The 56,567-nt window shown below is 60.2% G+C and carries 55 protein-coding genes, 1 tRNA gene and 1 riboswitch (2 of these 57 running past the window's edge); of the genes, 20 read left to right on the top strand and 36 right to left on the bottom strand.

The features are described 5' to 3' along the window. The 4 genes from ACB034_RS09790 to aceA all read left to right on the top strand — a co-directional run. Nucleotides 1-25 (top strand) — tRNA-Pro (locus ACB034_RS09790); it begins 52 nt to the left of the window's first position. A 221-nt stretch (nt 26-246) separates the two neighbouring features. Further along, nucleotides 247-387, top strand: a complete 141-nt coding sequence (locus tag ACB034_RS09785; protein ID WP_167335331.1) for a hypothetical protein — start codon at nt 247-249, stop codon at nt 385-387. Nucleotides 388-1,072: 685 nt separating this feature from the next. Next, nucleotides 1,073-2,680: a malate synthase A gene (gene aceB, locus ACB034_RS09780; RefSeq protein ID WP_371172714.1), complete on the top strand. Its 1,608-nt coding sequence runs from the start codon at nt 1,073-1,075 to the stop codon at nt 2,678-2,680. Between the two features lie 73 nt (nt 2,681-2,753). After that, nucleotides 2,754-4,067 carry an isocitrate lyase gene (aceA, locus tag ACB034_RS09775; protein ID WP_026456134.1) on the top strand — a complete coding sequence of 438 codons (1,314 nt, stop codon included), beginning with the start codon at nt 2,754-2,756 and terminating at the stop codon, nt 4,065-4,067. Nucleotides 4,068-4,169: 102 nt separating this feature from the next. On the opposite strand, the gene hda is transcribed toward aceA, so the two are convergent. From hda to upp, 3 genes are all read right to left on the bottom strand, one after another. After that, nucleotides 4,170-4,871 (bottom strand): DnaA inactivator Hda, encoded by a 702-nt coding sequence (gene hda, locus ACB034_RS09770; RefSeq protein WP_026456135.1) that lies wholly within the window; start codon nt 4,869-4,871, stop codon nt 4,170-4,172. 102 nt (nt 4,872-4,973) lie between these two features. Then, nucleotides 4,974-5,993, bottom strand: coding sequence for a DUF2066 domain-containing protein (locus ACB034_RS09765; protein WP_042025550.1), 1,020 nt, complete (start codon nt 5,991-5,993; stop codon nt 4,974-4,976). A 141-nt stretch (nt 5,994-6,134) separates the two neighbouring features. Beyond that, the gene (gene upp / locus ACB034_RS09760) at nt 6,135-6,761 is read right to left on the bottom strand and encodes a uracil phosphoribosyltransferase (RefSeq protein ID WP_026456137.1); all 627 of its coding nucleotides are present in this window, start codon (nt 6,759-6,761) and stop codon (nt 6,135-6,137) included. 175 nt (nt 6,762-6,936) lie between these two features. Between upp and purM the strand changes: the two genes are divergently transcribed. Both purM and purN read left to right on the top strand, forming a co-directional pair. Further along, entirely contained in the window at nt 6,937-7,974 is a 1,038-nt protein-coding gene (purM, locus tag ACB034_RS09755) for a phosphoribosylformylglycinamidine cyclo-ligase (protein ID WP_371172713.1), read from the top strand. Next, nucleotides 7,971-8,609 carry a phosphoribosylglycinamide formyltransferase gene (gene purN / locus ACB034_RS09750; protein ID WP_371172712.1) on the top strand — a complete coding sequence of 213 codons (639 nt, stop codon included), beginning with the start codon at nt 7,971-7,973 and terminating at the stop codon, nt 8,607-8,609. Before purM ends, purN begins: the two co-directional genes overlap by 4 nt. Nucleotides 8,610-8,850: 241 nt before the next feature. On the opposite strand, the gene ACB034_RS09745 is transcribed toward purN, so the two are convergent. From ACB034_RS09745 to ACB034_RS09725, 5 genes are all read right to left on the bottom strand, one after another. Next, nucleotides 8,851-9,612: a Nif3-like dinuclear metal center hexameric protein gene (locus tag ACB034_RS09745; protein WP_371172711.1), complete on the bottom strand. Its 762-nt coding sequence runs from the start codon at nt 9,610-9,612 to the stop codon at nt 8,851-8,853. Nucleotides 9,613-9,732: 120 nt separating this feature from the next. After that, nucleotides 9,733-11,073, bottom strand: a complete 1,341-nt coding sequence (locus ACB034_RS09740; protein ID WP_342017010.1) for a sigma-54 dependent transcriptional regulator — start codon at nt 11,071-11,073, stop codon at nt 9,733-9,735. Continuing rightward, a complete protein-coding gene (locus ACB034_RS09735) occupies nt 11,070-12,104 on the bottom strand; it encodes a PAS domain-containing sensor histidine kinase (RefSeq protein ID WP_042025453.1) in 1,035 nt (344 codons plus the stop codon). The genes ACB034_RS09740 and ACB034_RS09735 overlap by 4 nt, the downstream gene beginning before the upstream one ends. A gap of 106 nt (nt 12,105-12,210) precedes the next feature. Then, on the bottom strand, nt 12,211-13,632 hold the full coding sequence (locus ACB034_RS09730; protein WP_061475492.1) for a sigma-54 dependent transcriptional regulator: 1,422 nt from the start codon (nt 13,630-13,632) through the stop codon (nt 12,211-12,213). A 242-nt stretch (nt 13,633-13,874) separates the two neighbouring features. Further along, on the bottom strand, nt 13,875-14,744 hold the full coding sequence (locus ACB034_RS09725; RefSeq protein WP_371172710.1) for a DUF2726 domain-containing protein: 870 nt from the start codon (nt 14,742-14,744) through the stop codon (nt 13,875-13,877). Nucleotides 14,745-14,979: 235 nt separating this feature from the next. On the opposite strand from ACB034_RS09725, the gene ACB034_RS09720 reads away from it, so the two are divergent. The 3 genes from ACB034_RS09720 to ppx all read left to right on the top strand — a co-directional run bounded on the left by ACB034_RS09720 (nt 14,980) and on the right by ppx (nt 19,114). Next, nucleotides 14,980-15,492, top strand: coding sequence for a glycine cleavage system protein R (locus ACB034_RS09720; protein ID WP_061475494.1), 513 nt, complete (start codon nt 14,980-14,982; stop codon nt 15,490-15,492). 72 nt (nt 15,493-15,564) lie between these two features. Beyond that, nucleotides 15,565-17,634, top strand: a complete 2,070-nt coding sequence (gene ppk1 / locus ACB034_RS09715; protein WP_268854836.1) for a polyphosphate kinase 1 — start codon at nt 15,565-15,567, stop codon at nt 17,632-17,634. After that, entirely contained in the window at nt 17,624-19,114 is a 1,491-nt protein-coding gene (gene ppx / locus ACB034_RS09710) for an exopolyphosphatase (protein ID WP_371172709.1), read from the top strand. The genes ppk1 and ppx overlap by 11 nt, the downstream gene beginning before the upstream one ends. A gap of 68 nt (nt 19,115-19,182) precedes the next feature. On the opposite strand, the gene mgtE is transcribed toward ppx, so the two are convergent. The 14 genes from mgtE to ACB034_RS09640 all read right to left on the bottom strand — a co-directional run bounded on the left by mgtE (nt 19,183) and on the right by ACB034_RS09640 (nt 33,777). Next, complete coding sequence (gene mgtE, locus ACB034_RS09705; protein ID WP_371172708.1) at nt 19,183-20,532, bottom strand: magnesium transporter; 1,350 nt, start codon at nt 20,530-20,532, stop codon at nt 19,183-19,185. Between the two features lie 123 nt (nt 20,533-20,655). Then, nucleotides 20,656-20,825: riboswitch (M-box (ykoK) riboswitch) on the bottom strand. A gap of 174 nt (nt 20,826-20,999) precedes the next feature. Next, nucleotides 21,000-22,208, bottom strand: coding sequence for a flagellar hook-associated protein FlgL (gene flgL / locus ACB034_RS09700; RefSeq protein ID WP_124238183.1), 1,209 nt, complete (start codon nt 22,206-22,208; stop codon nt 21,000-21,002). Between the two features lie 4 nt (nt 22,209-22,212). Then, a complete protein-coding gene (locus ACB034_RS09695; RefSeq protein WP_371172707.1) occupies nt 22,213-24,216 on the bottom strand; it encodes a flagellar basal body rod C-terminal domain-containing protein in 2,004 nt (667 codons plus the stop codon). Between the two features lie 3 nt (nt 24,217-24,219). Continuing rightward, complete coding sequence (flgJ, locus tag ACB034_RS09690; RefSeq protein ID WP_371172706.1) at nt 24,220-25,287, bottom strand: flagellar assembly peptidoglycan hydrolase FlgJ; 1,068 nt, start codon at nt 25,285-25,287, stop codon at nt 24,220-24,222. A gap of 43 nt (nt 25,288-25,330) precedes the next feature. After that, nucleotides 25,331-26,428, bottom strand: a complete 1,098-nt coding sequence (locus tag ACB034_RS09685) for a flagellar basal body P-ring protein FlgI (protein WP_061475498.1) — start codon at nt 26,426-26,428, stop codon at nt 25,331-25,333. Nucleotides 26,429-26,436: 8 nt separating this feature from the next. Further along, a complete protein-coding gene (gene flgH, locus ACB034_RS09680) occupies nt 26,437-27,108 on the bottom strand; it encodes a flagellar basal body L-ring protein FlgH (protein ID WP_026456464.1) in 672 nt (223 codons plus the stop codon). A gap of 14 nt (nt 27,109-27,122) precedes the next feature. Next, nucleotides 27,123-27,911, bottom strand: coding sequence for a flagellar basal-body rod protein FlgG (flgG, locus tag ACB034_RS09675; protein WP_026456463.1), 789 nt, complete (start codon nt 27,909-27,911; stop codon nt 27,123-27,125). A gap of 14 nt (nt 27,912-27,925) precedes the next feature. Then, complete coding sequence (flgF, locus tag ACB034_RS09670; RefSeq protein ID WP_026456462.1) at nt 27,926-28,672, bottom strand: flagellar basal-body rod protein FlgF; 747 nt, start codon at nt 28,670-28,672, stop codon at nt 27,926-27,928. Nucleotides 28,673-28,824: 152 nt separating this feature from the next. After that, nucleotides 28,825-30,183, bottom strand: coding sequence for a flagellar hook protein FlgE (flgE, locus tag ACB034_RS09665; RefSeq protein ID WP_371172705.1), 1,359 nt, complete (start codon nt 30,181-30,183; stop codon nt 28,825-28,827). A 10-nt stretch (nt 30,184-30,193) separates the two neighbouring features. Further along, nucleotides 30,194-30,940: a flagellar hook assembly protein FlgD gene (locus tag ACB034_RS09660; protein ID WP_371172704.1), complete on the bottom strand. Its 747-nt coding sequence runs from the start codon at nt 30,938-30,940 to the stop codon at nt 30,194-30,196. Between the two features lie 15 nt (nt 30,941-30,955). Beyond that, nucleotides 30,956-31,375 (bottom strand): flagellar basal body rod protein FlgC, encoded by a 420-nt coding sequence (gene flgC, locus ACB034_RS09655; RefSeq protein WP_026456459.1) that lies wholly within the window; start codon nt 31,373-31,375, stop codon nt 30,956-30,958. Further along, nucleotides 31,375-31,773, bottom strand: a complete 399-nt coding sequence (flgB, locus tag ACB034_RS09650; RefSeq protein ID WP_026456458.1) for a flagellar basal body rod protein FlgB — start codon at nt 31,771-31,773, stop codon at nt 31,375-31,377. The genes flgC and flgB overlap by 1 nt, the downstream gene beginning before the upstream one ends. Before the next feature lie 249 nt (nt 31,774-32,022). Further along, a complete protein-coding gene (locus ACB034_RS09645; RefSeq protein WP_042025440.1) occupies nt 32,023-32,847 on the bottom strand; it encodes a protein-glutamate O-methyltransferase CheR in 825 nt (274 codons plus the stop codon). 18 nt (nt 32,848-32,865) lie between these two features. Next, nucleotides 32,866-33,777 carry a chemotaxis protein CheV gene (locus ACB034_RS09640; protein ID WP_042025439.1) on the bottom strand — a complete coding sequence of 304 codons (912 nt, stop codon included), beginning with the start codon at nt 33,775-33,777 and terminating at the stop codon, nt 32,866-32,868. A 143-nt stretch (nt 33,778-33,920) separates the two neighbouring features. Between ACB034_RS09640 and flgA the strand changes: the two genes are divergently transcribed. The 3 genes from flgA (at nt 33,921) to ACB034_RS09625 (ending at nt 35,430) form a co-directional block, all read left to right on the top strand. Beyond that, nucleotides 33,921-34,604 (top strand): flagellar basal body P-ring formation chaperone FlgA, encoded by a 684-nt coding sequence (flgA, locus tag ACB034_RS09635; RefSeq protein WP_124239744.1) that lies wholly within the window; start codon nt 33,921-33,923, stop codon nt 34,602-34,604. Nucleotides 34,605-34,696: 92 nt separating this feature from the next. Next, nucleotides 34,697-35,017, top strand: a complete 321-nt coding sequence (gene flgM / locus ACB034_RS09630; protein ID WP_026457620.1) for a flagellar biosynthesis anti-sigma factor FlgM — start codon at nt 34,697-34,699, stop codon at nt 35,015-35,017. After that, nucleotides 35,014-35,430, top strand: a complete 417-nt coding sequence (locus ACB034_RS09625; RefSeq protein WP_042071981.1) for a flagella synthesis protein FlgN — start codon at nt 35,014-35,016, stop codon at nt 35,428-35,430. The genes flgM and ACB034_RS09625 overlap by 4 nt, the downstream gene beginning before the upstream one ends. Before the next feature lie 36 nt (nt 35,431-35,466). On the opposite strand, the gene yfcE is transcribed toward ACB034_RS09625, so the two are convergent. Both yfcE and ACB034_RS09615 read right to left on the bottom strand, forming a co-directional pair. Beyond that, complete coding sequence (gene yfcE / locus ACB034_RS09620; protein WP_371172703.1) at nt 35,467-36,009, bottom strand: phosphodiesterase; 543 nt, start codon at nt 36,007-36,009, stop codon at nt 35,467-35,469. 10 nt (nt 36,010-36,019) lie between these two features. Beyond that, nucleotides 36,020-37,657, bottom strand: a complete 1,638-nt coding sequence (locus tag ACB034_RS09615) for a peptide ABC transporter substrate-binding protein (RefSeq protein ID WP_371172702.1) — start codon at nt 37,655-37,657, stop codon at nt 36,020-36,022. Between the two features lie 157 nt (nt 37,658-37,814). Between ACB034_RS09615 and ACB034_RS09610 the strand changes: the two genes are divergently transcribed. Continuing rightward, nucleotides 37,815-38,711 carry a DMT family transporter gene (locus tag ACB034_RS09610; protein ID WP_216991997.1) on the top strand — a complete coding sequence of 299 codons (897 nt, stop codon included), beginning with the start codon at nt 37,815-37,817 and terminating at the stop codon, nt 38,709-38,711. Nucleotides 38,712-38,735: 24 nt separating this feature from the next. On the opposite strand, the gene rsuA is transcribed toward ACB034_RS09610, so the two are convergent. Then, nucleotides 38,736-39,428, bottom strand: coding sequence for a 16S rRNA pseudouridine(516) synthase RsuA (rsuA, locus tag ACB034_RS09605; RefSeq protein ID WP_216991996.1), 693 nt, complete (start codon nt 39,426-39,428; stop codon nt 38,736-38,738). A 166-nt stretch (nt 39,429-39,594) separates the two neighbouring features. Between rsuA and ACB034_RS09600 the strand changes: the two genes are divergently transcribed. Next, nucleotides 39,595-40,794: an HD-GYP domain-containing protein gene (locus ACB034_RS09600; RefSeq protein WP_061475500.1), complete on the top strand. Its 1,200-nt coding sequence runs from the start codon at nt 39,595-39,597 to the stop codon at nt 40,792-40,794. A gap of 15 nt (nt 40,795-40,809) precedes the next feature. On the opposite strand, the gene ACB034_RS09595 is transcribed toward ACB034_RS09600, so the two are convergent. Together ACB034_RS09595 and fsa are read right to left on the bottom strand one after the other, a co-directional pair. Next, a complete protein-coding gene (locus tag ACB034_RS09595; protein ID WP_026457583.1) occupies nt 40,810-40,989 on the bottom strand; it encodes a hypothetical protein in 180 nt (59 codons plus the stop codon). Nucleotides 40,990-41,091: 102 nt separating this feature from the next. Then, nucleotides 41,092-41,745, bottom strand: coding sequence for a fructose-6-phosphate aldolase (gene fsa / locus ACB034_RS09590; protein WP_042071985.1), 654 nt, complete (start codon nt 41,743-41,745; stop codon nt 41,092-41,094). 129 nt (nt 41,746-41,874) lie between these two features. Between fsa and ACB034_RS09585 the strand changes: the two genes are divergently transcribed. From ACB034_RS09585 to ACB034_RS09565, 5 genes are all read left to right on the top strand, one after another. Further along, nucleotides 41,875-42,771, top strand: coding sequence for a glycyl-radical enzyme activating protein (locus tag ACB034_RS09585; protein WP_223380276.1), 897 nt, complete (start codon nt 41,875-41,877; stop codon nt 42,769-42,771). A gap of 45 nt (nt 42,772-42,816) precedes the next feature. Further along, nucleotides 42,817-45,249, top strand: coding sequence for a formate C-acetyltransferase/glycerol dehydratase family glycyl radical enzyme (locus tag ACB034_RS09580; protein ID WP_371172701.1), 2,433 nt, complete (start codon nt 42,817-42,819; stop codon nt 45,247-45,249). Nucleotides 45,250-45,476: 227 nt separating this feature from the next. Further along, the gene (locus ACB034_RS09575) at nt 45,477-46,223 is read left to right on the top strand and encodes a DNA-binding transcriptional regulator YciT (protein ID WP_042025426.1); all 747 of its coding nucleotides are present in this window, start codon (nt 45,477-45,479) and stop codon (nt 46,221-46,223) included. Between the two features lie 140 nt (nt 46,224-46,363). After that, nucleotides 46,364-47,257, top strand: a complete 894-nt coding sequence (locus ACB034_RS09570) for an EamA family transporter (protein ID WP_371172700.1) — start codon at nt 46,364-46,366, stop codon at nt 47,255-47,257. A 128-nt stretch (nt 47,258-47,385) separates the two neighbouring features. Then, nucleotides 47,386-49,236, top strand: a complete 1,851-nt coding sequence (locus ACB034_RS09565) for an extracellular solute-binding protein (protein WP_371172699.1) — start codon at nt 47,386-47,388, stop codon at nt 49,234-49,236. 87 nt (nt 49,237-49,323) lie between these two features. Here ACB034_RS09565 and ACB034_RS09560 read toward each other — a convergent pair whose 3' ends face one another. Continuing rightward, a complete protein-coding gene (locus ACB034_RS09560; protein ID WP_026457402.1) occupies nt 49,324-49,716 on the bottom strand; it encodes a DUF2750 domain-containing protein in 393 nt (130 codons plus the stop codon). 153 nt (nt 49,717-49,869) lie between these two features. Then, nucleotides 49,870-50,424: a hypothetical protein gene (locus ACB034_RS09555; protein ID WP_042025422.1), complete on the bottom strand. Its 555-nt coding sequence runs from the start codon at nt 50,422-50,424 to the stop codon at nt 49,870-49,872. 246 nt (nt 50,425-50,670) lie between these two features. Between ACB034_RS09555 and ACB034_RS09550 the strand changes: the two genes are divergently transcribed. Further along, a complete protein-coding gene (locus tag ACB034_RS09550) occupies nt 50,671-50,919 on the top strand; it encodes a TIGR02647 family protein (RefSeq protein WP_026457400.1) in 249 nt (82 codons plus the stop codon). Here the strand turns inward: ACB034_RS09550 and ACB034_RS09545 are convergent. The 7 genes from ACB034_RS09545 to ACB034_RS09515 all read right to left on the bottom strand — a co-directional run. Beyond that, the gene (locus ACB034_RS09545) at nt 50,906-51,205 is read right to left on the bottom strand and encodes a hypothetical protein (RefSeq protein WP_371172698.1); all 300 of its coding nucleotides are present in this window, start codon (nt 51,203-51,205) and stop codon (nt 50,906-50,908) included. The genes ACB034_RS09550 and ACB034_RS09545 overlap by 14 nt on opposite strands. 91 nt (nt 51,206-51,296) lie before the next feature. Continuing rightward, nucleotides 51,297-51,506: a cold-shock protein gene (locus ACB034_RS09540; protein ID WP_005302803.1), complete on the bottom strand. Its 210-nt coding sequence runs from the start codon at nt 51,504-51,506 to the stop codon at nt 51,297-51,299. Nucleotides 51,507-51,712: 206 nt separating this feature from the next. Beyond that, nucleotides 51,713-52,813 (bottom strand): dihydrolipoamide acetyltransferase family protein, encoded by a 1,101-nt coding sequence (locus ACB034_RS09535; protein ID WP_371172697.1) that lies wholly within the window; start codon nt 52,811-52,813, stop codon nt 51,713-51,715. Then, nucleotides 52,810-53,793: an alpha-ketoacid dehydrogenase subunit beta gene (locus ACB034_RS09530; RefSeq protein WP_124239729.1), complete on the bottom strand. Its 984-nt coding sequence runs from the start codon at nt 53,791-53,793 to the stop codon at nt 52,810-52,812. Before ACB034_RS09530 ends, ACB034_RS09535 begins: the two co-directional genes overlap by 4 nt. Further along, nucleotides 53,786-54,874, bottom strand: coding sequence for a pyruvate dehydrogenase (acetyl-transferring) E1 component subunit alpha (gene pdhA, locus ACB034_RS09525; RefSeq protein ID WP_371172696.1), 1,089 nt, complete (start codon nt 54,872-54,874; stop codon nt 53,786-53,788). The genes ACB034_RS09530 and pdhA overlap by 8 nt, the downstream gene beginning before the upstream one ends. Before the next feature lie 235 nt (nt 54,875-55,109). Further along, nucleotides 55,110-55,967 carry a hypothetical protein gene (locus ACB034_RS09520; RefSeq protein ID WP_371172695.1) on the bottom strand — a complete coding sequence of 286 codons (858 nt, stop codon included), beginning with the start codon at nt 55,965-55,967 and terminating at the stop codon, nt 55,110-55,112. Continuing rightward, nucleotides 55,964-56,567: the final stretch of an amino acid adenylation domain-containing protein gene (locus ACB034_RS09515; RefSeq protein ID WP_371172694.1), read on the bottom strand. The gene runs 3,341 nt beyond the window's last position; only the last 604 of its 3,945 coding nucleotides appear in the window; its start codon lies off the right edge, out of view; the stop codon is at nt 55,964-55,966. The genes ACB034_RS09520 and ACB034_RS09515 overlap by 4 nt, the downstream gene beginning before the upstream one ends.

Raw genomic sequence — 56,567 nt, 5'->3', positions numbered from 1 at the left:
GGTTCAAATCCTCTCACGCCGACCATCATTCCCCGAAATAGCCCAGTCAAACGACTGGGCTATTTTTTTGCCCGCATTTTCTATCGCCAGCCATCCCCACTTCGCAGGAACAAAAAATATACAGAACCGCTTGAATCTTTTATGTGAACTCATTAATATGCGCGACTTTCCGCCGGTAGCGAGACAAGGAGGTGGAAAATCGGTGAAGGGATCACACACCGGCTTGCGTTCAACCAAGGACCAAGCATGAAACAGACCACAGAGACCAGCCCCACCATCGCGCTTTTTACCGTCCCCCAAGACACCACCTGCCCCGCTGCATATGAAGATGTGCAGGTCATTCAACTGGATGTGATCGATCTGGCAGAGCCGGAAGAGGAGTACTAATCCCTTCCGGGGACATCGCCATGCACTTCACGACAGGCCTTTATGGCCTTTTTTTCCCCGATTTGAGAGCGTGCACACAAAAAACGACAAATCACTACATCGACAGACAATCGCAGGATTATCCACCAATATGTCGCCCTCCTGCTCTCCTGACAGTTTTCTCATCACCTGATACAAACCTACGTTATTGCCCTTCACTTTCCACCAGGATGGCAACCTGCGCCATTCATACCCATTAATGGTCATTTAGTTTAAAACAGACGTTCATTAGCAATAGCCAGAAAGGCCTGAGGCTGCATAAAGACTTTCAAACTAAATTAATACAACTGTTTTTCAAAAGCTTGGAGTAAGGTCGGGATTTGTTTTTGCATTTGTAATTTTATTACGTAATAAATTACATGGCATGCCTGTTTTCACCAGACCGAATTACCCATCACCCCGCGATGAAAAGCAGAAGCATAACCATCTGCGTAGAGCTTTTATACCAACCACATAAATCATTAAAAAACATAAAGTTAATCATCACCCAAAAACGGGCGTTTAAAAAAAGTTGTTGACGCAATCGGCAATATTTCGCACCGTATGAAACGTGTTATCCCGTTGTTACGGGAAGATTACAGGAACAGGGATCGACTTTAGTCGTAGTTAATAAGTTCAAAATGTAATTCTCAAAGGAGTGAATCTTATGTCGGCACCAGCCCAGACCCACTGCAGCGCACGCCTTCGCATCCAGGGCGCCATGCTTCCCGATTACGCGCAAATCCTGACGCCGGACGCAGTGGCCCTGGTATCCGAACTGGTGGAACGTTTTGCCCCCCAGCGGGACGAATTGCTGAAACAACGTGTGGCCCGTCAGGCTCGCATCGATGGCGGTGAGCTGCCGGACTTCCTGCCGGAGACTGCCCACATCCGCGAGGGAAACTGGACCATTCGTGGCATCCCCGCCGACCTGCAGGATCGCCGCGTGGAGATCACCGGCCCGGTCGAGCGCAAGATGGTGATCAACGCCCTCAACGCCAACGTCAAGGTCTTCATGGCTGACTTCGAAGACTCCCTGGCGCCGGCCTGGAACAAGGTGATCGAGGGTCAAATCAACCTGCGCGATGCGGTGAACGGCACCATTGCCTATACCAGCCCCGAGGGCAAGGCCTATACCCTCAATGCCGATCCGGCCGTGCTCATCTGCCGGGTGCGCGGTCTGCACCTGCCGGAAAAACATGTCACCTTCGATGGAGCTCCCATCCCTGGTGGCCTGTTCGACTTCGCCCTCTATTTCCTGCACAACTATCAGGCGCTGCTGGCTAAAGGGTCCGGTCCCTACTTCTACGTCCCCAAGCTGCAGAGCCACCTCGAGGGGCGCTGGTGGAGCGAGGTGTTCGCCTGGACCGAAGACAAGTTCGGCCTGCCCCGCGGCACCATCAAGGCCACCGTGCTGATCGAGACCCTGCCGGCGGTGTTCGAGATGGACGAGCTGCTCTATCAGATGAAGGATCACATCGTCGCCCTCAACTGCGGCCGCTGGGACTACATCTTCAGCTACATCAAGACCCTGAAGAACCACCCGGATCGCGTCCTGCCGGATCGCCAGGTAGTGACCATGGACAAGCCGTTCCTCTCCGCCTACTCGCGGCTGCTGATCAAGACCTGTCACAAGCGCGGCGCACTGGCGATGGGGGGCATGGCCGCCTTCATTCCAGCCAAGGATGCCGCCGTCAACGAGCAGGTCTTCGCCAAGGTACACGCCGACAAGCAGCGTGAGGCCGACAACGGCCACGACGGCACCTGGGTGGCCCACCCGGGGCTGGCCGACACCGCCATGGCGGTGTTCAACGCCGCCATTCCGGCCGGTGCACAGAACCAGATCGGCGTGCTGCGTGAAGAGGATGCCCCCATTACTGCCGCCGACCTGCTGGCCCCCTGCGAGGGCGAGCGTACCGAGGCGGGCATGCGCACCAACATCCGGGTTGCCCTTCAGTATCTGGAGGCCTGGATCAACGGTAACGGCTGCGTGCCCATCTACGGCTTGATGGAAGATGCGGCCACCGCCGAGATCTCCCGTACCTCCATCTGGCAATGGATCCGCCACGGCAAGAGCCTCTCCAACGGCCAGGTGGTGACCAAGGCTCTGTTCCGCCAGATGCTGGCCGAAGAGCAGGAGGTGGTCAAACGCGAGGTGGGTGAGGCACGCTGGCAGGCTGGTCGCTTTGCCGAGGCAAGCGAGCTGATGGAGCAGATCACCTGCGCTGATACCCTGATCGATTTTCTGACGCTGCCCGGTTACGAGCGGCTCTGAATCACGGGCCCCGGAGGGGGCTCGCCAATAACAAGTCAATGGAAACGTGAAATCAATGAAAGAGGGAACTGATATGGCACTGACCCGTGAGCAACAGATCCAGGCTATTGAGAAAGACTGGGCCCAAAACCCCCGCTGGAAAGGGATCAAGCGCGGCTACAGCGCCGAGGACGTGGTGAACCTGCGCGGCAGCTTGCAGCCGCAGCACACCCTGGCCCAACGCGGCGCCGACAAACTGTGGGAACTGATCCACGGCGAGGCCAAAAAAGGCTACGTGAACTGCCTCGGCGCCCTGACCGGCGGCCAGGCGGTACAGCAGGCCAAAGCCGGCATCGAGGCCATCTACCTCTCCGGCTGGCAGGTCGCAGCGGACAACAACCTCTCCTCCACCATGTATCCGGATCAGTCCCTCTATCCGGCCAACTCGGTGCCGTCGGTGGTGGAGCGCATCAACAACTCCTTCGCCCGTGCCGACCAGATCCAGTGGGCCAACAAGGTAGGGCCGCAGGATGAGGGCTTCATCGACTACTTCCTGCCCATAGTGGCAGATGCCGAAGCCGGTTTTGGTGGAGTGCTGAACGCCTTCGAACTGATGAAGGGAATGATCGAGGCAGGCGCCGCCGGCGTTCACTTCGAAGATCAGCTGGCTTCCGTGAAAAAATGCGGCCACATGGGTGGCAAGGTGCTGGTCCCGACCCAGGAAGCGGTGCAGAAACTGGTGGCAGCCCGTCTGGCAGCCGATGTCTGCGGCACCACTACTCTGGTGATCGCCCGTACCGACGCCAACGCGGCCGACCTGCTGACCACGGATGCAGATCCTTATGATGCCGACTTCCTGACCGGTGAGCGCACTGCCGAAGGCTTCTACAAGGTACGTGCCGGCATCGATCAGGCGATTGCCCGTGGTCTGGCCTACGCCCCCTACGCCGACATGGTGTGGTGTGAAACCGCCAAACCGGATCTGGACGAGGCACGCAAGTTTGCCGAAGCGATCAAGGCCAAGTTCCCGGATCGCATCCTGGCCTACAACTGCTCCCCGAGCTTTAACTGGAAGAAGAACCTGGACGATGCCACCATCGCCCGCTTCCAGCAGGAGCTGTCCGACATGGGTTACAAGTACCAGTTCATCACCCTGGCAGGCATCCACAACATGTGGTTCCACATGTACGAGCTGGCCTACCAATACGCCCGTGGCGAAGGGATGAAGCACTATGTCGAAATGGTGCAGCAGCCCGAGTTTGCCGCTGCCGAGCGTGGCTACACCTTCGTGGCGCACCAGCAGGAAGTGGGGACCGGTTACTTTGACAAGGTGACCACCGTCATCCAGGGTGGCCAATCCTCGGTGACCGCTTTAACGGGTTCCACCGAAGAGGATCAGTTCCACTGATCATCTGACGGCAGCAATCAAAAACCCCGGCCTGATGCCGGGGTTTCTTTTTGTCCGCTTGCCAGCTCACACCAAAGAGAGTCACCAAACGTGACGGGGGTATCAGAGCTCGAGGATCTCTTTGACGAAGGGGATGGTGAGCTTTCGCTTGGCGCGAAATGAGGCGTTGTCGAGCTGATTGAGGGTAGTAAGCAGGGTGCGCATGTCGCGGGAGAGGCGGTTTAGCAGGAAACGACCCACGTCGATGGGCAGTTTGAAGCCCCGCAGCTCGGCACGCAGCTGCAGGGCACTGAGCTTGCCTTCATCATCCAGCTCATCGAGATGGAAACTTACCCCCCAGTCGAGGCGGGAGGCGAGATCCGGCAGTTGCAGCCCCAGTTTGCGCGGCGCACTGCAGCCGGTCACGATGAGGGTTCCCTCGCCCTTCTCCTTCCAACGATTGTAAAAATCGAACAGGGCGCGCTCCCACAAGGCATTGCCGGCGATGGCTTCCAGGCTGTCGAGACAGACCAGCGGCAGGCTCTCGAGGGCATCCAGCATGCTGGGATCCAGCTGTTCGAACTGATCGAGGGAGAGATAGGCAGCGGCTGCGTCGCGGGCGTTGACCTCGGCACAGGTTGCATGGAGCAGGTGGGAACGCCCCGACCCCTTGGCTCCCCAGAAATAGAGGAAAGGTGCCCCCTGACCAATGGCCGCATTTTTGAGGGCGGTGATCAGATGAGCATTGTTGCCGGGATAAAAACTGACGAAGGTTTCATCGTCCGGTAGTTGTACGGCTAAAGACAGTTGGGCCGGTTGCTTCACTCGTTAGGCTTTGACTGTGACATTTGCTACCAAGTGTATCATCGCCGGGCCGGATAGAGAACCGCCCGGACAAGCCGGGCGGTATACAAAAGCCTTATAAAATCAGGGCTGCGACCATTGGTAACGCAATGCGCTGCCATTATCGTCAACCCGATGCAGGCGGCTCTCGAGCTGAAGCATGCGGGCCAGCTCGGCCTGATCACCCTGCAGGGTGAAATTGAAGGTGACCTGGTCCCCTTCCAGTTTGCCAATCTCCACCTTGCTCACGTTGGCCATCCCCTGCAGCATCTTCTGCACGGCGATCATGCTGTCCACATCAGAGAGCCCACTCACCACCAGACTCTGGCTGGAGGCCGGCCCCGAGACGCGGGCACCATAGTTTTTCACCAACCAGCCGGCCAGGGTGTCGGCAAAGCCCTGTGCCACCTCGGCCTGGGAGCCAGCCCCATTGCCCCGGGTCAGCTCGGCCACTTCACCACCGGCCTTGGGTCCGTAGAGACCCCAGTCGATGTTCCACTTTTCCCCTTCCGGCGTCAGCTTGCCCAGCACCACCATCTCGGCGCCATAGCGCTGACTCGCCTTGAGGATGGGATCGGCGAAACGGCCCCACACATCGGTCGCACTGACTGCCATGTTGTCGTCCAGATCCATCAGCGGAATGCTGACTGGCAGCCCCAGTGTCTGGGCCTGTTCACGCAGGGCCCTGGCCCAGCCATCGGCGGATTGATCCGCAAGCAGGCGGCGCTCCCCCTGATCCACTACCAGCCAGATCGCCACCTGGGGGCGAACCGGGCCCAGCAGGGCATACTGGCTGTCGGCCACCAGCCGGTTGACCTTGTCGCTCTTGAATTCGGCCTTCAGATACTTGACCGAATCCAGATCCTGATAGCCGTAGCTCTTTACATAGTCGCCGGGAGCCGCCAACGCCTTGGCCACCGCTGGCTGGCTGAGGATATCCCGCTTGCCGGTCACCTTGACCAGAACTTCTCCCAACGCCTGGGACTGGGCCGCCGTCATATCGCCGCTGGTGGGCGCCTTGCCCTGATAGAGATCGGTCACCTGGGCGGCAGAGGCCATGAAGGAGAGACCGCAACAAAGAGCGGTGATTGCGCGTTTGAACATGAATATCATCTCGAACAGGGAGCCTGTGGCTATGGTAGCGGCAAGGCGCGCCATGCAGCAAGGCTGCCAGAAACAACAGAGCCGGCAGAATGCCGGCTCGGAATGCCGCTCACCCGAACAGGGGCGGCTGATTGCATCGGCTTACTTGGTGCCGAAGATCTTGTCACCGGCATCGCCCAGACCCGGGACGATATAGCCCTTCTCGTTCAGCCCCTTGTCGATGGAGGCACAGAACAGCTCCACGTCCGGGTGAGCGGCTTCCAGCGCCTTGATCCCTTCCGGGGCGGCAACCAGCACCAGCACCTTGATGGAGTGGCAGCCTTTCTTTTTCAGCAGGTCGATGGTGGCGATCATGGAGCCGCCGGTGGCCAGCATGGGGTCGATAACCAGGGCCAGACGCTCGTCGATGTTGCTGACGATCTTCTCGAAGTAAGGCACCGGCTGCAGGGTCTCTTCATCGCGGTAGATGCCGACCACGCTGACGCGAGCGCTCGGCATGTGCTCCAGCACGCCGTCCATCATGCCCAGACCGGCACGCAGGATGGGCACGACGGTGACCTTCTTGCCCTTGATCTGGTCAACTTCTACTGGCCCATTCCAGCCATCGATGGTAACCTTCTCCGTTTCGAAGTCAGAGGTCGCTTCGTAGGTCAGCAAACTGCCCACTTCTTTGGCCAGTTCACGGAAACGCTTGGTGCTGATATCGCCTTCACGCATCAGACCGATCTTGTGTTTGACCAGGGGATGTTTGACTTCAACGACTTTCATTATTATCTCCTCTAACTGCCGCAAAAAAATCGCGGAATCATACAACAAAAGCCGCCGCTTGTAGAGTTTTTCCGCGCAAAAATGCGCAAACGATTTCCTTTCTGGTTTTTCCCCCGCACTGCTAGAATACGCCCCGAATTTTACCCTCCACTTCTTCACATGACGGGGAATACTCGTGACAGACAAAACCTCACTGAGCTACAAGGATGCTGGCGTGGATATCGATGCCGGCAATGCACTGGTTGAACGTATCAAGGGCGTGTCCAAACGCACTCGTCGTCCTGAAGTCCTTGGTGGTCTTGGCGGCTTTGGGGCCTTGTGTCAAATTCCTGCGGGCTACAAGGAGCCGGTGCTGGTCTCCGGTACTGATGGGGTGGGCACCAAGCTGCGCCTGGCCATCGATCTGAAAAAACACAACACCGTGGGCATCGATCTGGTGGCCATGTGCGTCAACGATCTCATCGTGCAGGGTGCCGAGCCTCTGTTCTTCCTCGACTACTATGCCACCGGCAAGCTGGATGTGGACACCGCCGCCGCCGTGGTCACCGGCATCGGTGAAGGTTGCGAGCAGTCAGGCTGCGCCCTGGTGGGCGGCGAAACCGCCGAGATGCCGGGCATGTATGAGGGGGATGACTACGACATCGCCGGTTTCTGCGTCGGCGTGGTGGAGAAGAGCGAGATCATCGACGGCAGCAAGGTCGGCGAAGGGGATGCCCTGATCGCCCTGGCCGCCAGCGGCCCCCACTCCAACGGTTTCTCCCTGATCCGCAAGATCCTGGAAGTCTCCCAGGCCGACGTGCATCAGCCGCTGGGTGACACCACTCTGGCCAATGCCCTGCTGGAGCCGACCCGTATCTACGTGAAACCTGTGCTCAAGCTCATCAAGGAGTGCGAGATCCACGCTCTGTCCCACATCACCGGCGGCGGCTTCTGGGAAAACATCCCGCGCGTCCTGCCGGCCAACACCAAGGCGGTGATCGACGAACAGAGCTGGCAGTGGCCGGCGGTGTTCAGCTGGCTGCAAGAGGCCGGCAACGTGACCCGTCACGAGATGTATCGCACCTTCAACTGCGGCGTCGGCATGATCATCGCCCTGCCGGCAGATCAGCTTGAAAAAGCGCTGACCCTGCTCAAGGCCGAAGGCGAGAACGCCTGGCACATCGGCCATATCGCCAAGGCGGCCGATGGCGAGGAGCAGGTCATCATCCAATGATGCGGATCCTGGTCCTTATCTCCGGCAGCGGCAGCAACCTGCAGGCGATTCTCGACAGTTGCGCCGCTGGCAAGATTGCCGGTCAGGTGGTCGGCGTCATCAGCAACAAGGCCGATGCCTATGGTCTGGTGCGCGCCAGGGAAGCCGGCGTGGCCACCAGCATCCTCGCCCAGCAGCAGTTTGCCAGTCGGGAGGAGTATGACGCCGCCCTGCTGGCGCTGATGAACGACTATCAGCCCGACCTGGTGGTGCTGGCTGGCTTTATGCGGATCCTGAGTGCCGACCTGGTGCGGCACTTTGCCGGGAAGATGATCAACATCCATCCCTCCCTGCTGCCCAAGTATCAGGGGCTGCATACCCATCAGCGCGCCATCGACGCCGGTGACGACGAGCACGGCGCCAGCGTCCACTTCGTCACCGAAGAACTCGACGGCGGCCCGGTGATCCTGCAGGCCCGCGTCCCCATCTTTGAGGGGGATGAGGCCGATGAAGTGGCAGCAAGGGTACAGGCCCAGGAGCACAGCATCTACCCGCTGGTGGTGCAGTGGTTCTGTCAGGGCAGGTTGCGGATGCAGGAGGGCGACGCCTTCCTGGATGGCACACGGCTCGGCCCGGCGGGACATGCCTGCGAGTAACCGCTAACTGCAGCAGTAAAACGCAACAAGGGAGGCTTTGGCCTCCCTTGTCATTTCTGCATACCCGAACAATGGCTGCATTAATTCAAAGCTGTTCACGACCTGTCGCGAGAAACCGTCAGCAAGGTCACAAGCCGCTCAGGAACCGGAGCGTATGGACATACGTGAGCACTCTTTGCTGCACATAAGCGAGCAGCACATGAGCCTTGATCACGGCTTCGCAGCAAGATCGTGGACTGGTTTACACCGGATTATCGATATCGATAAAGGTGACATCCAGCCCATGCACGGTGGCGAGCCACTCCCCCAAGGCCTTGATGCCGTAGCGCTCGGTGGCGTGATGACCGGCGGCGTAGAAGTGCATCCCCATCTCGCGGGCGGTGTGGATGGTCTGCTCGGAGGCCTCGCCGGAGATGAAGGCATCGATGCCCTGCTCCGCCGCCAGATTGATGTAGCTCTGTCCACCGCCGGTGCACCAGGCCACCGAGCTGATGAGCTCGGGACCGGTGTCGCCGCAGTGAAGCGGTTCACGACCGAGACGCTCGGCAATCAGTCTGGCAAAGTCGGCCCCGCTCATGGGGGTCTCCAGCTTGCCCACCATGGCGACGCTCTTGCTGTTCCAGGGCTCCAGCCCGCGGCGCACCTTGATGCCCAGCAACTGGGCCAACTGGGCGTTGTTGCCCACCTCGGGATGCACGTCCAGCGGCAGATGGTAGGCAAACAAATTGATGTCGTGGGTCAACAGGGTCTTGATGCGGCGCTGCTTCATGCCGGTGATCTGGGCCGGTTCGCCGCTCCAGAAGTAGCCGTGATGGACCAGGATGGCATCGGCGTTGGCGGCCACCGCCGCATCGATCAGGGCCTGGCTGGCGGTGACGCCGGTCACCACCTTGCGAATACGCTCACGCCCCTCCACCTGCAGGCCATTGGGACAGTAATCCTTGATGGTGTGCGGTTCGAGCTGATGATTGAGTACGGTTTCGAGTTTTCGATGAGAGATCATAAGGGTCCCTTATTAAGGCTCGAGCCCCTGTTTTACCAATAAAAACAGGGCCCAGGCTCAAAGCGCCAAGGGCCCCATGATAATCGAGCCGGGCCGGCAAGACCATGACAGCCCCTACATTCAGGCAGGCAGGTCGATCCCCGCCTCCCGCATCTGCGCCAGCTTGTAGCGCAGGGTACGCGGGCTGATGCCGAGCCGGTCGGCCACCTCCTTGCGACTGCCATTGCAGTCCTGCAGGGTGTCGAGAATGATCTGGTGCTCCTGCTGTTTGAGCTCGCTGCCGAGGCGATCCCCGCCATAACTGCGATCGGGCATGGTGCCCATCTCCTGCTCGTCCACCTCTTCCAGGATGAGATGCCCCTCGCCGATGACGCCGTCCGGGCTCAGGATGAGAGCACGCTGCACCACGTTGTCGAGCTCGCGCACATTGCCGGGCCAGGGGTGAGCCAGCAGACACTCGCGTGCGTCGGCCTCCAGTTGTGGCGTTGGCAAGCCCTGCTGGCTGGCATGCAGGGCCAGCAGGTGTTCCGCCAGCGGCAGTATGTCGCCGGGGCGCTCGCATAGGGACAACCAGCGCAGCGGGAAGACGTTGAGGCGGTAGTAAAGGTCTTCACGGAACAGGCCGTCCTGCACCGCTTTTTTCAGATCCCGGTTGCTGGTGGCGATAACCCGCACATCGAGGGGGATCATCTTGCGACTGCCGAGCCGCTCCACCTCTTTCTCCTGCAGTACCCGCAGCAGCTTGGCCTGCAGCCCAAGATCCATCTCGGTGATCTCGTCAAGGAGCAGAGTCCCTCCCTGGGCCTGCTCGAACTTGCCCGGGCACCCCTGCACCGCGCCGGTGAAGGCCCCCTTCTCGTAGCCGAACAGGGTCGCCTCCAGCATGTTTTCCGGAATGGCGGCGCAGTTGATGGCGATGAAGGGCTGCTCGGCGCGGCTGGAGTTGTCGTGAATGTAGCGAGCCAGCACCTCCTTGCCGGTGCCGCTCGGGCCGGTCACCATCACGGTCGCCTCACTTCTGGCCACCCGGGTCGCCAGCTGGAACAACTCGGCGGTCTTGGGATCCCCGTACACCACGGCGCGTTTTTCCACCTTCTGGGCCGGCACGTAACGGCTGACCTGATTGAGCAGCACCTCGGGGGAGAAGGGCTTGGCCAGGTAGTCGATGGCCCCTTCGCGCATGGCGCGCACCGCGCCGTCGATGTTGGCGTAGGCGGTCATCAGGAGGACCGGCAATTGCGGATATTGCTGGCGAATGGTGGCCAGCAGGGTCAGGCCATCCATGCCCCCCATCTGGATATCGGAGATCACCATGTCAAAGTTCTGGCGCGAGAGGGCAAGCAGGGCCCGCTCACCGCTGTCCACCTCACGGCACTCGTAACCGCCGAGCAGCAGGGTATCCACCAACGCCTCGCGCAGGCCATTGTCATCTTCAACTACCAGGATCCTGGCCTGTGTCATGCTACACCTCCAAGCTGCACCGACTGCTGATGCAGGGGGAACGACAGAGTAAAACAGGTGCCTTCACCAGGCACGGAGGCCACGCTGACCTCCCCCTGGTGGGCACGTACGACGGATTGCACCACCGCCAGTCCAAGGCCTGTGCCCTGGGAGCGGGTGGTAAAGAAAGGTTCGAACACCTGGCCGAGCTGATGACTCGGGATCCCCTTGCCATTGTCGATGACGCGCATCTCCACCCGGGAGCCACTGCGCACCGCACTCACCAGGAGCGAATCGGCCCCCGCCTGCTGGGCGTTGGCGATCAGGTTGTTGATGGCTCCCGAGAGCGCGTTGCTGTTGGCCAGCAGGCAGAGATCGGGCTCCGGCGCCTGTATGTGCAGCTCGCATCCTTGCTGCAGGCAGAAGGCCTCGGCCCCCGCCTGCACCTCGGCCATCAACCCCTGCACCGAGATGGGGGTGACCACCTGATTGTCGCCGTTGCGGGCAAACAGCAGGATGTCGTTGATCTGCTTTTCCAGATCCTTGAGCCTGTCCATCAGCTTTTGCTGAAACTGGCTGCGGGATTCGGGTTTGAGGGTGCGGTTGGCCAGGTTGGCGCCATAGAGCATGGCGGCAGAGAGTGGCGTGCGGATCTGGTGGGCCAGTGAGGCTGCCATGTTGCCAAGGGCCGACAACCGCTTCATGTGGTTGACGCGATCCTGCAGCTTGCGGGTCTCGGTGAGATCGTTGATGAACACCAGCTGGCCGGGCTGATCCGGCAGGGGCTGGGTCGAGAGCTGGACCCGGCGGCCATCGCGCAGGGAGATCTCGTGGCCGTCATCTTCCCGGGGTTCGAAGCAGCGGGCGATGACCTGACGCCAGAGTTCCCCTTCCAGCGGCTCCCCCAGCAGGGAGAGCGCGGCCGGATTGGCCCGGGTGATCACCCCGGCGCCATCGAGCAGCAACACCCCGGTGGGGAGTGCCGTGAAGATGGCGTAGAGCTGGCTCACTTCGTGGGACTGGAGTGGCATGTCCTGCTGCAAGATTGTCATAAAGCTGACCTCAAACTGGCAATTTGGTCAGCTCATTCAATTTTCATGCCACTAGATTAAATCAATTAAAACAAAGGATTAAAGACAGGCGTCAAGGCATTGACCCTTAGCCCTCCTTGCTCATCCCGTATTTTTTCATCTTCTCGACCAGGGTGGTACGACGCATGCCGAGCAGGTCGGCGGCGCGGGCCACTACCCCCTCCTGGGACTCCAGGGCCTGGCGGATCAGCTCTACCTCGAGGTCGGCCAGCATCTCCTTGAGATTGACCCCCTCCTCCGGCAACTGCATGGAGCGGGCCGAGCTGAAGGCGTGATCCAGCTCGGGCGGGTCCTGGAACACGGCAGCCAGCGCATCGCGCTCGTCCATCTCGGTCAGCCGCTCGTCCCGTGGCTCGCAGGGCAGCAGGCGGTAACGGCTCGGCAAGTCCGCCACATCGACGATCTGGTGCGGGTAAAGGATGAGCAGCCGCTCCAGCAGGTTGGAGAGCTCGCGTACATTACCAGGCCAGGGGTACTGCATCAGGGACTCCATGGCGCGCTGGGTCAGGCGAATGAAACCCTGGTGCTGCTCCGCATGGCGATTGAGCAGCTCCTGCAGCAGCAGGGGAATGTCATCACAGCGATCCCGCAGCGGCGGCGTCTCGATGGGGAAGACGTTGAGGCGGTAATAGAGATCCTCGCGAAAATCCTGGGTGCGGATCATCGCCTCCAGATCCCGGTGAGTCGCGGCGATGACACGCACATCGGCCTGGATGGGCTTGCCGCCACCGACTCTGTCGAACATTCGCTCCTGCAATACCCGCAGCAACTTGACCTGCATCGGCATCGGCATGTCGCCGATCTCGTCGAGAAACAGGGTACCTCCCTGAGCCAGCTCGAAGCGACCACGGCGAGCGGCGATGGCACCGGTGAAGGCCCCCTTCTCGTGGCCAAACAGCTCGCTCTCGAGCAGTTCGGCGGGAATGGCACCACAGTTGATGGGCACGAAGGGACCGGCACTGCGGGTTGATAGTTCGTGGATAGCCCGTGCCACCACCTCTTTACCGGTTCCGGATTCCCCCAGGATCAGCACGTTGGCATCGGTCTCGGCCACCTGACCGATGAGGCGGCGCACCTCCTGGATCCCCTTGCCCTTGCCCACCAGCAGGCGCAGCAGAGCCTGACCCTTGTCGTGGGTCTGCTGGCGAGGATGCAGGGAGACAAACGCCTGACAGAAATGCAGATGGCGAGTGAGGGATTCGTAAGTGATGGGGGCCTGCGCCACACCGATGAAATTGCTGTTGTCGAGATCGGCATCGATCAGGGAGAGAAACGGTGTGCGGGGAAAGGCCGCCAGCAGCTCGGGCAAGGGGCGCTCCGTCAGCTCACCCACCAATACCCCCTGCAGCGGGCCGGCGGATTCGATGGCAACGTCGAGGTCCCCTTCGGCCACATCCTGCCACGGGATCCCCATGAACGAGAGCACTGTTTCCAATTGCTGACGCCGTGCTTCATCGGCATCAACAATCAACACGCCCATCTCCACCATATCCACCTCTCGCGATTACATAGCTAACTTATTGTTTTATTTGATTATAAAACGCTCGTTGACGGTTCCTTTGCGGCACACAAAGTGCCAAAAATCCGACACATTGTCAAAAATTGTCGTAGTCAGGGTAAGTGTATCGACACAAAGAGGGGAGAAGATAAATTTTGCCAACGATTTTTTTGCGCAAGCAGAAACGGGGAAAACGGCCCGCCAGGCGGGCCGTGTCGGCACTCCCGACAAGCTCAGTGACGGGAATGGTGAGGAGCTGCGTAACGGCACTCGGGAAAACGACTGCAGGCGAGAAATAGCCGGCCGGCATGAGGGCCTTTTTTGGCTTCCCGCTCCACCAGCGGGGCATCGCAGCGAGGACAGTGGGGGGCGTCTTGCTCCTCATCATCCTCCGGATCGTCGAACAGCAGAGCGGCCAGCTCCTCTTCTGCTGGCTCGAACACGACGGTTGTCCTGGTGACAGCCAACTCGGGTTCGGTTGACGACAGCCCGGCCAGGGGGGCAGCCCGCTTGTGCTCTTTGCCTTCCACATCGACCCCATCGAGCAACAACGGGTTGAAGGTAGGTTCTCGCCGCTCCCCGGGCAGCAGCTCATCGGCCTGCGGTTCACGCCTCTTGGTCAACAGCGGCTGAAGCTGCTCGCGCAGATCTTCCACCAGATAGTGGCTGCCTGCGGGGATCTGCAGCAGGGGAAAACCGGCGCCGTCACAGGCCGCCTTCAGGAAGCTGTCACGCACCTTGCGCTTCTGGTGGCGGGGGCCGCTGTCATCAAGCTCGATGGCGCAGACAAAAGAGAGATCGGCGGGATGGCACAGCAGGTAATCAAAATGCTTGCCCCCTATCTTGCCCGCGTACTGCTGCCATTTGCCCTTGCCAAGGGCGGCCTGTGGCGCCAGCACATCGGCCACCGGCACCTTGGCAAAGACCCTGGCCTGTTCCCCTGCCGCCTGTTCCAACACGGTGAGAAAGGCCCGTTCGGCGGGGTTTAGCAGGGTCTCCTGCAGCTCATAGGGCAGACGCTGCGGGCGCCGGCCCCGACGCCAGACGATCGCCAGCACGAGCAGCGCCAGCAACAGCAAACCCGAAAGGATGAGGATATTCATGAAAACGCGATCCAGTTCACGACACGACAGGGCGCTCACTCTACCACAGCCGTCGTGGCACAAGGCAGCCGACAATTGAGGTGGATAAGCAAAACGCCCCGCTTTTTGTCCATTTGCCTGCGGACGGGGCTTCATATGGCCTGCCACAGCAGGCACAATGCTAGGGTCGGTTGAGATGACGTTGCACTCGCGACGACATCCCGGCCGGACCAAAAACCATTCCAAGGAGAGCAGGATGCAAAAGCAATTGGTGGTCACCGTGATCGGTGCAGACAAACCCGGGATCGTCGAAAGCCTGGCGGCCGTCATCAGCCGCGAGCAGGGCAACTGGCTGGGCAGTGCCATGAGTGAATTAGCGGGCCAGTTTGCCGGCATCCTCCATGTATCGGTTCCCGAAGCGCACTATCGCAGCCTGTGCGAAGCGCTGGCCATGCTGCCAGGCCTCACCATCAGCTTCGCCGAAGGAACCCCCTCGGCAGAGCCAGTCAACCAGATGATGATGACGGTCACCGGCAACGATCGTCCCGGTATTGTCCACGAGGTGGCCAGCATCTTGCGCCAGCTCAACATCAACGTGGCCGATCTCACCACCGGCTGTGAACCGGCACCCCATTCCGGCGCCCCGCTCTTCTATGCCCACGCGCTGGTCGCCCTGCCCGACGAGCTCGAAATGGAGACCCTGATCGGCGCACTGGAGTCCCTCTCCGACGATCTGGTGGTCGATATCGACGAGGGGTTTGGCGAATAATATTTTTGTCATTGAACTGTCATATATTCACGCCATACCAGCCCCTAAAACGGATCGACACAGAGGCACAAGATGAGCACCGACAAGCTGTATGAAGAAAAAGAGCTGAGCTGGCTCTCATTCAATGAACGGGTGTTGCAAGAGGCGATGGACAAGACGGTGCCCCTCATTGAGCGGGTCCGCTTCCTCGGGATCTTCTCGTCCAACCAGGACGAGTTCTTCAAGGTGCGGGTATCTGACGTCAAGCGCCGCATCCTGATCAACGAGGTACACGGCGGCGATGACGAAGCCAAGGTGTTGCTGCGGGCCATCCAGCAGAAGGTGATGGCCCTTGGCGAGGCGTTCGACAACACCTACAAGGAGCTGCTGATCGCCCTGGCCCGCCACAACATCTTCCTGGTCAACGAGAACCAGCTCTCCGAGAACATCCAGAAATGGCTGCGGGTCTTTTTCCGGGAGAAGGTGTTGCGCCACATCATCCCGATCCTGCTCAACAAGGAGGTCAACCCGGTCAAGTTCCTGAAAGACGAGTACACCTATCTGGCCATCGAGATGAAGAAGAATGGCCAGGTGATCCAGTACGCCCTGGTGGAGGTGCCGACCGACGATCTGCCCCGCTTCTTCCAGCTGCCGCCGGAGGGCACCCGGCGCAAGAAGCAGATCATCATCCTGGACAACGTCATCCGCTTCTGTCTCGACGAGATCTTCAAGGGCTTCTTCGATTACGACGAGATTGCGGCTTATGCGGTCAAGCTGACCCGGGACGCCGAGTATGACCTCTCGGATCAGCTGGACTTGAGCCTGGTGGACAAGATGAGTGATGGCCTGAAGCAGCGCCTCACCGCCATGCCGGTACGCTTCGTCTACGAGCGTGAGATGCCGGCCGCCATGATAAGCTTTTTAAAGCTCAAGCTACAGATCAGCTCCTACGACGCCATCATGCCCGGCGGACGCTATCACAACTTCAAGGATTTCATCGGCTTCCCCAACGTGGGGCGGGACTATCTGGAAAACCCCAAGCTGCCGGCCCTGGAGTGCCGCGACTTCGACGGTTTCGTCAACGCCTTCGACGCCATCACCAGGCAAGACATACTGCTCTACTACCCGTACCACAAGTTCCACCACTTCACCGAGCTGGTGCGCCAGGCGGCGTTCGATCCGGCGGTCAGTGCCATTCGCATCAACATCTACCGGGTTGCCAAGAAGTCGCGCATCATTCACTCCCTCATCGATGCCGCCAACAACGGCAAGAAGGTGACGGTAGTGGTGGAGCTGCGCGCCCGTTTCGATGAGGCGGCCAACATCGACTGGGCCAATATCCTGACCAATGCCGGAGTCAAGGTGGTGTTCGGGGTGCCGAGCCTCAAGATCCACTCCAAGCTCTGCCTCATCACTCGCCACGAAAATGGCGAAGCGGTGCGCTATGCCCACATCGGCACCGGCAACTTCAACGAGAAGACCGCCAAGATCTACACCGACTTCTCCCTGCTGACCCGCCACCCGGACATCACCGCCGAGGTGGAGAGCGTGTTCGAGTACATCGAATACCCCTACCGGCGCTACAAGTTCAACCACCTGCTGGTCTCCCCCATCAACAGCCGCCGCCAACTCTACCGGATGATCGACAACGAGCTCACCAACGCCAAGGCGGGCCAGCCCAGCGGCATCACTCTCAAGATCAACAACCTGGTGGACAGAGACCTCATCAACCGTCTCTATGCCGCGAGCCAGGCCGGGGTGCCCATCCAGATGATCATCCGCGGCATGTGCGCCCTGCGCCCGGGCGTGCCGGGCTTAAGCGACAACATCCGGGTCATCAGCATCATCGACCGCTTCCTTGAACACCCGAGGGTGATGGTGTTTCACAACAAGGGCAATCCCCAGCTCTACATCTCCAGCGCCGACTGGATGAGCCGCAACATTGACGGGCGGATCGAGGTGGGCACTCCCATCTATGACGAGCGGCTCAAGCAGCGCATCCTCGACATTCTCGAGCTGCAACTGAGCGACACCTGCAAGGCGCGGGTCATCGATGCCGACCAGAAGAACGAATACGTGAAGCGGGGCAACCGTCGCAAGATCCGCTCCCAGGTCGCGATTTACGACTACCTCAAACGTATCGAGGCCAACAATGGACAATAGTCTGTATGCCGCCGTGGATCTCGGCTCCAACAGCTTTCACATGGTGATCGCCCACCTCTCGGAGGGGCGCTTTCGCATCGTCGATCGCATCAAGGAGCGGGTGAGGCTGGTGGAAGGGATGGATGAGCAAAAGCGGATGAGTCCGGAGGCGATGGCTCGCGGCCTCGCCTGCCTGGCGCTGTTTGCCGAGCGGCTCACCAACATCAGGCCGGAGCATATCCGCATCGCCGGCACCTATACCCTGCGCCGAGCCAGCAACGCCCGCGAGTTTGTGAGCGAGGCGGCCAAGGTGCTGAACCACCCCATCGAGATCATCAGCGGTCAGGAGGAGGCGCGCCTCATCTATCAGGGGGTCGCTCATACCCAGCACATCGAGGGTCAGGTGCTGGTGGTGGACATCGGCGGCGGCAGCACCGAGCTCATCGTCGGTGAAGGGTTCGAACACAAGGCGCTCACCAGCCGCAAGATGGGTTGCGTCAGCTTTACCCAGAGCTTCTTTGCCGGCGGCAAGCTCACCGAGAAGGCCTTCACCAGCGCCGTGCTGGAGGCCCAGCACCAGCTCGCCCCCATCATCAACCAGTACCGCAAGCTCGGCTGGCAGAGCTGCCTCGGCAGCTCGGGATCGATCCGCACCGTGCGGGACGTGCTGCAGGGTGAAGGCTGGACCGACGGCGGTATCACCTTGGCGGGGCTGGAGCGACTCAAGGCCGAGATGATTGAACGCAAGCGGGTGGACAATCTCAAACTGAGTGGTCTGTCAGAGGAGCGCCAGGAGGTGTTCGCCGCCGCGGTGGCCATCCTGCTCGGGCTCTTTACCTCCCTGCCCATCGAGCGGATGGAGTACTCCGACGGCGCCCTGCGCGAAGGCTTGCTCTATGAATTCGAGGAGCGGCTGCAGCACCACGACATTCGCGAGCGCACCGCCCAGGCTCTCGGGCTGCATTACAAGATGGACAAGAGGCAGGCCGCCCGGGTCGAGCAGAGTGTCTTGGCCCTGTTCGATGCCTTGCAAGTGCCCTGGCAGATGCCGACCGAGCCCTATCGCGCCATCCTCGGCTGGGCGGCACGGCTGCACGAGATTGGCCTTGCCATCAACTACAGCGGCATCCATCGCCACTCCGCCTATATCCTGCAGCACACCGACTTGCCCGGCTTCAACCAGGACGATCAGGCCCTGCTGGCGGCCCTGGTGCGCTTCCAGCGCAAAGGGCTCAAACTCGCCGAGCTGCCCGCCCTGCCCAACCACGACGAGCAGACGGTGCTGCGCTGCATCCGCATCCTGCGCCTCGCCGTGGCGGCCCATCACAAGCGCCAGGATGACCTGCTGCCCGAGCTGCACGTGCAGGCAGCTGGCGATCAACTGGTGGTCAACCTGCCCGCCAGCTGGTGCGAGGAGAACCGGCTCTTGATGCAAAACTTGGAAAAAGAGCAGCGCTACTGCAATGAACAGGACTGGCCCCTGCTGTTTCACCTCACCTGACAAACCGGTCACTCACAGCAAAGCAAAAAGGCAGCCACTGGCTGCCTTTTTTCTTATGGGCTTCTTGCTTACGCCCCCTGCAGTTGCGGCAACAACAGCTTGGCAATTTCGAAGTAGATGATGAGACCGGTACCATCGACCAGGGTGGCGATGAAGGGCGCCGACACCACAGCCGGATCGATGCGAAAACGGCGCAGCACCATGGGGATCACCGAAGCGACGGTGGCGCTCCACAGCACGATGGCGATGATGGTCAGGGTCACCACCAATCCAATCTCGGGCCCAACCCCCAGGCTCCAGGCCCGCACCCAGGCGGCCAGCGCGATGGCCAGGGAAATCAGCACACCGGTGGAGAGCTCCTTTCTCAGCACCGAGCCCAGATTGCGCAGGCTCACCTCCCCCACTGCCATGGCGCGCACGATCGTGGTGGTGATCTGGGTGCCACTGTTACCGCCGGTGCCGATGAGCAGCGGAATGAAGAAGGCCAGGGCGATGACCGCCTCCAACTGCTCTTCAAACGCCCGCAGCACAGTGCCGGTGTAAGCTTCAGCCACGAACAGGACCAGCAGCCAACCTACCCGCTTGCGCCACAGCTGCCAGGGGGTCGCCTGCAGATAGGAGGTATCGAGGGGCGATGAGCCCCCCTGCATCTCGGCATCCTCGGTGGATTCGCGCTCCAGAATGTCGGCGGCATCGTCGAGGTGAAAGATCCCCACCAGGCGCCCTCTATCCTCCACCGGCAATACCTGGAGGTCACGGTCGATCAGCAGGCGCGCCGCCAGCTCCTGATCCGCCCGTGCATTGATCCGCACCGCTTCCCTGTCCATCAGGGTCGCTACGCTCGCCTGCGGGTCGGCGATCAACAGCGCCTTGAGGGAGATGCTCCCCAGAAGTTTGCCCTCCCCGTTGACCACGTAGATCTGGCGAAACAGCCTGGCGTTGTCCCAGGCATCGTGGAGCAGTTGCCGGGCCCGGCCTGCAGAGTCGGCTTCCCGCACCGCCAGATACTCCTGGCGCATGTTGGCCCCCACCGATTCGGTGGGCCAATCCAGCAGGGCCTCGTACATCTCCCTGGCCTGCGCCGGAAAACGCTCGAGCAGGCGGGGGCGATCCTTGCGACCCAGTTTGCGCAATATGGTCACCATCTCCCGACGGGGAATAGCCTCCTGCAGCACGCTGACGATGCTGCCATGCAACCTCAGCAGCAGGTTGCCGGCACTCTCCGCCGGCAGCGACCCCAGCAGGGCGCCCCCTTGCGTGACCGGCAGGGTGTCAAAGACACAGTTGAGCTCTTCGGCCTTCAGGGTCAGCAGTTGATCGGCGCGCTGGACCGGATCCAGATTGTGCGCCAGCCAACCCTGCAGGGCCGCCAGATCGAGCAGTTGATGACGATTGAGAAGGGTGTGTGTTTTCTTCATCACAGATATCCTCATGTGATTTCAGGCAAGCCTGAACACATCCGGCAGGGCGCCGGATGCGACGACAAGAAAACAGCAATTTGATTGACGAGTAATAGGCAGGAAATGACGCCGTTCGGCGTGTCATCATCCCCACGTACCAGCTTTAGCACTGCATAACGTATCCGGCATGCCGGAAGCCACTTGGGTTTACACCTTAATCCGATGAAAACTGTCCTGATCTTGGGCGTCTCTGGACGTCGTGAGATCAGTGGCCTGTGTTTATACAGGAGCCTCGCCTAACGAGATGCTGCAAATAATACGCACAACCCCTGTTGTGCGGGCGGCATGATCAGCCAATCGGCCAGAGGGGTCAACCCAGGGCGCGGCAAAAATAGCCATACGCAACAGCTTGTTACAATTGCCGGCGGATTGGGTGTGAGGCGGGATAACAAAAGGCCCCGAAGGGCCTTTGGTTATTTCATGCATCAGCGGATGTAGTCGAACAGGGTCAAGCGGCTTATCTTACTGAACGAGAGCTGGGAGGCGCTCAGGGCGGCGTCCTCCTTGGCCAGGGTCGAGATCACATCGTAGAGATCCGCTTCCGAGACCTTGGCCCGCGCCTCGGTATTGAGAGTGCTGAGCCCCTCGTTGGAGTTCATCACCTGCTCCAGGCTGTTCATCCGGCTGCCGAGATCACCCAGTCCGCGATCCATGTTGAAGCGGGCGTTGTTCATGTGCACGCTCGCATCGGCCACCGACAGCTGGAAGTTCTCCGGGGTGATGGAAGGATCGCGCAGGTCGTTGATGAAGTTCGACATGCCGTTCAGGATATTGTCGTTTTGCGGCGGATCCAGCACCAGCTCCTGGGCGGCGCCGCCAGCCGGCAGATCCAGGGTCAGCTCCATCCCGTTGAAGGGGATCTTGTTGCCCGCCACATAATCCCCCGACTGCACCGGGTTGCCTCCAGCATCCAGGATCTCGTAGGTATCCGGGGTACCCGCCGTGGTAGTGATGGTGTACTTGTTGCTGGCCAGGGAAGAGTCGTAGTTGTTGCGGTAGAAGCTGTCGAAGTTGCCCTGATCGGCGATCTCCACCTTGAGGTTGCCGGTAGTGGCGCTGGCGGTCCGGCGGGTGGCCACGATCTGGAACAGCCCCTGGCCCGAGTCGTTGGCCGCGATCTCGACGGTGGGCGAGACCTGGATGTTGCGCTGACCCGTGTCTCCCTGAAACACATAGTTGCCGCTCGCATCCTTGATGAAGGGCTGGTTCTTGCTCTGGTTGCCCCCGAAGATGTACTCCCCCTGGGAGTTCTTGCTGTTCATCAGGTCGAAGATCTGCTGTTGCAGCCCTTCCAGCTCGCTGGCGATGGCCTTGCGGTCATCGAAGCTGACCGCCGAGTTGTTGGCCTTCTGGATCAGGGTCTGGGCGCTCATCATGGCGGTGTTGATGGAGCTCAGCACCGTCTCCTCGTGACCCAGGCTGTTCTCCAGCAGACTGCCGTTGACCCCGTACTGCTTGAACAGATCGATCTCCTTGGTGAGGGCCATCTTCTGGCTCATGCCGGAGGGATCCTCCCCCGCCGTCTTGAACTTGTTGCCGGTCTGCAACTGCTCATAGGCGTTGGCGATCCGTTCGTTGGCGTTGTTCAGTGAGCTGAGGCTGCGGTTGTAAATCATGTTGGTGGTGATACGCATGAACTTACCTCACGGAAGAGAGCAGGGTGTCGAAGATGGTCTTGGCCGTGCTGACCACCTGGGCCGAGGCGGCATAGGATTGCTGGAAACGGATCAGGTTTGCCGCCTCCTCCTCCAGGTTGACCCCTGACACGCTTTCGTAGATGCCGGAACTCTGGATAAGCTTGGCCTCATTGGCCTTGAGCTGGGTACGCGCCTGACTGGTGTTGTTCCCCACCCCCATCACCAGGCCGGAATAGGCTTCGTTGAAAGTCATCTTGTCGTTGCTGGTATTGCCGCTGCTGCTCTTGCGCACCAGATCCTTGTTCTGCAGCTCGGCCAGCGCCAGGCCGTTGCTGTTGTCGGCAAAGCCATCCTCGTTGTAGCTGATGGTGAAGGTATCCTTGGGCTCGACCGTTCCAGTGATGCTGAACTCATAGCCCGGCGTCTGCTTGGGATCGCTGTAGACAGGCGTGCCCGCCGGGAAGGGGTTGACGATGGAGCCCATCAGGTTCTGCCCCTTGCTGGAGGCGGGGGCCACCCCGATCAGGGTGGTGCCGTCCTTTGCGTAGACTTCGTAGTTGCCGGCACTGTCGATCTTGATGACCTGGGGCGCGGCCGGATCCAGGCTGTTGGCGGTAAAACTCGAGCCGGCCCCGGTGTTGAAAATGCCGTTCAGCTTGATCTCGGCACTGCCAAAGTTGTTGCTGTCCTTGTCCCCCTTGAGGGGTGATGCCAGGGCCAGATCTTCGGGCCGGGTGATCAGTTGCTCCACCCCGGCCGCGGCATGTTTGGTTGGTTGCAGTAGCAGCTTGTCACCGGCGGCAGGCGCTCCGGTGAGATCCACCGAAAGACCATGGCCCGGGATCTCGAAAGTCATCGGCGGTGTTGTGCCCGTGGTGATGGAGGTACGGTTGCCGTCCTTGTCCAGGGAGAACACCTCGTATCCGGTCGCGCTGCTGAACTGGATCTCGTAATCGAAGGTGGTCACTTCCCCCCCCTTGCCGGGCACGAAGTTGACCGTGGCCCCCGCAGTACCGGCGTTGTCGCTGTAGGGCAACCCCTTGCTGCTGGGCAGGGAGAAGATGTCGCCGCCGATCTCGTTGTCCAGATCCATGCCGAGGTGGTTCTGGCGGTTCATGGCATCGGCCATGGCAATGGCCAACTGGCCCAACTCACGCTGGGTCGGCTCCAGATCGTCGCGGGCGGCAAACAGACCGCCCAGGGCGCCACCAAAGATGGTGTGGTCGATATCTGCCTCATTCTTGCCCATGGTCAGCTTGAGCTCCAGGGAGCGGGAGTCCGGATCGCCGGCCACCGTCTGGAACTGAGCCACGCCGCCGTCGAGCACCAGCGAGTGGCCGGTGCTGAGGTTGACCAGCATGCTGCCATTGGCCTGGGGCACGGTACGGATGTCCATCTTCTCGGAGAGCTTGCGAATGGCCTCGTCCCGCTGATCGAACAGCATCAGGTTCTCTTCGGGGGAACCCTGGGTGCGCAGGATGGCCTGGTTGAGGTCATTGATGCTGTTGAGCAGGCTGTTGACCTGCTTGGTCTCGTCCTCGATACGCTTGTTGATGGTATCCATCTGGGTGTCGAACTGACCGGAGAGGGTGTGGAAGCGGTTCACCAGATTGCCGAGTTCGGTCATGGTGGTCTTGCGCCCGCCAATCTCGGCTGGGGATTCGTTGGCGGTGTGAAACGCCTTGAAATAGGAGGTAATGGCCGTACCGACGCTGTTGCTGGTATCCCCGAGCAGGCCGTCGACGGTGGAGAGCTGTTCAAAGCGGGTGGCGGAGGCGTGATAGGCCGAGGTGTCACGGCGCATTTCCCCCTGGGCGTAACTGTTGATGACCCGCTCGGTCACCATGTCCCCCGTGCCCAATCCGATGGAATTGGTATAAACCAGCGTCCGTTCGCGCACATAGCCCTGGCTGTTGAGGTTGACTATGTTGTTGCTGGTGGTCTGCAGCAGGCGTTGCTGTGCCAGCACGCCCGAGGTACCAATTCCAAGCAGATCGCTTGCCATACGTTACAGCTCCCTTTCGTTGTATTGGGCAATGGCATCGCTGCGCAATACCTGTTTCAGTTTCCTGGCATAGTGGGGATCCGTGGCATATCCCGCCTGCTGCAAGGCTTCAAAGTAGCGGTCCGGACTGTCCACCTTGGCCAGCGCCCCCTTGTAGCGAGTGCCCGAGGTGAGGAAATCCACGTAGTCGTTGAAGCTCTCTTCAAACGATTCGTAAGAACGGAAGGCCGCCTTCTGGCGCGAGGCCACTCCTTGCTCATACTCCAGCGTGCTGACCACGGTTTTCGGCCCCTGCCAGCGCGGATCGGCCTTGATGCCAAACAGGTTGTGGGTTATCTGGCCTTCGCCATCCCGGATCACCCGCTTGCCCCAGCCACTCTCGAGGGCAGCCTGGGCCACCAGCACCGCCGGGCTCAGGCCCAGCTTGTCGGCCGCCTTCTTGGCCAGCGGCATCAGGCGGTTGACGAACTCCTGCGGAGTGTCAAAACCCTGGCTGCCATCCTGCGCAGTCGCACCAGCGCTGTGTCTGGGCCCCATCGGAGGCACGGTGCGGTGAGTCCGGCGCGGCGCGGCAAGGTCACGTTTCTCTTGCGCCATCTCCTTTTCAGCAAAATCTTTGCCAACTTTTGATGTTTCAATCAAATCGTTGGCGGCAGCGGTGGGCGGCTGATAGGGCTTGTAGACCCGCTCGGTACGCTGGGGCATCTTGAGGATGCGGCCATCGCTGTGGGTGAAGGTCTCGGGCGAAAGCTGTTTGGCCACCATGTTGGCCAGCCCCAAGCCCCCCTTGCTGGACATGTCGGCAACCCGCTGCTCGTCGAGCATCCCCTCATAGAACTGGGTATAGCTGCTGCTCATGGGGTTGTCCTGGGTCAGCACCTGGTTGGCCTGGCGCATCCCCTTGAACAGCATCTGGGTAAAGATGGACTCGAACTGACGGGAGGCGGCCTGCAGAGCTTCTGCTTTCCCCTCCTTGCTCTCGCTCTGGCTCATCTGGCGCAGGCGATCCAGGTTCTGGATATCCTGTACGACCCCGAGATTCATGCCGCTGTTGCTGTCAAATTCTGCCATTTCTCATACCTCATTGCCGCCCACGGCAACCCCTTGCCGCTTGTTACAATATGACCAATTGGCCCTCGATGGCACCCGCCTGCTGCAGCGCCTCGAGGATCGCCATCAAATCGCCGGGGGCCACCCCGACCTGATTCACTGCCCGCACCAGATCGTCCAGGGTCGCGCCGGTATCCAGCTTGAACATACGTCCCTCGGCCTGCTGCACATTGATGGTGGAGTTGTTGGTGACCGCCGTCTGGCCGCCGGAGAGCGGATTGGGCTGGGACACCTGCTGGTTTTCCGCGATGGTCACCGTCAGGCCGCCATGGCTGACGGCGGCCGGCTTGAGGCGTACCTCGCTGCCGATGACGATGGTACCGGTGCGGGAGTTGACGATGATCTTGGCCGCCTCGTTGGCCGGATCCACCTCCAGGTTCTCGATGGTGGCGAGATAGGAGACGCGCTGGCCCGGATCCCGCGGCGCATAGACCTGCACCGAGGTCGCATCGAGGGCCTGGGCCGTGTTGGGGCCGACCAAATCGTTGACCACGTCCGCCAGACGGCGGGCGGTGGTGAAGTCCGGGCGATTGAGGTTGAAGGTGATGGTATCCCCCTGGCTGAAGGAGTTGGGCACTTCCCGCTCCACGGTGGCGCCATTGGCGATACGTCCCACGGTCGGGGTGTTGATCACCACCTTGGAACCATCGGCCCCCTCGGCCCCCAGACCGCCAACCACCAGGCTGCCCTGGGCAACTGCATAAACCCGGCCATCCAACCCCTTGAGGAAGCTCTGCAGCAGGGTGCCACCACGCAGGCTCTTGGCCTCGCCGATGGCGGAAACGGTCACGTCTATGGTCTGCCCCGGCTTGGAGAAGGGTGGCAGATCGGCATGGATGGCCACCGGCGCCACGTCCTTGATCTTGGGCTTGATGTTGTCCGGTACCTTGATGCCGAAATTGTTCAGCATGGTACGGAAGGTCTGCTCGGTGAAGGCGTTGTTCTTCTCGCCGGTACCGGGCAGGCCCACCACCAAGCCATAGCCGATCAGCTGGTTGCTACGCACCCCTTCCACCGAGCTGATGTCCTTGATGCGGGCGGCGTAGGCCGCCCCCAGGGGCAACAGGCAGCAGAGCAGGGCCACAAGACGCAGTGACTTCATAACATCTCCTAGAGCGGCCACCAGGGACCATTGAAAAAGCTGGTGAGCCATCCCTGCTCCTGGCTATTGGCCAGATCACCGGTGCCGCCGTAATAGATGCGGGCATTCGCCACCTTCTGGGAGGAGACGCTGTTCTCCGAGGAGACATCCTCGGGACGAATGAGACCCGTGATGCGGATATATTCGTTGCCGTTGTTGAGCATGATCCACTTCTCGCCCCGCACCAGCAGGTTGCCATTGGGTAGCACCTTGGCCACGCTGACCGAGATGTTGCCTTGCAGACTGTTGCTCTGATCCGCCTTGGCCTGCCCCTTGAAGGCGCTGTTCTGGCCGATGTTGGCGGAGAGATCGTAGGGGCTGGCCGTCACCGGCACGCCACCCAGGGTGACGGTATCCAGGTTGAACTTGTTGTCCTTGCCACTCTGGGTGTTGGCCTTCTTGGACGCCGAGGTCGATTCGGCAAGTTCGATGGTGATGATGTCACCCACCTTGTGCGCCTTGATGTCCGAATAGATGCCATTGACCTGATCCGGTTGAAAAATGGCGCCGGTGGGTTTGACCGATACCGGCTCCGACTCCCCGTAGACGGGAGAAAACTCGGGGTCATCCGGTCTGGGTGTATAGGGCGTGGACGAACAGCCCCCCAGCACCAGTAATCCCAGCATCCATACGGCTTTCATTCTGGACCTCCTAATTAGGTTCGCTGGATCAGGAAGGACGTCATGGAATCGACGGCGGAGAGCACCTTGGAGTTCATCTCGTAGACACGCTGTGCCTGGATGAGATTGACCAGCTCCTCGGTCACGTTGACGTTGGAGGTCTCCAGCATGCCCTGTTTGATCACCCCGATCCCGTCAGCCCCGGCGGTGCCCTGAATGGCCGCGCCGCTGGACTGGGTCTCGACAAACATGTTCTCCCCCATCGGCTGCAGGCCGGTGGGGTTGACGAAATCCGAGATATTGATCTGGCCCACCACCTGGGAAGCACCATCGCCCTTGAGCTGGACCGAAACCTGACCATCCTCACCCACGGTGACGCTCTGGGCATCCTGCGGGATCTGGATTTCGGGCTGCAGGGGATAACCGTTGCCCGGGGTCACTATGGTCCCCTCGTCGTTCAGGGTAAACTGACCATTGCGGGTATAGGCGGCGCTGCCATCCGGCAACTGGATTTCGAAATAGCCGCGGCCGCTGATCATCAGGTCCAGCGAGTTGTCGGTAGTCTGGACGTTGCCCTGGCTGTGGTTCTTCTGGGTCGCAACCACCTTGGCACCGGCCCCCAGCATCAGGCCTGAGGGGAGTTCGGTATCCGCCGAGGAGCGGCCACCTGGCTGGTTGATGTTTTGATAGAGCAGATCCTCGAAGATGGCCCGCGACTTCTTGAAGCCGACGGTGCTGGCGTTCGCCAGGTTGTTCGAGGTGACCGAGATGTTGGTCTGCTGGGCATCCAACCCGGTCTTGCTGATCCAGAGTGCAGGATTCATGTAAAACTCCTTGATTAGCTGATACGCAGCAGCTGGGTTTGGGCCTCGTCATTTTCCTCGGCCGTCTTCATGATTTTGACCTGGGTTTCGAACTGACGTTGCAGCCGGATCAGGTTGGTCATCTCGTCAACCACATTGACGTTGCTCCCCTCGAGGGAGCCGGCAATCAGGCCAACATTGGCGGAGGCCGCCTCGTTCTGGCCATCCTTGCGGCGAAACAGGCCATCCTGCCCCTTCTCCACCGCATCAGCGGCCGGGTTGACCAGCTTGATCCGCTGGAAATCCTCCGGCAGGTTGGCGGCGGCCCCTTCGGGACGGCCACTGATGGTGCCATCCCGGTTGATTTCGATCTTTTCCATTGGCATCGGCAGCACGATGGGGCGGCCACCGTCATCCACGACGTTGAGCCCGGTCGAAGTCTGCAGATTGCCCGTGGCACTCACCTGGAGGTTACCCATGCGGGTAAAGGCCTCTCCCCCCTTGGGATCCTGTACCGCAATCCAGCCCGGGCCATCCACGGCCACGTCCAGATCCCGCCCGGTCGTCATCAGCATGCCGTGCTGCAGGTTCTGGCCCGGCCGCTCCGTCATGGCAAATACCCGTGACGGCAAGCCCTCGCCAAACGCCTGCATGCTTCTGGCCTGCTCAAAATCAGACTTGAAGCCGATGGTGTTGGCGTTGGCCAGGTTGTTGCCACGAACAGCCAAACTGTTCATGTTCTCCTTGGCCCCGGACATGGCGATGTAAAGCAGGTGATCCATGGGATCCTCCGTCAAACAGATGACTCTGAGGGGATAACTGCAATTTGGATGCCAACAGCGTAAATTTGGCTCGGTGACGGGATGATTTGCGGATAGTCGAAGGCGGGACAGAAAAGCGCGAGGCGCCTAAAGGCGCCTCGCTATCAGAGAGATCAGCGGATCTGCAATATGGTCTGTTGCAGTGAGCTGTTGACTTCCAGCGAACGGGAGTTGGCCTGGAAGTTGCGCTGCGCCGTGATGAGGTCCACCAGCTCGTTGGTCAGGTCAACGTTGGACTGCTCCAGTGCCGACGACTTGATGCTACCGAAGGTACCCGAGTTGGGCGTACCGGGCAGCGCATCGCCGGAGAGCAGGGATTGACGCCAGGAGGTGTCCCCCACCTGAGTCAGCCCCTGGGAGTTGGCAAACTTGGCCATGGCCACCATGGCGACCTTGACAGTGGTCGCGTTGCTGTAGGTGGCGGAGACGATGCCATCCGGAGTGATTTCGACCTTGGTCAGGCGACCGACGGTAGAGCCATCCTGTGTCAACTTGTTGACTTCGAACGGCGAGGCATATTGGGTGATGGTGCCCAACTTGATCTCCACCTGCTGGGTCGGATCGGCGCCGTTGGTGATGATGCCGGCACCACCGGCACCCAGCGCTTCGGTCGTGATGACGGCAGGGCTGGTCGGGGTGATCATCTTGCCATCGGCGCCGAACTGGATACGGGCACCCAGCGGTGCCTGGCTCAGGCCTGCCGCCATGGTCGGGGCTGAGCCACCGGCGATGTCGATGGGTTTGTCCCCTTCATACAGGTACATGCGCCAGGAGGTGGGATCGGCCGGCTTGGTCAGATCGGCCGGATCGGCCTCCTTGATGAAGTACTGGGTGATGGTATGGGGTTCACCCAGCGAGTCGTAAACCACCACTGAAGTCGAAGAGGAGTAGGTTTTCGAATCTTTCGGATCAAAGGTCGAGGCATCCGCGGCAGCATTACCCGCCGGCAGCGGGGTCGCTGTTGAAGGCAGGTTGAAGCTCGCTTCTATCTTGCTGGTCTGAACCGGCTCACCGGCCCGATCCGGGATCTGGATCGGCTTGGTCGCATTGATACTCACCGCCTTGGGGGTGCCGTCATCATTGATCTCGTAGCCTTGCAGATAGTGGCCCTGGTTATTGACCATGTAGCTGTTTTCGTTGAGCTTGAAAGCCCCGGCACGGGTGTAGGTGCGATCCAGGTTGGTCAGCCCGTCCGAGGTCACGAAGAAACCGTTGCCCTGGATGGCCAGGTCCAGCGAGTTGTTGGTGAACTGCAGCGCCCCCTGGTGGAACTGCTGCGCCACCGCACCGGTTGCCACACCGTTGCCGACCTGGGTCTTGGCGTTGACGAAGATGGAGTTGGCATAGACGTCAGCAAACTCGGCACGTGATTCCTTGAAGCCGGTAGTGTTGACGTTGGCGATGTTGTTAGCGGTGACGTTAAGGTCTTTCTGTGCCGCGTTGACACCACTTAAAGCGTTGTTAAATGACATGTTCAGCTCCTTAAATCACTGCTGAGGAATTAGGTGTAGTTGGTTGCGTGGGGGTTGTTTCAGGTTTGCTCTTGGTGCCGGAGATCTCCAGGATATCCGTCAGCAGGATGGACCCAAGCCCTTTGAGCTGAACCCGGGTGGGAGAAGCCGAGCTCCCCAGGGTCACACTCTCTACCTGGCCGTAAGTCAGTGCAGGTATGCTCTCCGATTTGCCACTGGCATCGGTACCACTGGCCTTGATCTTGTATTTGCCGGCCGCCACCGGATTGCCATCCTTGTCGGTGCCATCCCAGGTGAACGGCACGTTGCCCTGCTGCTCGCCGTTGATGACGAAATCCTTGATGACCTGGCCCTTTTCGTCCTCGACCGTGATCTTGAGGTTGGCCAATTTTTGCCCACCGACGGCAGCCACACCGGAGATCTGGCCGTTTGTATCCAGATAACCGGTGTCCGAGGGAATAAGGACACTCTGCCCCACCAGTGACGACGCCTGCAACGCCTGGCTGGAGGTCATCAGGTCGTTGAGGCTCCCCATCTGGGTCGACAGCTGGTTGATGGCATCCGACGTCGACATGGAGGTCATCTGCGACAGCGTCTGGGCGTTATCCACCGGTTTGAACGGGTCCTGATAAGAGAGCTGCATGGTGAGCAGTTTCAGGAATGACGCCTGATCCAGCTCTTTCTTCGGGGTCGTGCTCGTGCCCGATGTCTGGCTTGTCGTACTGACCCCGCCCAGCGTATTGGTGATATCAACCATGTGACAGCACTCCTATCAAGATTTGCCCAGATTCAACGTCTGCTGCAGCATCTTCTTGGCCGAATCTGCAACCTGAACGTTGGTCTGGTAACTGCGCGAGGCGTTGATCATGTCAGCCATCTCTTCCACCATGTTGACGTTGGGCTTGAAGATGAAGCCGTCTTTGTCCGCCATGGGATGGTTGGGGTTGTACTCTTTGAGCAGGGGAGCCTTGCTCTCGACTATCCCCTTCACCTCAACGCCGACTGACCCTTGTTTATCCGACATGGCCTGGTCAAGCTGGGCGGCAAAAATTGGCCGCCTGGCATGGTAAGTTGCCTCCACACTCGAACTGACGCTGTCTGCGTTGGCCATATTGCTGGCCACAGTGTTGAGTCGTACCGATTGGGCACTCATGGCCGAGCCTGCTATGTCAAAGACCTTGAACAAACTCATCACTGATCTCCTTTCAGGGCCTTGAGCAGGCCGCTGATCTTGCCATTCATGAATTCGAGGGAGGTTTGATACTCAAGGCTATTTCGCAAAAACTCGCTGCGCTCCTGCTGCACATCCACCGTGTTGCCATCACCGGTATCAGGTTGCAGTGGGTTGCGATACTGCACTGTGCCTGGCGCATCCATATTCAGGGCAAAGTGCTTCTCACTGGTGGTCGCCAGCCCAAAGCCCTGTTGATGCTGAGCCTCCTGCAACGCCTGAGCAAAATTGAGATCCCTGGCTTTGAAACCCGGGGTATCCGCGTTGGCAATGTTGCTGGACAACACCTCTGCCCGTTTGGCACGCACACTCAGGGTGTATTGGTGAACCCCGAATGCCTTGTCGAATGAAATAGCCATAGCACACCTCCTGCTTGGAGTATTTGTTAGCAAGAGCTATGCCAGAAAAGTTTCATATCAATAGAATGCCCAGACAGGCAATCCCCGGCTTGGCGGTGTGTTGCTCAAAGAGGCAGGCATACTGTCAGTCACGATCAAGCACAGACAGGCACAGGCAGATAAGAAATGAGGGAAGCTGTCGCTTCCCTCATTGATGGTTCATATGGTGCGAGAGGATCCCGCAAACCCTTGGATGGCGTGCCCCAGGGACTATTTGACCTTGTAGACAATCCCCGGATTGCAGCGGATCATCTCGAACCGATCGGTCAGCCCTGCCAGCGACTCAGACGCCCCCAGCATCAGGTAACCACCCGGGTTAAGGCTGGTGGCAAACTGGTTCAGGATCTTCGACTTCACTTCCGGCGCAAAGTAGATGAGTACGTTGCGGCAGAAAATAATGTCAAATTTGCCGAGCAGGCTGTAGCTCTCCAGCAGGTTGAGCGGTCTGAAGGTGGTCAATTTTCTGACTCGCTCAACCACCCGCATCTTGTTGTCGCCACAGGGCTCGAAAAACATCTTCTTGCGCTCGGGAGAGAGACCGCGCGCCAGCGCCAGGCTGTCATACACCCCTTCCTTGCACTGGTTTAGCATGGTAGTCGAAATATCGGTTCCCACGATCTGGACGCCGCCCGGCAGAGTGCCCGGCTTTTTCATCTGCTGCTCCAGCGCCGTCATGGCTATCGAGTAGGGTTCCTGTCCGGATGAAGAGGCCGCAGACCAGATTTTAACAGGGCGGCCACTCTTGCCCAGTTCGGGAAAGATCTTGTCGGTCAACAGCTGAAAGGGGTAGGTATCGCGAAACCAGAGGGTTTCGTTGGTGGTCATGGCATCAACTACCGCCATTTTCAGGTCACGCTCTCGCACACTCATTGCACGGGTAACCAGATCAGACAGACTCTCAATGCCAAACTGAGCCATCAAGGGTGAAAGACGGCTCTTCACCAGATACTGTTTGTTATCGCCCAGCACAATCCCGCTCTGTATCGCCAGAAAATTGCTGAACTGTTTGTATAAGTCGTCCGAAAGTGTCTTCATGCAGCTGTTCTTCTTTTATCAGAGTGCATTTTGTACGGCCTTAGCCAATTCATCGGGCTGGAACTTGGCAATAAAATTGTTCGCACCGACTTTCTGCACCATTGCCTGGTTGAATACTCCGCTGAGGGATGTATGCAGAATAACATGCAAATCCTTGAGGTTGGGATTATTCCGGATTTCAGCCGTGAAGGTATAACCATCCATTTCCGGCATCTCTATATCCGAAATGACCAGTGCAATCTGATCCTTGATCGGGCCATTTTTGGCCATCTCCAGCAACATGTTCAGTGCATCCCGACCATCTTTGGCCAGCACGCACTCCACCCCGATAGCCTGCAGCGCACGCTGCACCTGCTTGCGAGCAACAGAGGAGTCATCGGCCACCAGCACGGGACGACCCAGTGTCGGGTGTTCAACGCTCGCTTCCACCAACTCTTGGCTCACTTCAGTTGAGACAGGGGAGATCTCGTTCAGGATGCGCTCTACATCCAGTATCTCGACCAGCTCCCCATCCACCTCGGTGACGGCCGTCATGTAGTTGATACGACCCGCACCTTTGGGGGGCGGCAGAATGGACTCCCAGTTCATGTTGATGATGCGCTCGACCGAGTGCACCAGAAACCCCTGAATGGAGCGGTTGTATTCGGAAATGATGATAAAACACTTGCTCAGATCTTCGATGGGACGTTTGCCCATCGCCATGCTCAGATCGATGACCGAAATGGTCTGGCCACGAATGTGGGCGACCCCGCGAATGCAGGAATTCAATTTGGGCATCACGGTCAGAGGGGGACACTGCAGCACTTCACGTACTTTGAATACGTTGATGCCAAATCTTTGACGACCATTGAGACGAAACAACAACAACTCCAGCCGGTTTTGCCCCACTAGCTGGGTGCGTTGGTTGACCGAGTCCAGAATACTGGCCATAAACACTCCCTAAAAACGCTTGGCACTGTTCATGCATGCGTAATGGATTGCGTCAGACTATCGATGTAGAAACGAACAAATCCTGAAGCAATCATAGTTAATTTGGTGATATGCGTGGATAACTTATCGACCAACGAGCGAAAATGATTAATCGACTTTTACTCATCAGCCTTTTTTTCGGCAGCATCTCCTCCAGCTACGCGTCGGACGTCACCGATTACCTGCAAGAAAGAGCGCAAGAGTTCGTCTACGAGCAACTGGCTGTGCCGCTTGATGCCAGGGCGGAGGTCACTGCAGCGACCCTGGATGAACGTCTCCCGCTGACCCGTTGTGAAGACAGCCTGACTATATCCCTCCCAGCAAAAATGGAAATTCGCCGTAATACAACAGTTTACATGAAGTGCGAGGAAGACAAACCCTGGGATGTCTATTTACCTGTGCGGGTGAGCATCCAAAAACCCTATGTCACCGTCGCCAACCCGGTCGCAAAGGGGGATCTGCTGACCGAAAGCCAGCTGGTACTGGCCTATCTGGATCAGACCCTGATTCGGGGCGACTACCTCAGTGACACCACGGCCCTCATAGGTGTGCGCAGCAAGCGGGAGCTCAAGCCGGGGCAACCCGTCCGGTTAAGCCAGGTCTGCGTGGTGTGCAAAGGGGATCAGGTCACCCTGACCGCAGAAAATAACCACTTTGAAATCAAAACAATGGCCCGAGCCTTGCAAGATGGCAGCTTCGGAGAGATCATCAGGCTCGTCAACATTCGCTCCGGTAAAACCGTGCAGGGAAAGGTCAGCGCAGTGGGTGCCGTCACGGTCACTTTCTAATATCCGGATCGTCGACAACTTTTTTCTAAAGTTCTGACCTGGCGTACCGATAAACAGGTAAGCGAACCTTAAAGCAGACGAAGGTAATCAAAATGGCCATCAACAATATCAACAACTTGGCGAACAATCGGTTGCAAAATACCGGTAACAGCCAGGGAACAGGCAGCAAATCGGTTGCCTCTTCCCCCGACAGCAAGTCCACGGCGGTCAGACAGGATTCTGTCTCCCTGACCAACGAGGCCCAGCAATTGCAAAAGATGCAACAAAACCTCAATGCCGCCTCGACCGGCAATGAGAGCAAAGTCGAGCGCCTGAAAAAGGCCGTCGCCAGTGGCGAGTACCAAGTCAACAACGAAGCGGTTGCCCGCAAGATGTTCAGCTTCGAAACCAACCTGGACAAGATGCTGGGATGATGGACCTGCCTTCGTTACTGCACACTCAGGATGACTACCTCACCCGGATGCAAGGCATTCTGGAAGAAGAGTTCAACCTGCTCAAACAGCACCAGGCACTGGCCCTGCCTGAGCTGAGCGAGCGCAAACAACAGCTGCTGGGCGCCATCGAGGCGCTGGACAAGACCCTGGCAGCCTTGCCTGATCTGGCACAGCAGCTGGCTGCCTATCCAGACCAGATGGTACAGCTGCGGGAAAAACTGGATGCCTGCCAGAGCCAGAATGACATCAATGGTCGCCTGCTCGAGCTCAGCATCGTATCGAATCGCCGCCTCGCCGGCTTCTTGAGCCAACTGCGCGATCGCAACAGCCTAACCTATGACGCCAAGGGCAATACCCGCTCCGGGACCCGCTCCTACGGCATCAAGGCCTGATCTCCCCATCAGGCCTTTTGCATTTCTCCCGCTCGGCTAGAGCACCAGTCTCAGCAATTCCCTTCCGTCCGTACAGGCGTTGACCGTCAGTACGCCAGCGTCATAACGGCCATAACTGGCCGGCAAGTCGCCGCGCGGAAAACAGATAGACCCCGGATTCATCAAGATGCGCTCCCCCTGCCACTCCAGCACGGGCACATGGGTATGGCCGCTCAGAAACAGACTGCCCGCCGGCAAGGCGATGTCATCGGGATGATAAAGATGACCGTGGCTGACAAACCAGCGCCGCTCATCGACCAGCAACTGGTTGTAGGGGGCGGTAATGGGAAAACGCAACAGCATCTGATCCACTTCCGAATCACAGTTGCCTCTGACGGCCAGGATCTGCGGTGCCAGGCCGTTGAGCCGATCGGCAACCGTGGCCGGGTTATACCCTTCCGGTACCGGATTGCGCGGCCCATGGTTGAGCAGATCCCCCAGCAGCAGATAGTGATCCGGCTGCCAAGGCTCGAGCTGGGTCAGCACCCGCTCCAGGGCGATGATACTGCCGTGGATGTCGGAAATAATGGCAAGTTTCATGAAATGCTCCTCACTGCGGGCTGAAATAGAGATCCTTGGTGGCAATCGCCCCCTTCAGATTCTGGCTCGGCAATCCGCGCAAGGCGGGATCGACCAGACGCATCTGATTGTAGTGGTAGACGGGAATGACGGGCACCTCGTCGATCAGCAACTGTTCGGCATGCTGATAGAGCGCGCGCCGGCTCGACGCATCCAGGGTATTGGCCGCCTGCTCCAGCAAGAGGTCAAAGTCGGGATTGCAGTAACCGCTCTCGTTGCGCACGTCCTGGCAGCGGAAGCTGTTGAGCATGGAGGAAGGCTCCACGTAATCACCGAACAGGAAGGAGCGCGCCACCATGAAGTCGCCGCTGTCCTTCGCCACCTGATAGGCCGCCCACTCCATGTTGTTGAGTGTCACCTCCACCCCCAGCGGCTTCCACATGGCAGCGACCGCCAGAGCCAGCTTCTTGTGGTTTTCCGAGGTGTTATAGGTCAGGGTCAGCTTGAGGGGACGGGCGCGGCTGTAACCGGCCTCGGCCAGCAGTTCGGCGGCTTTGGCCAGCCGGGTCGGTTGATCCAGTGACGCCTGCGCCGGATGCAGGGCGTCATACCCCGGCATCTCGGGTAGCAGAGACCAGGCAGGCTGCTCGCCCTGGCCACTCACCTTGTCGGTCAACAGAGTGCGATCGATGGCCATAGAGAGCGCCTGGCGCACCCGCACATCCTGCAACTCAGGGCGGCGCAGGTTGAAGGTATAGAGATAAGTACCCAGCAGCGGCAGACCCCAGATCCGCTCGGGGGTGGCCTGCTTGATCTTCTGGTAATACTCGAGCGCCACCTTGTTGGTGAGCTGGATCTCCCCCGCTTCGTAGCGCAGCCGCTCCGCATGCTGGGAGGCGAGCGGCAGATAGGTCACTCGCTGGATGCGGGTATGGGCATCATCCCAATAGTGGAGATTGCGCTGCGCCTCGAGCCGTTCGTTGGGCACCCAGCTCTCCAGCTTGTAGGCGCCGTTGCTGACCAGCTTGCCGGGCTGGGTCCACTGCTTGCCAAAGCTGGCGATGGCCTTCTCGTTGACCGGCACGAAGGGGCGCTGGCTGATGAGCTGCAGGAAGTAGGGTACGGGACGTTCCAGCGTCACCTTGAGGATCTGATCGCTCTCTGCCTCCACCCCCAGCATGTCGGGTTCGAGCGCACCAGCGTAAATGGACTGGGCGTTGTTGATGCCGGTTGCCAGCAGAAGGCCCGCGGAAGGGGAACCTTGCGCCGGATCCAGCAACCGCCGCCAGGCGTAGACAAAATCCCGGGCCACCAGCGGCTCGCCGTTGGACCACTTGAGCTGAGGGCGCAGGAAGAAGCGCCACACCAGACCATCGTCACTGGTCTCCCAGCGCTGGGCCTGGGCGGGCACTATCCTGCCCTGGCCATCTTCATTGACCAGCCCCTCGAACAAATCCACCAGCACCACTTCGCCGGGAAAGCCGGAGCGCACCTGGGCAGGGTCGAGTGATTCGGGTTCGGCGCCATTGCCCTTGACCAGGGTCTGCCTGTCGGAAAGCTGAGGCTGCTGCTCAACCGGGGTAGCGTGTGCCAGCGGTCCGCTCAACACACCAATCAGGAAGGGAGAGAGCCAGCGTCGTGCCAGCCCGGGGGAAAGACCATACCGCATTACAACAACCTCGAATAAACCACTTGCAGGGGGGAAGGCCGACGGCGCGCCTGATGAATGCCTGATGCCGCCCTTGTTATCCCCGAAAACGCCCCGTATTGTATCGGGCTTGCCCGAGAGATGGAGTCTTTCGGGTTAATTTTTTCAGGAGTTTTTTATGGGGTATGAATGGCTGGCCCTTGCCTCGGCCAGTTTGTGGGCGGTAGCCGCCCTGATTTCGGTCACACCGGCCCGCCATCTGGGAGCATTTGCCTACAGCCGCTGGCGCATGTTCCTGGTCACCTTGATGCTCGGTACCATGAGCCTCTTCACCGGTGGCTGGCAGACGCTGTCGACCTCCACCCTCCCCTTGCTGGCGCTCTCCGGGCTGGTCGGCATCTTCATCGGGGATACCGCCCTGTTCGCCTGCATGAACCGGCTGGGCCCCAGACGCAGCGGTCTGCTGTTCTCCTGCCATGCGCTCTTCTCCGCCCTGCTTGGCCTGTGGCTGTTCAACGAGCAGCTCACCGGCTGGCGACTGCTGGGGGCCTTGCTGGTATTTAGCGGGGTGATGCTGGCGATCCTGTTCGGGCGACGTTCGAGCAGCGCATGGGAGCAGATCCGCGGCAGCCTGGCCGTGGGCATTGCCCTTGGCCTGACTGCCGCCCTCTGCCAGAGCGTGGGGGCCATCATTGCCAAGCCGGTGATGATGAGTGGCGAGGTGGACGCCGTGAGTGCCTCCGGGATCAGGATGGGCAGCGCTCTGCTGGCCCACTGCGCCCTGCGGCTGGTGCGCCTGCCCCTGGCCATGCCCCTCAAGCCCGTCACGCCGCGGATCCTCGGCATGATCGCCGTCAACGGCTTTCTGGCGATGGCCCTCGGGATGACCCTGATCCTGGTGGCATTGCGTGAAGGAGAGGTCGGCATGGTCGCCATTCTCTCCTCCACCACCCCTGTCATCCTGTTGCCGCTGCTCTGGTGGCACTCGGGGGAACGCCCCTCTGCGGCTGCCTGGGGCGGCGCCCTGCTGGCCACCTTGGGTACGGCGCTGGTGCTGGGCGTCAGTACGCTCTGACGCCCGAGACTTGACGCGGCGGGATCAGAACAGGGCGATCTCGTCGGCGGTCAATTCACGGTATTCACCGGGAGCCAGATCGTCATCCAGTTGCAGGCCGCCGACTCGCTCCCGGTGCAAGCCGACCACCTTGTTGCCGATGGCGGCAAACATCCGCTTCACCTGATGGTACTTGCCTTCGTGGATGGTCAGACGAGCTTCGCACTCACCCAGAATTTCCAGCTGGGCAGGGCGGGTCTTCTCAGTCTCGCTGCGCAGCAACACCCCTTCGGCAAACAGCGCGATGGCATCCGGGCTCACCGGATCGGCCAACCAGACGTGATAGGTCTTGGCACACTCGTGGCGCGGCGAGGTGATGCGATGGGACCATTGACCATCGTCGGTCACCAGCACCAGGCCTGTAGTATCGAGGTCAAGGCGACCCACTACGTGCAGCTTGCCCATGGCGGGTTCATCCATCAGGAAGAACACGGTCGGGTGATCCGGATCGTCGTTGGAGCAGACATAGCCTTCCGGCTTGTGCAGCATGAAGTAGCGGTTGCGCCGATCCAGGCTCAAGGTGACGCCGTCGAACTCAATCTGGCTCTCTTCATTGATGTGGAAGGCGGGCTGCTTGACCACAATACCGTCCACCATCACCTCTCCCTGGCGGATCAGTTTGCCCGCCAGCGAGCGGGTCAAATCGGAACAATCGCAAATAAATTTATCAAGCCGCATTCACAACCTCGGAGTCCAACAACGAAAGGGGCGTCATTATATCGGGCAGGGGCGACAACGCCACTGTTAAGGCGCGCGCAATTGTGACGAAGCCATTATCCGATGGTACACTGCAACGGTGCGGTTCATTGGCACGACCCCATAATAATAAAAGTCAGGAAGCACCATGAAGTCTCAAGCATCCTATCCCGTCATTCCCGTCAACAAACTCAAACCCGGCATGTATGTCATCGCCATCGCCAGTCAGACAGGCGGGATGGAGATTGCCCAGATGGGACTGGTGAGCAACCAGGCGCAAATCGACCATCTGATCCAACTGGGGGTACTGACGGTGCGTATCGATCTGGCCCGCAGCAAACTGGGCAGTGCCGACAGCGACGCCCTTGCTGCGCCGGATCCCGGCACCAGTACCACCCACGGCGAGCGCCATCTTCGCGGCAGCGGTGAAGGACGGGAGCTGAAGATCCGTCGCCTCTATCAGGAGGCCCGCGAACTGCAGGGCAAGTTCATCCGCCATCTCAAGGCTGGTGAACCCATCGACATCACCCCCCTCGCCGAAGTAGCCGAGGAGATGGTAGACACCATGTTCACTCACGGTGATGCCATGCTCTGCCTGGCTCGCATCCGCGCCAAGGATGCCTACCTGATGGAACACTCCATGAACGTGGCCATCCTGCTGGCCAACTTCGGCCGCTATCTGGGGCTGGAGCGCAGCGTTTTGAAGGAGTTGACCCTGGGGGGGCTGCTGCACGACGTGGGCAAGATCATGACCCCGGACGAGGTGCTGCACAAACCGGGGAAATTGACCGACGAAGAGTTCGCCATCATGCGCCAGCACGTGGTGCACAGCTACGGCATCCTGAAAAATACCAAGGGCATCACGGCCACCATGCTGGAGGTGGCCGCCAATCACCACGAGCGGCTCGATGGCAGCGGCTATCCCCGCAAGCTGAAGGGGGATCAACTCTCCCTCCATACCCGCATGAGCTGCATCGTCGATGTGTACGATGCCATTACCGCTGATCGGGTTTATAAAACCGGCATGCAGCCGACCCAGGCGTTTCGCATCCTGCTCAAGGGAATCAACCAGCACTTTGATGCCGAGCTGGTCACCAAGTTCATCAAATGCATGGGAGTCTATCCGGTGGGTACCCTGGTCATGCTCTCGAACCAGCGGCTGGCCATCGTGATGCAGCGCAACGAACAGCAGCCGCTCAAGCCGGTGGTCAAGGTGATCTATCATGCCACCCAGCGCCACTACCTCGAGGTGCAGTGGCTGGATCTGGCCAAAAGCAACGTGCAGGAGAGCATCGAAAGCACGGTCGATCCGAAAGAGTACGGCATCAACCTCGCCAACTTCTTCTGACATTCCCCCGGCTTGTCAGGACTGGCGCTGGCTGCCGAGCCAGTGCTGGATCAGAAACTCCTCATCCAGCGGCGAGAGATCAAAGCGCAAGCTGACCTCTTCAATCGCGGCGATATCGTATTCGTGATGCTCGCTGAGCCAGCGCACCGCCCGGCGCAGATCCTCGCCATGGGGGAGAAGCAGATGATCGCTCATGGGATACCTCCGACAAACCCGATGGTGGCCATCCAGATTGGCCACCTTCTTCCAGTCTAGTCGGCCGGCGACACGTCCCCTCCCCCGTCACTCCTTTTCGATTCAGCGGCCGAAGGCGCGCTGCCAATCCTGATCAAATTTGACCAGCGCCGCGTCCACCGCCGGCACATTGAGCAGTTGTTCCGCCACGTCGAGCGGCAGAGTGATGGACTGGCAACCCGCCAGCAGGCAGTCGAGGGCCTGGCGCGGGGTGCGGAAGGAAGCCGCCAGCACCTTGCTCTTGGGTGCGTGCAGCGCCAGCAGTTGCTGCAGCTCTTGCACAGTGGCGATGCCATCGCCCCCCTGGGCATCCAGCCGGTTGACATAGGGCGCCACGTACTCGGCCCCGGCCACCGCCGCCAGCCAACCCTGCAGCGGGGTATAGACGGCAGTCCCCAGGGTCGGCACCCCATTGGCCGTCAGGGTCTTGATGGCGGCTAACCCCTCTTCGCAAACCGGGATCTTGACCACCAGATCCCGATCCAGCTCCCGCAGCGCAAACGCCTCGCGCACCATCTCGGTCTCGCTCTTGGCCATCACCTGAGCAAACAGCCGCCCCTTGGGCCCCAGCACCTCGCGCAGAGCGGGCAACAACTCGGGCAACGGCATACCACCGGCAGCGGTGATGGAAGGATTGGTGGTGACGCCAGCCAGCGGCAGGATCCGTGACCAACGGCGCACCGCGGCCACATCGGCGGTATCGAGATACAACTCCATCTCTGACTCCTTTAGGTTGGGGTGTTCAATCTGCCGTCATTCTAGCGATAAAACATCCACAAAACTCTTGATCAAAATCAAATCAACTTTCGAACGAAAGCAAATAAAATAAAAACAAAAGGAGGCGGTATGATTTTCGACCTGCAACGTTACTCGACTCACGATGGCCCCGGCATTCGCACCCTGGTGTTTCTCAAGGGGTGCTCACTGGCCTGTCGCTGGTGTCAAAACCCGGAAAGCCGCTCTCCCAGACCGGACATCCTACTCGACCGGCGCCAATGCATCGAGGGATGCCAGCTCTGCAGCCAGGCCTGTCCGGCAATCTTGCGTGACACCCGGGGCATTCAGCTGGATCGTGCCGCCCTCGCTAAGCAGGACGTAGAGCGACTGCGCGAGCTCTGCCCAAGCGAGGCGCTGCAGGTGTGCGGCCGGGAAGAGAGTCTGGAAAGCCTCATGGCTACCATCTTGCGGGATCGCCCCTTCTTCGAGCGCAGCGGCGGTGGCGTCACCCTCTCCGGTGGCGAGCCCTTTATGCAGCCCGACTTCGCAGCCGCTCTGCTGGCCCGCTGCAAACAGGAGGGATTGCATACCGCGGTGGAAACCTGCCTGCACGTACCCTGGCACCAGATTGAGCCGAGCCTCCCCCACCTGGATTTGATACTGGCCGATCTCAAACACGTCGAGCAGGCGCGTTTCTTCGAGTGGACCCACGGCAAGGTGGCACGGGTGCAGGATAACCTCAAACGCCTCGCCGAGACCGGTATTCCCATGCAGATCCGGGTGCCACTCATTCCCGGTTTCAACGCCGACGAAGCCAGCATCGCGGCCATCGTCGACACCGCCGCGAGCCTTGGCAGCGTGCAGGAGATCCACTTTCTCCCCTACCACACCATGGGAATGGGCAAATATGCCCTACTGGATCAGCCCTATCAGGCCCCCAGCCAACCCCTGGATGCACCCGAATTGCTCGCCTTTGCCCATGATTGCGCCCGGCAACGGGGGCTGACCCCCATCACCCGGGGATAGGCACACCACCATGACGCAGACACAGACCCACCAGAGGATAAGATCATGACCCAGCTCGACCTCACCACCCTCACCCCACGGATCCGCGCCCACAAGGAGAGCCTGATCCACATAGTCCAGCCGCCGGTCTGCACCGAGCGGGCCCGCCACTACACACAAGCCTACCAGGCCCATCTCGCCCGCCCGCTACCGGTGCGCCGCGCCCTGGCGCTGGCCCACCACCTCAAGGAGCGCACCATCTGGATCAAGCACGACGAGCTCATCGTCGGCAACCAGGCAAGCCAGGTGCGCGCCGCGCCGCTCTTTCCCGAGTACACGGTCAGCTGGATTGAGAAGGAGATCGACGAGCTGGCAGACAGGCCAGGTGCCGGCTTTGCGGTGAGCGAAGAGGACAAGGAGGCTATCCACGCCCTCACCCCTTTCTGGCGTGGCCAGACGGTACAGGATCGCTGCTACGGCCTCTTTACCGATGAACAGAAGGGACTGCTGGAGAGCGGCATCATCAAGGCCGAGGGCAACATGACTTCGGGAGATGCCCACCTTGCGGTCAACTACGAGGAGCTGCTCACCCTGGGGCTTGATGGGTTCAAGGTCAAGGTGGCCGAGCGACGCGGCCGGCTGGATCTGGCTGACTGGGCGGATCTGCAGCGCGAGCAGTTTTTGCAGGCCGTTGCCATCACCCTCGATGCAGTGAGCAACCACATCGAGCGCTACGCGACCCTAGCTCGCGGCATGGCGGAGCAGGAATTGTGCGCCGAGCGCCGTGACGAGCTGCAGAGCATATCGCTCAACTGCGCCCATATCGCCCACCAGCCTCCCGAGACTTTCTGGCAGGCGCTGCAGCTGTGTTACTTCATCCAGCTCATCCTGCAGATTGAATCCAACGGCCACTCGGTCTCCTTTGGCCGGATGGACCAGTACCTCTACCCCTGGTATCGCCGCGAAGTGGAGCTGTCAGAATCCCTGCCGCGCGAGCACGCCATCGAGCTGCTGCAGGGCTGCTGGCTGAAACTGCTGGAGGTGAACAAGATCCGTTCCGGCACCCACTCCAAGGCCTCCGCCGGCAGCCCCCTCTACCAAAACGTGACGATTGGCGGCCAGATCTGGCGAGATGGCCAGGCCCATGACGCGGTCAACGGCCTCTCCTACGCGATTCTGGAGTCCTGCGGCCAGTTGCGCTCCACCCAGCCCAACCTCTCGGTGCGCTACCATGCCGGCATGAGCGAGGATTTCCTCGATGCCTGCATCCAGGTGATCCGCTGCGGCTTTGGCATGCCCGCCTTCAACAACGACGAGGTAGTGATCCCCGAGTTCATCAAGCTCGGCGTGAGCGTGGAGGATGCCCACAACTACGCCGCCATCGGCTGCATCGAGACCGCGGTGCCCGGCAAGTGGGGCTATCGCTGCACCGGCATGAGCTTCATCAACTTCGCCCGCATCCTGCTGGCTGCACTGGATGGCGGCCGCGATGCCACCACGGGCAAGATCTTCCTGCCCCAGCCGCAGTCGCTGCGGGAAGGATCATTTAGCAACTTTGACGAGGTGATGGCCCGCTGGGACGAGCAGGTGCGCTACTTCACCCGCAAGTCCATCGAGATCGACTGCGTGGTCGACAGCGTGCTGGAAGCGCAAGCTCACGACATCCTCTGCAGCACCCTGGTGGATGACTGCATCGAGCGCGGAAAGACCATCAAGGAGGGGGGGGCAGTCTATGACTGGGTCTCCGGCCTGCAGGTGGGGATCGCGAATCTGGGCAACAGCCTGGCGGCGCTGAAGAAACTGGTGTTCGAACAGGGCATGGTGGATCAACGCGAGCTGGCCAATGCGCTGGAACAGGACTTTGCGGGGCTCGCCGGCGAGCAGCTGCGCCAGCGCCTCACCAACGCGGCCCCCAAATACGGCAACGATCTGGACGAGGTGGATCTGCTGCTGGTACAGGCCTACCAAAGCTACATCGACGAGCTCAAGGGGTTGCACAACACCCGTTTCGGCCGCGGTCCCATCGGCGGCACCTACTATGCCGGCACCTCTTCCATCTCGGCCAACGTCCCCTTTGGCGCAGCCACCATGGCCACCCCGGATGGCCGTCATGCCCGCACCCCGCTGGCGGAGGGGGCAAGCCCCGCGTCGGGTTCGGATCGTCTGGGGCCAACGGCGGTGTTCAACTCCATCGGCAAGCTGCCCACCCCGGCCATCCTTGGCGGCGTGCTGCTCAACCAGAAGCTGAGCCCGGCGAGCCTTGAGAACGCACGGGACAAGGCCAAGCTGATGAGCCTGCTGCGCACCTTCTTCGAGGTGCACAAGGGGTGGCACGTGCAGTACAACATCGTCTCGCGGGAGACCCTGCTGGCGGCCAAGGCCAACCCGGATCAATACCGGGATCTGGTGGTGCGGGTGGCCGGTTACTCGGCCTTCTTTACGGCCCTCTCTCCGGATGCCCAGGACGACATCATCGCCCGCACCGAACACAGCCTCTGACAACGGACGGGGGGCCCATGCCCTCCCGCTTTTTTGGCAGAGGAGCACGCCACCTTTACCATGCCCCTGGTCCGGGCCATCCCGGCTCCACGGACAGAGGGCAAGATGTTATGATTGCCCGCCTGGCTCATATGTCGCTGCTTCAAGGCACATCGATGAGGCCGGACCCATGTTAGCGGCAAGCGCCAAGCGCTCCTGCCATCACCGACTCTTGTATGCGAGCCCCCATGAACCCACGCCACCAACAGATCCTCACCCTGGTCCATCAGGCCCGCAAGATGAGCGTGGCCGAGCTGGCGCAACATACCGGCGTGTCGGAAGTCACGGTGCGCAACGATCTCACCGCCCTGGAAAAACAGGGTCTGCTCAAACGGGTGCATGGCTCGGCCATGGCGCTGGAAAGCGATGACCCGGACGCCCGGATGAACATCAACTATCTGCTCAAAGAGCGCCTCGCCGAGCGGGCGGCCCAGCTGGTGGAAGATGGCGAGACGGTCTTTATCGAGGGGGGCAGCGCCAACGCCCTGCTGGCCCGCCACCTGGCCCTGCACAAGCGGGTCACCATCATCACCATCAGCAGCTATATCGCCCACCTGCTCAAAGACACCCAGGCCCAGGTAGTGCTGCTCGGCGGCCTGTTCCAGCACCAGAGCGAGAGCGTGGTGGGCCCTTTGACCCGCCTTTGCATCGAGCAGGTGCACTTCTCCAAAGCCTTTATCGGGGTCGATGGCTTTCACCCCGAGGTGGGATTCACCAGCCGGGACATGATGCGGGCCGATGTGGTCAACAGCGTGCTGGCCAAGGGAGTAACCAATGTGGTCATCACCGACAGCAGCAAGTTTGGCGCCATTCACCCGAGCCCCCTCGGCAAACCCGGCGAGATCGGCGTGCTGGTCACCGACGATGCCCTGCCTGCCCCCATGCGGGCGGCGCTCGCGGCGCGCGGCCTCACCCTGCACTGCGTCACGGCCTGAAGCCGCTAATCAGGCCAACCCCGGCGTCCCGCGCAGCCGGATGACTTGACGCCCGCCACCCTGCCCGGAGTATGCTCAACCCCTTGCGCCGCCCGCAGACAGACCACCTGTGGGCGGCGTCTCTCGCACAAGGACCCAAGATGCACATCAAGGATAAATGTCTGGCCGCCCTGGTCATCCTCTGCTGGGGGCTCAACTTCGTGGTGATCAAGTGGGGGCTGGAGGGGATCCCGCCACTGCTGCTGGGGGCGCTGCGCTTTATCGGCGTCGTCTTCCCCGCCATCTTGCTGGTACCAAGACCCGCTCTCCCCTGGCGCTGGTTGCTCGCCTATGGCGGCACCATCAGCCTGGGCCAGTTTGCCTTCCTGTTTTGCGCCATGAAATTCGGCATGCCGGCGGGCATGGCCTCCCTGGTGCTGCAATCCCAGGTGCTCTTCACCCTGTTGTTTGCCATGTTCTGGCTGGGGGAGCGCTGGCAACCCCACCACTGGGTTGCCCTGCCGCTGGCAGGTGCCGGGCTCTACCTTATCGCGACCCAGGGGGCGGGTAACCTGACCCTGCTCGGCTTTGCCCTGACCCTCTGCGCCGCAGCCTGCTGGGGCCTTGGCAACGTGATCAATCGCCAGATTGGTCTGCGCTATCAAGCCGCCCTGCCGAGCCTCATCGCCTGGGGTGGCCTGGTGCCCATTGTGCCGTTTCTCGCCCTCTCCTGGTTGTTCGAGGAGCCCGAACGCATCACGAGCAGCCTGCAACACATCAGCTGGCAGGGAGTACTCTGCGTGCTTTACCTCTCGCTGATCGCCACCTGGCTCGGCTACGGCCTGTGGGGGCGGCTGCTGATGCGCTACCCGGTGGCGCAGGTGGCTCCCCTCTCCCTGCTGGTGCCCTGCGTCGGCATGGTGGCGGCGGCCCTGTTGCTGGACGAACACCCCACCCCCTTGCAGTGGCTGGGCTCGGCCCTGGTGCTGCTCGGCTTCGTGGTGCACCTGCTGGGGGGACGGCTGCGCTGGTTGAGGCCACAGCCAACCCCTTGATTGCTTCGCGTTATTTGCCTCTGACCATTGACCCGCTCGGGGAAAATTTCCATGATGGCCCAATCCCCATCGGGAGTGGTGTCACCCATGAGTGATCTGCAGGATGCAGCCAACAGGAGAGCAAGGATATGCCATCGACCATCGCCGCCGGGGGGCGAGCCTTCCCCTATCTGATCCGCGCCACCGCCATCACCCTGACCCTGTGCTGGAGCCAGATTGGCTGGAGCGCCGCCCTGCCGGCCGATCTCACGTGGGAGAGCAACAACACGGATCCCGTCTATGGGGATCCGGCGGCCAAACGGGGCGGCACCTTCCACACTTTCATGACCAGTTTCCCGCTCACCCTGCGCGTCTACGGGCCCGACTCCAATGGCGGCTTTGCCGGCTATGTCAGGGAGACCAACCTACCTCTGCTCGGTACCCATCCGCTGACCGGCAATCCCATGCCGCTGCTGGCCAATGAGTGGGCCTTCGGACCCGACAACAAGACCCTCTATTTTCGCATCAACCCCAAGGCGCGCTGGTCGGACGGCAAGCCGGTCACCGCCGATGACTGGCTGTTCGCCCTCAAGATGCTGCGCAGCAAGGAAATCAACGACCCCTGGTACAACAACTACTACAGCACCCAGATAACCGACGTCACCAAATTTGATGATCATACCCTGGCCATCACCAGCGGCAGCGAGAAGAGCCGGCAAGATTTGCTGGACTCCCTGCCCTTCACCCCGGTACCGAGCCACGCCATCAAGCTCACCGCCAACTGGGTCAAGGAGTACAACTGGAAGGTCTTGCCGGTCACCGGCGCCTACCGGATCGGCGAGGTGAAAAAGGGCAAGTCCATCACCCTGGAGCGGGTCAAGGATTGGTGGGGAGATGAGGAGCGCTACTTTCAGTATCGCTTCAACCCGGACAGGATCGAGATCAAGGTACTGCGGGATCAGAACATCGCCTGGCAGCACTTTCTGCGCGGCGATCTCGACACCTTTGGCCTGACCATGCCCAACTGGTGGCACGACAAGACCAAGGTTCCCGAGTTCGAGAAGGGCTATATCGAGCGGACCTGGTTCTATAACCAGACCCCGCAATCTCCCATGGGGCTCTACCTCAACACGGCGGATCCCTTGCTGCGAGATCTCAACGTGCGGCTCGGCATCCAGTACGCCCTCAACCTCGACAAGATGCTCAGCACCCTGCTGCGGGGAGATTATCAGCGTCTCAACAGTTACGGCTCGGGCCAGGGGGATTTTACCAATACCGAGATCAAGGCGCGCCCCTTCGACCCCAAACTCGCCCGGGAATACTTTGCCAAGGCTGGCTTCAGCAAGGCGGGGCCAAACGGGATCTTGCAGGATGACAAGGGACAACCGCTGACCCTGACCATCACCTACACTACGGCGGAACATGCCCAGCGCCTGACCCTGCTGCGCGAAGAGGCGAAAAAGGCGGGACTCAATCTCGAGCTCAACCTGATGGATGCCTCGGCCGGCTTCAAATCCATGCTGGAGAAGAAACACCAGAGTGCCTGGATGGCCTGGAGCGGTGGCCGTTATCCTGCGTATTGGGAGTTTTTCCACAAGGTCAACGCCAACAAGCCCCAGACCAACAACATCATGAACATAGATGATGACGCAATCTCGACCCTGGTGGAACAGTACGACAAGGAGTTCGACTTCGCCAAAAAAGCGGCACTGTCACGGCAGATCCAGCAGCGGCTCTATGAGCTGGCCAGCTTCGTGCCAGCCTATCAGGTGCCCTATACCCGGGAAGGGGCCTGGCGCTGGATAAAGCTGCCCAAGGTGCCCGCCACGCCCAAGAGCGAACTGCTCTACTGGCCCCTCGATGGAGGCAACAGTGGCTACAGTTACGGCGGTCTGCTGTGGATTGACGAGGCCCTGAAAACCGAGACGAAGGCGGCCATCAAGCGTGGCCAGACTTTCCCCCCGGTCGTGCGAATAGACAAAACCTACCTGCAGCCTTGAACGCCCCTATCCCCCAACAAAAGACCCCGCTCATTGGCGGGGTCTTGTTATTGCAACTGACCGGTTGCGGGAACAGGTCGCCGTCGCTTAGCCGCGCTTGGCCTGCTTCTGGGCGATGGCGTCGGCCACGTCGGCCGGCTCCAGCACGATACCTTCCTGATCCGGAGTCGGGAACACGGCGACACACAGCTCGTCCTGCTCCATGCCGTCGATCCAGCGCTCCAGCCACACCTTCAGGGTGATGGACTGTGGCTTGCAGTCGGCCCACTCGCCTTCGGCCCACGCCTTGGCGTACTCGGGATGCGGCCATACCGGGATGCAGTCTTCATCGTCGGTGGTCAGCATCATGACGCCGTGCTCATCGGTCAGCACGTAGAGCTCTTCATGCTCGACCAGCTTGCTGATGAAGTGATCGTATCGGTAGTCGGCATTCAGTTGCAGCGCGGCATTGCGCTCGGTGTCGCTCAGTTCATAACTCATCGGCCAAGTCTCTCTCTCGATAAAAGGGCGCCATGTTCACATCTTGTGGTCAGCTTGTCCAGCTCGCCGCCCCCGGCACCGAATGAGGGGTTGGGGCGCCCACAAGAATAGGGCAGAAGCACGCCACATAGCGGCTCCTACCAGGATATTTCGTCAAAGTTCGGGGGTAACCAGCTCGATCTCCGCCACTTCGCTCAGCTTCTGGCGCAGCCAGTAGGCGGATTCGACCTCAACAAAGCAAAGCTGATCACGGCCACTGGCCGCCGCGGCCATCAGCTGCTCGAAACGCTGTTGCTGCTGCTGTTGCCAGGCCTGCGCCAGCTTGGTGCCATGGGCTTCATCCACCACCTCGCGGCGCAGTTCGAACAGGTTGTCGGTGATGGGACTGTTGATCTTGGCGGCGCTGTGCCAATACATCAGGAGGTTGTCCATCATCTCGGCATCATAGTTGGCCAGGGCATCGAGCTCTGCCGTGGCCCCACTAGCGCCGGTGGCAAAGTCGCACCAGCCCGCATCGAGGGAGGCCAGCTCACCGGCCGACGCCCCTTTGGCGTGCTTGCGCAGCTGGGCGACATCGCTCCCCTTGCGAGCGGGCAGCCATACCTCCCCCTGGCAGGAGTCCAGGAAGGATGTCAGCAATGACGTCTGATAGACGGGAAAACGGGCAGAGAGCGAATGCAGCAGGGATACCAGAGTGATCTTGACCATGGACGATACCTTGAACCGAGCGAACAGTCGCCGACGGACCGTTCGATATAAAAGGAGTGACCTATCCTATCATGTTTGTACGACCCAAACCTTTCGATAAACCGAACGCCAAGTACTTGATAACGACCAAAAAAACAGCATTCACCCCATACGCCCCCTGCAAAGCGCAATAATTTGAGCCAGCGCCCACTAAAGTGGCGACAGGGATGCTAGTTTGCTTACATCTTTAGCGTAAGGAGTGGATCCATGATTGGTATCGATCAGATTTCGGATGACGTAATAAACCAGTTGAAGATACTGGCTTGCTTTGATCCAGCCAACATGAGCCTGGGGATCAAGTTGCGCAGCGATATGTCAGAGGAGCTGTGCCAGGCGGCGGCTCGCCTGCATCAGCAGGGACTCATCAGCGCGGAAGATGGCGGCTATCTCACCCCGTTTGGCATGACCATGGTGGAGCATCTGCAGCACCTGCTGGTCGCACTCAAGCCTGTTTGACGGGTTGCGGTGCCCAGAGCGAAAAATTCAGCAATTTCCAATGCCGTCCCTGATGCAGGTGACAGGCAAACAGCAAAGGACCTTCGGGTCCTTTTACTTTGCCGTCCACCAGCCACTCCCCTTCCTTACCAGGTAGAGGCTGGGCCTGTATCTCGTCAGGCTGGCGATCACTGCCCAAGCGCACCGCCACGAATTGCCGGCAGACACTTTGTGCCTGCATGGCAGCTTGCACCGGCACTTCCGGTGTCGACATGGAGGTAGCAAGGATCAGCAGTGGCAACAGCATGATTCAACCCGCGTCCTGAGCCCTGACGGGCTCCAGATAAACAAAAAGCCGTGGTACCTGAGGCACCACGGCTTTCTTAAATTCTGTAAGATTACAGAGCAGTTACGTTCTCAGCCTGCGGGCCTTTTTGACCTTGGGTCACAGAGAACTGTACGCGCTGACCTTCAGCCAGGGTACGGAAACCGTTACCTTGAATGGCGCTGAAGTGAACGAAAACGTCCGGGCCGTTTTCTTGCTGGATGAAGCCAAAACCTTTGGTTTCGTTGAAAAACTTAACGGTACCGGTGATCATGTTAGACATATCTTTAAACCTGTATTCAAAATAATTACTTATGCTTTTCAGCGGGTAAAGCTCAAAAAACGGGATTAACTTATGAACAACAGGAAAAGATGTAAAACATCAAATTCATTGACATAACTATCGCCCTTTCAAGCTGGATAGGATTATACGTGGCTTTGTAGATTACGCAAACAAATTTGTGCCCTGCGGGAGCAGGGCACAATCGTTTACAGACTCGGCGCTTCCAGTGCTTGTACCAGGGTTTTGAGGAAGCGTGCCGCCTCGCCACCGGTGCAGGCTCTGTGGTCAAACGTCATCGACAAAGGCAGTGCCCGAACCGGCCTGGCCTCCCCGTGAATGAAGACCACTTTTTCGAACAATTTCCCGGCCCCTATGATGGCCACCTGGGGCGGCGTCACTATGGGGCTGGCGTAGCGACCCGCGATGGCGCCAAAGTTGGTCAGCGTGATGGTCGCCCCCTGCAACATCTCGCGTGGCACAGCACGTGCCTTCACGTCGGTTATCATCCGATCCAGCCCTTGGCGGATATCGACCCCTTCCCGCTCGGCGACGTTCTCCATCACGGGCACATAGAGCCCATGTCTGGAATCCACCGCAATGGCCACATTGACCTCGTTGAACAGCCGCCTTGACAGGGTCTCGCCATCGAACCAGGCGTTCATGGAGGGCTCTGCACGACAGGCCACGCCGATGGCCTTGATGAGACGTACCGTCACGTCTTCATCGGCTCGCCAGTGACGCAAATCCACCTCGTCGGTGATGCTGACCGGCACCACCGTCTGATGGGAGATCTCCATCGCCTTGGCCATGGCCCGGCGCGATCCCTTGAGAAATTCGTTGCCACTGCCCTGCATCGCTTCGAAGGCCGCCTGCACATCCTGCTCGGTCACCATGCCGGCATTGCCGCTCCCCTTGAGTCGCTCGATATCCAGCCCCAATTTCTGGGCCAGCAGGCGCACCGCAGGCATGGCCCGCACCAGAGTGCCGCCGGGCGCAACGGCCCCCACCACGAAGTGATCCTCGATATGATGCTGATGGGCGCTCACCTTGCCCACTACTGTGCCGTCATCCTCGCCCCCTTCAAATTCCACCAGCGGGGCGCCGATATGGAGGATATCCCCCTCCTCGCCGCACAGGCGGGCGATCACCCCCGCCACCGGTGAAGGCACGTCCACCAGCGCCTTGGCCGTTTCGACCGAGAGCAACACCTGATCGACCGCCACGGTATCGCCGACCTTCACCTTCCACTCAACAATCTCGGCCTCGGCCAGTCCTTCGCCCAGATCCGGTAATTTGAAAAATTTCATGACCAGTTCTCCATCAGCTGGTGAGCCGCATCCGCGATATCCTGCTCGGTGATGAGGTAATACTCTTCGTTGCGATAGTAGGGCACGGCCGCATCCACCCCGGTCAGGCGCTTTGGTGGCGCCTTGAGAGAGGTCAATGCCTGCTCGGTCGCTCGCGCCACAATCTCGGCGCCCACGCCAAAACTGCCACACGCCTCGTGCACCACCAGCAGGCGGCCGGTCTTGCGCACCGAAGCCAGGATAGTCTCCATGTCCAGCGGCTTGATGGTAGCCAGATCCAGTACCTCGCACTGGATATCCTGCTCGGCCAGCAGGTTCGCCGCCCGCATCACCTCCTGAATGCAGGCACCCCAGGCAACGATCGTGATATCTCGCCCGGGCCTCAGGGTAAAACAGACGTCCAGCGGCAGACCGATGCCATCATCCACCACGTCGGATTTCATGGAGCGATAGATGCGATCGGGTTCGAAGAACATCACGGGATCCGGATCGCGGATGGCCGATAGCAGCAAACCATAGGCGCGCCGCGGGCTGGAGGGGATCACCACCCGCAGCCCCGGAATATGGGCAAACAGCGCCTCGACGCTCTCGCTGTGGTGCTCGGGCGAGTGGATGCCGGCTCCATAGGGGGAGCGGTAAACGATGGGACAGGAGAGGCGGCCGCGCGTGCGATTGCGCATCCGGGCTGCCTGGCAGATGATCTGCTCCATGCCGGGGAAGATAAATCCCTGAAACTGGAACTCGGCCACCGGCTTGAGCCCCTGGGTCGCCATGCCGACCGCCACCCCGGCGATCAGCCCCTCGGCCAGCGGCGTATCTATCACCCGCTTGAAACCGAACTTGTCGCGAAGGCCCACGGTGGCGCGAAACACCCCGCCATTGACCCCCACATCCTCCCCCAGCACCACCACGTCGGGATCATGTTCCATCTCGTAGTGAAGGGCCATATTGACCGCTTCCAGCAGACTCATCTCACTCATGGCCAGCCTCCCACTTCATCCCCTTGGCTATGATCCGCTCGCGCTGGGGCAGCAGCTCGGCTGGCAGTTCGGCGTAGTGATAATCAAGCAGTGCCTCCGGTGGTTGGGGTTGCATCGCCTCGTAACGTGCCACTGCCTGCTCCACCTCCTGGCTCGCCTCGGCCAGCAGCGCCTGCTCCTGCTGTTCATCCCACCACCCTTGGCTGTGCATGAACTGCCGCAGCCGTTTGACCGGCTCGCGGGCCCAGGCGGCCTCAACTTCAGCCCCGTCACGATAGCGGGTGGCATCGTCGGCGGTGGTGTGATCCCCGAGGCGATAGCTCACCGCCTCGATCAGGGTCGGCCCCTTGCCGGTGCGAGCCCGCTCGATGGCACTGCGGGCGGCATCGTAGACAGCGACCACATCGTTGCCATCGACCTGCAGGCTGCGCACTCCGGCCCCGATCCCTTTCTGGGCCAGGGTCGGGGCGCTCGACTGCAACTTGCGGGGCACCGAGATGGCCCACTGATTGTTGTTGATGATGATGACCATGGGCAGATGCCAGACGCCGGCGCAGTTGAGCCCCTCCAGAAAGTCCCCCTTGGAGGTGCCACCATCGCCGATGGTGACCACGGCAACCCTGGGCTGGTTGCGCAGCTTGAACGCGGCGGCAATGCCGCAGGCATGGGTGATCTGGGTGGCGATAGGTACGCAGATCGGCAGATCCTCCGAGGGAGTGCCGTCAGCCTTGAGAAAATAGCTGCCCCTCTCATCCCCTCCCCAATACTGCAGGTTCTTCTCCATGGGCACGCCCCGCACGTAGAGGGTGGGCATATCCCGGTAGTAGGGCACATAGACATCCTGCGGCTGCATGGCAAGACCAATGCCGACGCCGACCGCCTCCGCCCCGAGATGGGAGGGGAATGTGCCGAGCTTGCCGGTTCGCTGCAGCGCGATCGCTTTCTTGTCATAGCTGCGCACCATCACCATGTTGCGGTAGAAGGTGTGCAGTATCACCTTGTCCAGCCAGGTCGGCAGGTTAGCAACCTGGCCCCCTTCCGCATCGAGGTAACGAAGGAAAGGGATGTCGACATGGGTCATAACTGGCTCCTTGCCGTTGAGAACGCCACCGGGAGTGGTGACACCTCAAATGTAAATATCATGTTAATGAAAAAGCAAAGGGAATCAGCCAGGTAAGACCAGTAGAAACTTCTTTGAAATAGCAAATAAATTGAATTTTCGTCGAAAGAGGTAGCGTGATGCCGTAAATGGTGCAGGTTTTCAGGAGCTGATACAGAACGCCAATACACCCAAAAGGGAGTCGAACTCCCTGGTATCAATCCAGCCAGCGTATCAGCTGGCTGGCCATTCTCGGAGGCAACAAGGGAACCCGGGCACGCAACCTGCTTCGCCAGGGTTCTGTCTGCAGGATCGGACAAGTCTGTATCTGCCGTTCGGCGCCTGCGACCCAGACCCGTTGATCGATAAGTGAGTCGAGGGGGAGCTGGACCTGCCAGTGAGGAAAGATCTCGGCCGTAGTAAGCCCGTCCACCCCACTGACGCCCTCCCCCATCGGAGCGGAAGTGAGCCAGGGGTAAAGCACATGCAATCGCCCCGGATTGACCATCTCCAGCAACTGACCAAGGCTTGGCTGCGAGAAATGGGGATCGCCCGCCGCTTTGAGCAGATGGCGCGCTCCCGCCAGCACCACCACACCGCGCTCGGGCAACCCGGCAATACAGTCGGCTATCGCCTGATCCCGCCCCCTGTTGTGATATTGCCACGCCTCGGGAGTCAGCTCCTGCCACTCAAATGGCGGCTCGCACAGATGAACCCGCAACCTCAGTTGCGCAGGACGCGCCAGATTGCTCTGGCGCAAGGCAGCAAAGAGGGCTGGAAACTCGGGGGGCATCCAGGCGGTGAAAGCGCTGGAGTCCAGCCAGACCGGATAGAGCCTCTCCAGCGTGAGTGGCTCTCCCTGCCAGCCATCTGCCCCCGCCAGCCAGGCGTCTAGCAAACCCTGATGGCGGCGGTTGCCGCACTCAAGCACCAGATCCGTCATCACCCCCCAGAGCATCGGATCGCAAAGCCAGGCGTGCTGGCGCCTGATAAATGCGGGGTGCCAGTGCGGCTCCCCAAGCCCCACCAGCTTGCCTGCCAGCAGCGCTTCCCTGATGGCTGCGACCGGGGTCACGACTGCACCTCCCGCTCTGCGGCCTGAAGGCGCTTGCAGACAAGCTCACCTATCTTCGCCAGCCAGTCAGGATGCACCATCTCCTGATGCAGACACGGGAAGTGCTGATAGTGGATCGTCCCTCGCGTCAGGGTCTCCCAGCCACGGCCATCCAGCCAGGGCTGACGGGAGCCCACCGCCTCGATAAAGATCACCTCTCCGTGATAGCAATAGTCGACAGGCTGGCGGATCAGCCGGTTATTGTGGTCAATCAGCCCGATCATGGCGCTCACCACTTGCTCATCGAGCATGGCCAGCGCACTTCCTTCCTCCCCCAACCGGGCAACCACCTCTTCACGAGTGAGGGAACCCAGCGCCGCGTCCGACACGGCAATGCCTCCCATCCGCAGCAGAGCATCGAGCATGTGCTGCTCGTCGGGCAGCGGCTGGGTGTGCCACTGGTGACAGGGATAGGCATCGAGCAGCAACACCATGGCCACCTCCTGCCCCTGCTCTTGCAACATGGCCGCCATCCTGTGAACCAGCATGCCACCTATCGACCAGCCAAGCAGCCAGTAAGGCCCCTCGCTCTGATGGCGGCGCAGCTCGGTCACATAGTCA

Origin of the sequence: Aeromonas sp. S18(2024), from assembly GCF_041402525.1 — a bacterium.
GTDB lineage: Bacteria > Pseudomonadota > Gammaproteobacteria > Enterobacterales > Aeromonadaceae > Aeromonas > Aeromonas enteropelogenes.
Note: the sequence above shows the minus strand (reverse complement) of the source record. Positions and strands in the feature narration are given on the sequence as shown.

Coding starts and splice junctions, on each gene's coding strand:
- ACB034_RS09785 (WP_167335331.1), top strand. CDS start 247: ATGAAACAGACCACAGAGACCAGCCCCACCATCGCGCTTTTTACCGTC.
- aceB (WP_371172714.1), top strand. CDS start 1,073: ATGTCGGCACCAGCCCAGACCCACTGCAGCGCACGCCTTCGCATCCAG.
- aceA (WP_026456134.1), top strand. CDS start 2,754: ATGGCACTGACCCGTGAGCAACAGATCCAGGCTATTGAGAAAGACTGG.
- ACB034_RS09765 (WP_042025550.1), bottom strand. CDS start 5,993: ATGTTCAAACGCGCAATCACCGCTCTTTGTTGCGGTCTCTCCTTCATG.
- upp (WP_026456137.1), bottom strand. CDS start 6,761: ATGAAAGTCGTTGAAGTCAAACATCCCCTGGTCAAACACAAGATCGGT.
- purN (WP_371172712.1), top strand. CDS start 7,971: ATGATGCGGATCCTGGTCCTTATCTCCGGCAGCGGCAGCAACCTGCAG.
- ACB034_RS09745 (WP_371172711.1), bottom strand. CDS start 9,612: ATGATCTCTCATCGAAAACTCGAAACCGTACTCAATCATCAGCTCGAA.
- ACB034_RS09740 (WP_342017010.1), bottom strand. CDS start 11,073: ATGACACAGGCCAGGATCCTGGTAGTTGAAGATGACAATGGCCTGCGC.
- ACB034_RS09735 (WP_042025453.1), bottom strand. CDS start 12,104: ATGACAATCTTGCAGCAGGACATGCCACTCCAGTCCCACGAAGTGAGC.
- ACB034_RS09730 (WP_061475492.1), bottom strand. CDS start 13,632: ATGGTGGAGATGGGCGTGTTGATTGTTGATGCCGATGAAGCACGGCGT.
- ACB034_RS09725 (WP_371172710.1), bottom strand. CDS start 14,744: ATGAATATCCTCATCCTTTCGGGTTTGCTGTTGCTGGCGCTGCTCGTG.
- ACB034_RS09720 (WP_061475494.1), top strand. CDS start 14,980: ATGCAAAAGCAATTGGTGGTCACCGTGATCGGTGCAGACAAACCCGGG.
- ppk1 (WP_268854836.1), top strand. CDS start 15,565: ATGAGCACCGACAAGCTGTATGAAGAAAAAGAGCTGAGCTGGCTCTCA.
- ppx (WP_371172709.1), top strand. CDS start 17,624: ATGGACAATAGTCTGTATGCCGCCGTGGATCTCGGCTCCAACAGCTTT.
- mgtE (WP_371172708.1), bottom strand. CDS start 20,532: ATGAAGAAAACACACACCCTTCTCAATCGTCATCAACTGCTCGATCTG.
- flgL (WP_124238183.1), bottom strand. CDS start 22,208: ATGCGTATCACCACCAACATGATTTACAACCGCAGCCTCAGCTCACTG.
- ACB034_RS09695 (WP_371172707.1), bottom strand. CDS start 24,216: ATGGCAAGCGATCTGCTTGGAATTGGTACCTCGGGCGTGCTGGCACAG.
- flgJ (WP_371172706.1), bottom strand. CDS start 25,287: ATGGCAGAATTTGACAGCAACAGCGGCATGAATCTCGGGGTCGTACAG.
- ACB034_RS09685 (WP_061475498.1), bottom strand. CDS start 26,428: ATGAAGTCACTGCGTCTTGTGGCCCTGCTCTGCTGCCTGTTGCCCCTG.
- flgH (WP_026456464.1), bottom strand. CDS start 27,108: ATGAAAGCCGTATGGATGCTGGGATTACTGGTGCTGGGGGGCTGTTCG.
- flgG (WP_026456463.1), bottom strand. CDS start 27,911: ATGAATCCTGCACTCTGGATCAGCAAGACCGGGTTGGATGCCCAGCAG.
- flgF (WP_026456462.1), bottom strand. CDS start 28,672: ATGGATCACCTGCTTTACATCGCCATGTCCGGGGCCAAGGAGAACATG.
- flgE (WP_371172705.1), bottom strand. CDS start 30,183: ATGTCATTTAACAACGCTTTAAGTGGTGTCAACGCGGCACAGAAAGAC.
- ACB034_RS09660 (WP_371172704.1), bottom strand. CDS start 30,940: ATGGTTGATATCACCAATACGCTGGGCGGGGTCAGTACGACAAGCCAG.
- flgC (WP_026456459.1), bottom strand. CDS start 31,375: ATGAGTTTGTTCAAGGTCTTTGACATAGCAGGCTCGGCCATGAGTGCC.
- flgB (WP_026456458.1), bottom strand. CDS start 31,773: ATGGCTATTTCATTCGACAAGGCATTCGGGGTTCACCAATACACCCTG.
- ACB034_RS09645 (WP_042025440.1), bottom strand. CDS start 32,847: ATGAAGACACTTTCGGACGACTTATACAAACAGTTCAGCAATTTTCTG.
- ACB034_RS09640 (WP_042025439.1), bottom strand. CDS start 33,777: ATGGCCAGTATTCTGGACTCGGTCAACCAACGCACCCAGCTAGTGGGG.
- flgA (WP_124239744.1), top strand. CDS start 33,921: ATGATTAATCGACTTTTACTCATCAGCCTTTTTTTCGGCAGCATCTCC.
- flgM (WP_026457620.1), top strand. CDS start 34,697: ATGGCCATCAACAATATCAACAACTTGGCGAACAATCGGTTGCAAAAT.
- ACB034_RS09625 (WP_042071981.1), top strand. CDS start 35,014: ATGATGGACCTGCCTTCGTTACTGCACACTCAGGATGACTACCTCACC.
- yfcE (WP_371172703.1), bottom strand. CDS start 36,009: ATGAAACTTGCCATTATTTCCGACATCCACGGCAGTATCATCGCCCTG.
- ACB034_RS09615 (WP_371172702.1), bottom strand. CDS start 37,657: ATGCGGTATGGTCTTTCCCCCGGGCTGGCACGACGCTGGCTCTCTCCC.
- ACB034_RS09610 (WP_216991997.1), top strand. CDS start 37,815: ATGGGGTATGAATGGCTGGCCCTTGCCTCGGCCAGTTTGTGGGCGGTA.
- rsuA (WP_216991996.1), bottom strand. CDS start 39,428: ATGCGGCTTGATAAATTTATTTGCGATTGTTCCGATTTGACCCGCTCG.
- ACB034_RS09600 (WP_061475500.1), top strand. CDS start 39,595: ATGAAGTCTCAAGCATCCTATCCCGTCATTCCCGTCAACAAACTCAAA.
- ACB034_RS09595 (WP_026457583.1), bottom strand. CDS start 40,989: ATGAGCGATCATCTGCTTCTCCCCCATGGCGAGGATCTGCGCCGGGCG.
- fsa (WP_042071985.1), bottom strand. CDS start 41,745: ATGGAGTTGTATCTCGATACCGCCGATGTGGCCGCGGTGCGCCGTTGG.
- ACB034_RS09585 (WP_223380276.1), top strand. CDS start 41,875: ATGATTTTCGACCTGCAACGTTACTCGACTCACGATGGCCCCGGCATT.
- ACB034_RS09580 (WP_371172701.1), top strand. CDS start 42,817: ATGACCCAGCTCGACCTCACCACCCTCACCCCACGGATCCGCGCCCAC.
- ACB034_RS09575 (WP_042025426.1), top strand. CDS start 45,477: ATGAACCCACGCCACCAACAGATCCTCACCCTGGTCCATCAGGCCCGC.
- ACB034_RS09570 (WP_371172700.1), top strand. CDS start 46,364: ATGCACATCAAGGATAAATGTCTGGCCGCCCTGGTCATCCTCTGCTGG.
- ACB034_RS09565 (WP_371172699.1), top strand. CDS start 47,386: ATGCCATCGACCATCGCCGCCGGGGGGCGAGCCTTCCCCTATCTGATC.
- ACB034_RS09560 (WP_026457402.1), bottom strand. CDS start 49,716: ATGAGTTATGAACTGAGCGACACCGAGCGCAATGCCGCGCTGCAACTG.
- ACB034_RS09555 (WP_042025422.1), bottom strand. CDS start 50,424: ATGGTCAAGATCACTCTGGTATCCCTGCTGCATTCGCTCTCTGCCCGT.
- ACB034_RS09550 (WP_026457400.1), top strand. CDS start 50,671: ATGATTGGTATCGATCAGATTTCGGATGACGTAATAAACCAGTTGAAG.
- ACB034_RS09545 (WP_371172698.1), bottom strand. CDS start 51,205: ATGCTGTTGCCACTGCTGATCCTTGCTACCTCCATGTCGACACCGGAA.
- ACB034_RS09540 (WP_005302803.1), bottom strand. CDS start 51,506: ATGTCTAACATGATCACCGGTACCGTTAAGTTTTTCAACGAAACCAAA.
- ACB034_RS09535 (WP_371172697.1), bottom strand. CDS start 52,813: ATGAAATTTTTCAAATTACCGGATCTGGGCGAAGGACTGGCCGAGGCC.
- ACB034_RS09530 (WP_124239729.1), bottom strand. CDS start 53,793: ATGAGTGAGATGAGTCTGCTGGAAGCGGTCAATATGGCCCTTCACTAC.
- pdhA (WP_371172696.1), bottom strand. CDS start 54,874: ATGACCCATGTCGACATCCCTTTCCTTCGTTACCTCGATGCGGAAGGG.